Source organism: Nonomuraea composti, from assembly GCF_012034275.1.
GTDB classification, from domain to species: domain Bacteria; phylum Actinomycetota; class Actinomycetes; order Streptosporangiales; family Streptosporangiaceae; genus Nonomuraea; species Nonomuraea composti.
On the sequence record NZ_JAATEP010000036.1, the window covers coordinates 1 to 57,340 of the forward strand.

47 protein-coding genes (1 of these 47 cut by a window edge) are annotated in these 57,340 nt (G+C 71.9%); 27 read left to right on the top strand and 20 right to left on the bottom strand.

Annotated elements, in window-relative coordinates; genetic code table 11:
* Positions 1-1,646 (bottom strand): bifunctional acetate--CoA ligase family protein/GNAT family N-acetyltransferase (locus HCN51_RS38165; RefSeq protein ID WP_168016755.1); only part of this gene is annotated, 1,646 nt, incomplete at its 3' end.
* A gap of 156 nt (positions 1,647-1,802) precedes the next feature.
* Between HCN51_RS38165 and HCN51_RS38170 the strand changes: the two genes are divergently transcribed.
* Positions 1,803-2,696: a carbohydrate kinase family protein gene (locus HCN51_RS38170; protein WP_080046318.1), complete on the top strand. Its 894-nt coding sequence runs from the start codon at positions 1,803-1,805 to the stop codon at positions 2,694-2,696.
* Between the two features lie 57 nt (positions 2,697-2,753).
* On the top strand, positions 2,754-5,570 hold the full coding sequence (locus HCN51_RS38175; protein ID WP_168016757.1) for an ABC transporter substrate-binding protein: 2,817 nt from the start codon (positions 2,754-2,756) through the stop codon (positions 5,568-5,570).
* Between the two features lie 16 nt (positions 5,571-5,586).
* Here the strand turns inward: HCN51_RS38175 and HCN51_RS38180 are convergent, their stop codons facing one another.
* Complete coding sequence (locus tag HCN51_RS38180) at positions 5,587-7,701, bottom strand: RecQ family ATP-dependent DNA helicase (protein WP_240973699.1); 2,115 nt, start codon at positions 7,699-7,701, stop codon at positions 5,587-5,589.
* Between the two features lie 74 nt (positions 7,702-7,775).
* Positions 7,776-8,597 (bottom strand): TauD/TfdA dioxygenase family protein, encoded by an 822-nt coding sequence (locus tag HCN51_RS38185; RefSeq protein WP_080046315.1) that lies wholly within the window; start codon positions 8,595-8,597, stop codon positions 7,776-7,778.
* A 401-nt stretch (positions 8,598-8,998) separates the two neighbouring features.
* On the opposite strand from HCN51_RS38185, the gene HCN51_RS38190 reads away from it, so the two are divergent.
* Both HCN51_RS38190 and HCN51_RS38195 read left to right on the top strand, forming a co-directional pair.
* The gene (locus tag HCN51_RS38190) at positions 8,999-11,503 is read left to right on the top strand and encodes a DNA gyrase/topoisomerase IV subunit A (protein WP_168016759.1); all 2,505 of its coding nucleotides are present in this window, start codon (positions 8,999-9,001) and stop codon (positions 11,501-11,503) included.
* A gap of 286 nt (positions 11,504-11,789) precedes the next feature.
* Positions 11,790-14,843: a glycoside hydrolase family 3 N-terminal domain-containing protein gene (locus HCN51_RS38195; protein WP_346433940.1), complete on the top strand. Its 3,054-nt coding sequence runs from the start codon at positions 11,790-11,792 to the stop codon at positions 14,841-14,843.
* 94 nt (positions 14,844-14,937) lie between these two features.
* On the opposite strand, the gene HCN51_RS38200 is transcribed toward HCN51_RS38195, so the two are convergent.
* Positions 14,938-15,312, bottom strand: a complete 375-nt coding sequence (locus tag HCN51_RS38200) for a VOC family protein (protein WP_168016763.1) — start codon at positions 15,310-15,312, stop codon at positions 14,938-14,940.
* A gap of 34 nt (positions 15,313-15,346) precedes the next feature.
* On the opposite strand from HCN51_RS38200, the gene HCN51_RS38205 reads away from it, so the two are divergent.
* Together HCN51_RS38205 and HCN51_RS38210 are read left to right on the top strand one after the other, a co-directional pair.
* A complete protein-coding gene (locus tag HCN51_RS38205; protein ID WP_168016765.1) occupies positions 15,347-15,913 on the top strand; it encodes a thioredoxin family protein in 567 nt (188 codons plus the stop codon).
* A 120-nt stretch (positions 15,914-16,033) separates the two neighbouring features.
* Positions 16,034-16,837 (top strand): SAM-dependent methyltransferase, encoded by an 804-nt coding sequence (locus tag HCN51_RS38210; RefSeq protein ID WP_168016767.1) that lies wholly within the window; start codon positions 16,034-16,036, stop codon positions 16,835-16,837.
* A gap of 38 nt (positions 16,838-16,875) precedes the next feature.
* On the opposite strand, the gene HCN51_RS38215 is transcribed toward HCN51_RS38210, so the two are convergent.
* The gene (locus HCN51_RS38215; protein ID WP_168016769.1) at positions 16,876-17,193 is read right to left on the bottom strand and encodes a hypothetical protein; all 318 of its coding nucleotides are present in this window, start codon (positions 17,191-17,193) and stop codon (positions 16,876-16,878) included.
* 137 nt (positions 17,194-17,330) lie between these two features.
* Between HCN51_RS38215 and HCN51_RS38220 the strand changes: the two genes are divergently transcribed.
* Positions 17,331-17,825 carry a beta-class carbonic anhydrase gene (locus HCN51_RS38220; protein WP_080046308.1) on the top strand — a complete coding sequence of 165 codons (495 nt, stop codon included), beginning with the start codon at positions 17,331-17,333 and terminating at the stop codon, positions 17,823-17,825.
* A 204-nt stretch (positions 17,826-18,029) separates the two neighbouring features.
* Here HCN51_RS38220 and HCN51_RS38225 read toward each other — a convergent pair whose 3' ends face one another.
* Positions 18,030-20,096 (bottom strand): DNA gyrase subunit B, encoded by a 2,067-nt coding sequence (locus HCN51_RS38225; protein WP_168016771.1) that lies wholly within the window; start codon positions 20,094-20,096, stop codon positions 18,030-18,032.
* A gap of 247 nt (positions 20,097-20,343) precedes the next feature.
* Here HCN51_RS38225 and HCN51_RS60240 point away from each other — a divergent pair, with 247 nt between their 5' ends.
* Positions 20,344-20,574: a DUF7455 domain-containing protein gene (locus tag HCN51_RS60240; RefSeq protein WP_080046306.1), complete on the top strand. Its 231-nt coding sequence runs from the start codon at positions 20,344-20,346 to the stop codon at positions 20,572-20,574.
* 129 nt (positions 20,575-20,703) lie between these two features.
* Here the strand turns inward: HCN51_RS60240 and HCN51_RS38235 are convergent, their stop codons facing one another.
* Positions 20,704-21,399, bottom strand: coding sequence for a GNAT family N-acetyltransferase (locus HCN51_RS38235; RefSeq protein WP_168016773.1), 696 nt, complete (start codon positions 21,397-21,399; stop codon positions 20,704-20,706).
* Positions 21,400-21,477: 78 nt separating this feature from the next.
* Between HCN51_RS38235 and HCN51_RS38240 the strand changes: the two genes are divergently transcribed.
* Positions 21,478-22,212, top strand: coding sequence for a peroxide stress protein YaaA (locus HCN51_RS38240; RefSeq protein WP_168016775.1), 735 nt, complete (start codon positions 21,478-21,480; stop codon positions 22,210-22,212).
* 63 nt (positions 22,213-22,275) lie between these two features.
* Here the strand turns inward: HCN51_RS38240 and HCN51_RS38245 are convergent, their stop codons facing one another.
* The 3 genes from HCN51_RS38245 to HCN51_RS38255 all read right to left on the bottom strand — a co-directional run bounded on the left by HCN51_RS38245 (position 22,276) and on the right by HCN51_RS38255 (position 27,102).
* On the bottom strand, positions 22,276-23,931 hold the full coding sequence (locus HCN51_RS38245) for an RNA polymerase sigma factor (RefSeq protein ID WP_168016777.1): 1,656 nt from the start codon (positions 23,929-23,931) through the stop codon (positions 22,276-22,278).
* A gap of 242 nt (positions 23,932-24,173) precedes the next feature.
* Positions 24,174-26,267 carry a SpoIIE family protein phosphatase gene (locus HCN51_RS38250; RefSeq protein WP_168016779.1) on the bottom strand — a complete coding sequence of 698 codons (2,094 nt, stop codon included), beginning with the start codon at positions 26,265-26,267 and terminating at the stop codon, positions 24,174-24,176.
* A 256-nt stretch (positions 26,268-26,523) separates the two neighbouring features.
* A complete protein-coding gene (locus HCN51_RS38255) occupies positions 26,524-27,102 on the bottom strand; it encodes an HhH-GPD-type base excision DNA repair protein (RefSeq protein WP_080046302.1) in 579 nt (192 codons plus the stop codon).
* A gap of 154 nt (positions 27,103-27,256) precedes the next feature.
* On the opposite strand from HCN51_RS38255, the gene HCN51_RS38260 reads away from it, so the two are divergent.
* The 5 genes from HCN51_RS38260 to HCN51_RS38280 all read left to right on the top strand — a co-directional run bounded on the left by HCN51_RS38260 (position 27,257) and on the right by HCN51_RS38280 (position 31,487).
* Positions 27,257-27,481, top strand: a complete 225-nt coding sequence (locus HCN51_RS38260) for a hypothetical protein (protein ID WP_080046301.1) — start codon at positions 27,257-27,259, stop codon at positions 27,479-27,481.
* Between the two features lie 193 nt (positions 27,482-27,674).
* Positions 27,675-29,165, top strand: a complete 1,491-nt coding sequence (locus tag HCN51_RS38265; RefSeq protein ID WP_206068370.1) for a hypothetical protein — start codon at positions 27,675-27,677, stop codon at positions 29,163-29,165.
* Positions 29,166-29,230: 65 nt separating this feature from the next.
* Entirely contained in the window at positions 29,231-29,986 is a 756-nt protein-coding gene (locus HCN51_RS38270) for a LamB/YcsF family protein (RefSeq protein WP_080046299.1), read from the top strand.
* Positions 29,983-30,600, top strand: a complete 618-nt coding sequence (locus HCN51_RS38275; RefSeq protein WP_168016783.1) for a carboxyltransferase domain-containing protein — start codon at positions 29,983-29,985, stop codon at positions 30,598-30,600. The genes HCN51_RS38270 and HCN51_RS38275 overlap by 4 nt, the downstream gene beginning before the upstream one ends.
* On the top strand, positions 30,597-31,487 hold the full coding sequence (locus HCN51_RS38280; protein ID WP_168016785.1) for a 5-oxoprolinase subunit C family protein: 891 nt from the start codon (positions 30,597-30,599) through the stop codon (positions 31,485-31,487). The genes HCN51_RS38275 and HCN51_RS38280 overlap by 4 nt, the downstream gene beginning before the upstream one ends.
* On the opposite strand, the gene HCN51_RS38285 is transcribed toward HCN51_RS38280, so the two are convergent.
* Complete coding sequence (locus HCN51_RS38285) at positions 31,465-32,295, bottom strand: PhzF family phenazine biosynthesis protein (RefSeq protein WP_168016787.1); 831 nt, start codon at positions 32,293-32,295, stop codon at positions 31,465-31,467. The genes HCN51_RS38280 and HCN51_RS38285 overlap by 23 nt on opposite strands.
* Positions 32,296-32,355: 60 nt before the next feature.
* Here HCN51_RS38285 and sthA point away from each other — a divergent pair, with 60 nt between their 5' ends.
* Positions 32,356-33,759 (top strand): Si-specific NAD(P)(+) transhydrogenase, encoded by a 1,404-nt coding sequence (gene sthA, locus HCN51_RS38290; protein WP_168016789.1) that lies wholly within the window; start codon positions 32,356-32,358, stop codon positions 33,757-33,759.
* 13 nt (positions 33,760-33,772) lie between these two features.
* Here the strand turns inward: sthA and HCN51_RS38295 are convergent, their stop codons facing one another.
* The 4 genes from HCN51_RS38295 to HCN51_RS38310 all read right to left on the bottom strand — a co-directional run bounded on the left by HCN51_RS38295 (position 33,773) and on the right by HCN51_RS38310 (position 39,172).
* Positions 33,773-35,620, bottom strand: coding sequence for a ricin-type beta-trefoil lectin domain protein (locus tag HCN51_RS38295; RefSeq protein ID WP_168016791.1), 1,848 nt, complete (start codon positions 35,618-35,620; stop codon positions 33,773-33,775).
* A gap of 128 nt (positions 35,621-35,748) precedes the next feature.
* The gene (locus HCN51_RS38300; protein WP_168016793.1) at positions 35,749-36,768 is read right to left on the bottom strand and encodes a LacI family DNA-binding transcriptional regulator; all 1,020 of its coding nucleotides are present in this window, start codon (positions 36,766-36,768) and stop codon (positions 35,749-35,751) included.
* Positions 36,769-36,845: 77 nt separating this feature from the next.
* Positions 36,846-37,607, bottom strand: a complete 762-nt coding sequence (locus HCN51_RS38305) for a DoxX family membrane protein (protein WP_168016795.1) — start codon at positions 37,605-37,607, stop codon at positions 36,846-36,848.
* A gap of 35 nt (positions 37,608-37,642) precedes the next feature.
* Positions 37,643-39,172 carry an MFS transporter gene (locus tag HCN51_RS38310; protein ID WP_168016797.1) on the bottom strand — a complete coding sequence of 510 codons (1,530 nt, stop codon included), beginning with the start codon at positions 39,170-39,172 and terminating at the stop codon, positions 37,643-37,645.
* 247 nt (positions 39,173-39,419) lie between these two features.
* Between HCN51_RS38310 and HCN51_RS38315 the strand changes: the two genes are divergently transcribed.
* The 8 genes from HCN51_RS38315 to HCN51_RS38350 all read left to right on the top strand — a co-directional run bounded on the left by HCN51_RS38315 (position 39,420) and on the right by HCN51_RS38350 (position 51,454).
* Complete coding sequence (locus HCN51_RS38315; protein ID WP_168016799.1) at positions 39,420-41,174, top strand: hypothetical protein; 1,755 nt, start codon at positions 39,420-39,422, stop codon at positions 41,172-41,174.
* A 71-nt stretch (positions 41,175-41,245) separates the two neighbouring features.
* Positions 41,246-42,142 (top strand): haloalkane dehalogenase, encoded by an 897-nt coding sequence (locus HCN51_RS38320; RefSeq protein WP_168016801.1) that lies wholly within the window; start codon positions 41,246-41,248, stop codon positions 42,140-42,142.
* 64 nt (positions 42,143-42,206) lie between these two features.
* Positions 42,207-44,558 (top strand): AAA family ATPase, encoded by a 2,352-nt coding sequence (locus HCN51_RS38325; RefSeq protein ID WP_168016803.1) that lies wholly within the window; start codon positions 42,207-42,209, stop codon positions 44,556-44,558.
* A 128-nt stretch (positions 44,559-44,686) separates the two neighbouring features.
* Positions 44,687-45,667, top strand: coding sequence for an ABC transporter permease (locus HCN51_RS38330; RefSeq protein ID WP_168016805.1), 981 nt, complete (start codon positions 44,687-44,689; stop codon positions 45,665-45,667).
* Entirely contained in the window at positions 45,664-46,569 is a 906-nt protein-coding gene (locus HCN51_RS38335; protein ID WP_168016807.1) for an ABC transporter permease, read from the top strand. Before HCN51_RS38330 ends, HCN51_RS38335 begins: the two co-directional genes overlap by 4 nt.
* Positions 46,569-48,593: a dipeptide ABC transporter ATP-binding protein gene (locus HCN51_RS38340; RefSeq protein ID WP_168016809.1), complete on the top strand. Its 2,025-nt coding sequence runs from the start codon at positions 46,569-46,571 to the stop codon at positions 48,591-48,593. The genes HCN51_RS38335 and HCN51_RS38340 overlap by 1 nt, the downstream gene beginning before the upstream one ends.
* 30 nt (positions 48,594-48,623) lie before the next feature.
* Complete coding sequence (locus HCN51_RS38345) at positions 48,624-50,321, top strand: ABC transporter family substrate-binding protein (RefSeq protein WP_168016811.1); 1,698 nt, start codon at positions 48,624-48,626, stop codon at positions 50,319-50,321.
* Between the two features lie 32 nt (positions 50,322-50,353).
* Positions 50,354-51,454, top strand: a complete 1,101-nt coding sequence (locus HCN51_RS38350; protein WP_346433941.1) for a winged helix DNA-binding domain-containing protein — start codon at positions 50,354-50,356, stop codon at positions 51,452-51,454.
* Positions 51,455-51,541: 87 nt separating this feature from the next.
* Here the strand turns inward: HCN51_RS38350 and HCN51_RS38355 are convergent, their stop codons facing one another.
* Both HCN51_RS38355 and HCN51_RS38360 read right to left on the bottom strand, forming a co-directional pair.
* Complete coding sequence (locus HCN51_RS38355) at positions 51,542-51,793, bottom strand: hypothetical protein (protein WP_080046285.1); 252 nt, start codon at positions 51,791-51,793, stop codon at positions 51,542-51,544.
* An 85-nt stretch (positions 51,794-51,878) separates the two neighbouring features.
* Positions 51,879-52,973: an MFS transporter gene (locus tag HCN51_RS38360; RefSeq protein ID WP_168016813.1), complete on the bottom strand. Its 1,095-nt coding sequence runs from the start codon at positions 52,971-52,973 to the stop codon at positions 51,879-51,881.
* Positions 52,974-53,051: 78 nt separating this feature from the next.
* On the opposite strand from HCN51_RS38360, the gene HCN51_RS38365 reads away from it, so the two are divergent.
* The 3 genes from HCN51_RS38365 to HCN51_RS38375 all read left to right on the top strand — a co-directional run bounded on the left by HCN51_RS38365 (position 53,052) and on the right by HCN51_RS38375 (position 54,551).
* On the top strand, positions 53,052-53,501 hold the full coding sequence (locus tag HCN51_RS38365; RefSeq protein ID WP_168016815.1) for a hypothetical protein: 450 nt from the start codon (positions 53,052-53,054) through the stop codon (positions 53,499-53,501).
* Between the two features lie 103 nt (positions 53,502-53,604).
* Entirely contained in the window at positions 53,605-54,048 is a 444-nt protein-coding gene (locus HCN51_RS38370; protein WP_080046282.1) for a carboxymuconolactone decarboxylase family protein, read from the top strand.
* A 335-nt stretch (positions 54,049-54,383) separates the two neighbouring features.
* Positions 54,384-54,551, top strand: coding sequence for a hypothetical protein (locus HCN51_RS38375; RefSeq protein WP_168016817.1), 168 nt, complete (start codon positions 54,384-54,386; stop codon positions 54,549-54,551).
* Position 54,552: 1 nt separating this feature from the next.
* On the opposite strand, the gene HCN51_RS38380 is transcribed toward HCN51_RS38375, so the two are convergent.
* Positions 54,553-55,173 carry a pyridoxamine 5'-phosphate oxidase family protein gene (locus HCN51_RS38380; RefSeq protein ID WP_080046281.1) on the bottom strand — a complete coding sequence of 207 codons (621 nt, stop codon included), beginning with the start codon at positions 55,171-55,173 and terminating at the stop codon, positions 54,553-54,555.
* Between the two features lie 33 nt (positions 55,174-55,206).
* The gene (locus HCN51_RS38385; RefSeq protein WP_168016819.1) at positions 55,207-55,728 is read right to left on the bottom strand and encodes a winged helix-turn-helix transcriptional regulator; all 522 of its coding nucleotides are present in this window, start codon (positions 55,726-55,728) and stop codon (positions 55,207-55,209) included.
* 55 nt (positions 55,729-55,783) lie between these two features.
* On the opposite strand from HCN51_RS38385, the gene HCN51_RS38390 reads away from it, so the two are divergent.
* Positions 55,784-57,115, top strand: a complete 1,332-nt coding sequence (locus HCN51_RS38390; protein ID WP_168016821.1) for an MFS transporter — start codon at positions 55,784-55,786, stop codon at positions 57,113-57,115.
* 79 nt (positions 57,116-57,194) lie between these two features.
* On the opposite strand, the gene HCN51_RS38395 is transcribed toward HCN51_RS38390, so the two are convergent.
* Positions 57,195-57,340, bottom strand: partial view of a PrsW family intramembrane metalloprotease gene (locus tag HCN51_RS38395; RefSeq protein WP_168016823.1) — the end only. The gene runs 940 nt beyond the window's last position; 146 of the gene's 1,086 nt are visible here — the last part of the coding sequence; its start codon lies off the right edge, out of view; the stop codon is at positions 57,195-57,197.

Here is a 57,340-nt window from a genome sequence, read left to right on the forward strand (position 1 = left end):
GCGTCCACGTCGGGGGAGGCCAGCTCGCCGGCGAGGGCGGGGCCGTACTCGGCGGCGCCGGCGGCGGGGCCGAGGTTGACCGGGGCGCGCGGCTCCAGGCCGACGGCGCGGCAGGCGTGCGCGGCGAGCAGGCCGAGCGCGTCGGAGTTGGTGACCAGTGCGACCCGCGGGCCGGCGGGCAGCGGCTGGTAGGCGAGCAGCTGGCCCACGTCGAAGAGCTGGATGAGGTCGTCGACCCTGATGAGGCCCGCCTGCTCGAACAGGGAGCTGATCGCCGAGTCGGGCAGCCCCAGCTCCTCGGCCGAGTGGCCTGAGGGGGTGCCGCCGCTCTTGACCACGACGACGGGCTTGCTGCGCGCGATGCGCCTGGCCAGCCGGGTGAACTTGCGCGGGTTTCCGAGCGACTCCAGGTAGAGCAGGATGACCTCGGTGGAGTCGTCCTCCTCCCAGTATTGGAGCAGGTCGTTGCCCGAGACATCGGCCCTGTTGCCCGCCGAGACGAACGACGAGATGCCCATGCCGCGCTGCGCCACCCGCTGCAGCAGCGCGGTGCCGAGCGCGCCCGACTGGCTGAAGAAGCCCACCTTGCCCCTGCCGGGCACGGTGGCGGCGAGGGTGGCGTTGAGCTTGACGGCCGGGTCGGTGTTGGCGATGCCGAGGCAGTTGGGGCCGACGACGCGCAGGCCGTAGGAGCGGGCGATGCGGGCCAGCTCGTCCTGCCTGGCCCGGCCCTCCTCGCCCGTCTCGCCGAACCCGGAGGAGACCACGACCAGGCCGTGCACGCCCTTCTCCGCGCACTCCTTGACGACGTCGAGCACGCCTTCGGCGGGCACGGCGACCACGGCGAGGTCGACGTCGCCGTCGATCTCGCCCACGCTCGGGTAGGCCCGCACGCCCGCCACCGCCCGCACCTCGCGGTGCACGGGGTAGACGGGGCCGGTGAAGTCGGCGGCCAGGAGGTTGCGCAGCACGGTCTGGCCGACGCCGCCCGGCTCGCGGGAGGCGCCGATGACCGCGACGGAGCCCGGGGTGAGGAGCCGGGCGATGGAGCGGGACTCGGCGCGGTGCTCGCGGGCGATCGTGACCTCGGTGGAGGTGTCGGTCGGGGTGAGGTCGAGCGTCATGCGGACGACGCCGTCCTCGAACTGGCTCTGCGCCGTGTAGCCGGCCTGCCGCAGCAGCCCCGTCATGCGCATGTTGGCCGGCAGCACGTCGGCGACGAACCGCTCGATGCCGCGCTCGCGCGCCGTGGCCGCCAGGTGCTCCAGCAGCACGGAGGCCACTCCCCTGCCCTGGTGGGCGTCCTCGACGAGGAAGGCGATCTCAGCCTCGCCGGGCCCGGTGCGGTCGTAGCGGATGACGGCCACCATCTCGGCGCCGATGGTGGCGATCAGCGCGACGCGGTTGACGTAGTCGACGTTGGTGAACCGCTCGACTTCCCTGTCGGACAGGCGGGGCCGCGGCCCGAAGAAGCGGAAGTAGATCGACTCGTCGGACAGCCGCGAGTAGAAGGAACGGAGGCGGTCGGCGTCGGCGGGCCTGATCGGGCGGACGTGCGCGGTGCCGCCGTCGGCCAGGACGACATCGGCCTCCCAGTGAGCCGGATATTGTGCCTCCACAGTCTCGACTGTAAACCCGCATCCCATATGCCAAGACCAGGGGCCCTGTTGGGCAACGCTTGTGCATCGACTCCTGCCCGGTCTCCGGGGTACGCCCCACGGGTCGCCCGGAAGCTGTTACTTTTGCGGTGGCGTTTTCAGCCGTGGCCAGGCTCGATCTGAAGGCAGCAAGGTGGTGACATCATGACGCGGGTCGTCGTGGTGGGCGATCTCATGACCGACGCGGTCGCTCGCGCCCGTTATGCGCTCGCCCGTGCGAGCGACACCCCGGCGATCGTGACCATGCACGGCGGCGGCTCGGGGGCGAACATCTCGTCCTGGCTCGCCGTCGAGGGTGCCGAGGTGGCCTTCATCGGCCGCAGGGGCGCCGACATCACGGGCCGCAACCGCGACATGGAGCTGATGGGCTACGGCGTCGACGCCCGGCTCGTCATGGACCCCGAGCGTCCGACCGGCACGTGCGTGGTGCTGGTGACGCACAAGGGCGAGCGCACGATGCTGTCCGACCCCGGCGCCAACGCGGCGCTGTCGCCCGAAGACCTGCCGCGCGACCTGTTCGCGCAGGGCGCGCACCTCCACCTGTCGGGCTACACGCTGATCAACGAGGGCTCGCGCGACGCGGGCCTCGCGGCGCTCGACATGGCCAGGCGCGCGGGCATGTCGATCTCGGTCGACTGCGCGTCCTCCGCGCCGCTGGAGCGCACGGGCGCCGAGCCGTTCCTCGAGTGGACCAACGGCGCCAAGCTGCTGTTCGCCAACACCGACCAGGCGAAGGTGCTGACCGGCCGCGACGACCCCGAGGCCGCCGCCAAGGTGCTGACCGCGTGGTTCCCGCAGGTCGTGATCAAGATGAACGCCGAGGGCGCGCTGTGGTTCAGCAACGGGCGCCCCGATCCGGTGCACGTGGCCGCCGATCCCGTCGACAAGATCGTCGATGGCACGGGCGCGGGTGACGCGTTCTGCGCCGGGTTCCTGCCCGCGTGGCTGGAGGGCAAGCCGCCGGCCGAGGCGCTGGCCTCCGGGTGCCGGCTGGCGGCCAAGGCGATCATGCATCTGGGTGCCCGGCCGCCCTTCTAGGGTGATTCGTTCACGTTAGGGTGGATCATCCCTGACAGCGTGTGAATGAGGAGCCCGATGGCCGGCGTGCGCCCGTTGCGTTCCGGAGATCCGACCTCCCTCGGCTCCTACGTGCTGTCCGGCTTCCTCAGCGAAGGCGGGCAGGGCAGCGTCTACCTCGGGCAGTCGCCGTCCGGTGAGCAGGTCGCCGTCAAGCTGCTGCACACCAGGTACGCCGAGGACGAGCGGGCCGTGCGCCGCTTCCTGCGCGAGGCCGACTCCGCGCGGCGGGTGGCCGAGTTCTGCACGGCCCGGGTGCTGGACGTCGGCGAGGCCGACGGGCGGCCGTACATCGTCGGCGAGTACGTCGACGGGCCCTCCCTGCAACGGCAGGTGAGCACCGAGGGGCCCCTGCGCGGGGCGGCGCTGGTGCGGCTGGCCGTGGCCACCGCCACCGCGCTGGCCGCCATCCACAAGGCCGGGGTGATCCACCGGGACTTCAAGCCGGGCAACGTGCTGCTCGGGCCCGACGGGCCGCGGGTGATCGACTTCGGGATCGCGCGGGCGCTCGACGTCAGCCAGAGCGTGAGCACCAGCGTGGTGGGGACGCCCGCCTACATGGCGCCCGAGCAGTTCCTCGGGGAGGCGCAGCCCGCCAGCGACGTGTTCGCGTGGGCGGGGACCATCGTGTTCGCCGCCACGGGACGGGGGCCGTTCGGGTTCGGGGCGCTGCCGGTGGTGATGCACCGGATCATGAACGGGGAGCCCGATCTGTCGGGGGTGCCCGATTCCCTGGTGCCCTTACTGCGGGCCGCGCTCTCCAAGGACCCGCACCAGCGGCCCACGGCGGACCGGCTGCTGCAGGAGCTCATCCGCGGCTCGGCGCCCATGACGGCGCCGCCACCTTCCATGCCGCCACCTTCCGTGCCACAGCCTTCCGTGCCACAGCCTTCCGTGCCACAGCCTTCCGTGCCACACCCTTCTGTGCCGCGGCTCGGCGATGGCGCGAGCGGGCCGGGAGGTGGATGGGTCTCCCCCGGGCACAGCCACCCGCCGGGGCCGGGATCGAGCGGGGCCGGGCTCGGCACCGGGCCGGCGGCGGGCGTGGTGACCACCGCGAGGAAGGGCGGGCGGAGGTTGCTCGTCTCGGTCAGCGCCGCGGCGACGGCGCTCGTCGTCGGCCTGGCGGCCTGGGCGGTCGTGCGGCTCAACGACGACGGCGGCCGCACGCCCACGGCGAACCTCGTGGACGACCCCGCGCCGAGCCGCGCCCCCGGCGGTTACGGCAGCGGGCTCACCTCCGTCGTACGCCCGTCCGCCCGCAAGGGCGGCACCGTACGCGTGTCCTCGCAGAACCTCCTGGAGTCCACCGACCCGGCCGACATGTTCACCATGTACTCACGGAACATGGTCCGCCTGTACGGCCGCTCGCTGACGATGTTCAAGCCCGCCCCCGGCCCGGCGGGCGCCGAGATCGTCCCCGACCTGGCGCGCAGCCTCGGCCGGTCGAGTCACGGCGGCAGGACCTGGACCTACAAGCTCCGGCAGGGCGTGAGATACCAGGACGGCACGGCGATCACCTCCAAGGACGTGAAGTACGCGGTGCTGCGCAGCATGGACCCCGGCTTCGCCCAGGGCGGGCTGTTCTTCGACACCCTGCTCGACCTGCCCGCCGGCTACGAGGGCCCGTACAAGTCCCCCGGCGCCGACACGGACCGGGCGATCGAGACCCCGGACGACGAGACGATCGTCTTCCATCTGCGCAAGCCGCTGGCCACGTTCGACCAGGTCGTGCAGCTTCCCGAGACGATCCCGGTGCCGAAGGCGCGCGACACGCGGGCGGACTACAAGTCGGCCGTCGTCTCCTCCGGGCCGTACCAGATCGAGAGCACCCGGGAGGACTACGTCGCGCTCGTCCGCAACCCCCACTGGGATCCGGCGAGCGACCCCAACCGCACGGCGCTGCCCGACCGCTTCGTGTTCACCTACGGCATGAAGGGCGACGAGGTGAGCGCCCTGCTCAAGTCGGGTGAGACGGAGATGGGCGGGTTCCTGCCGGACGAGGAGTACGCGCCGATCCTGGCCGACCCCGCGCTCAAGGCGCGGGCGGACGCCCCGGTGACGGCCGTCCGCACCCTGGCGATCAACCCGCAGGTGCCGCCGCTCGACAAGGTGGACTGCCGCCGGGCCGTGGTGCGCGCGCTGGAGCTGGAGGCCGTCTCCAAGGCGTCGCGGGCGGTGCCGGATCAGGTGCCGACGTCCCTGGTGCCGCCGGACGTCGCGGGCGTGCGCTACGCCGACCCCGCCCTGTCGCCGCGCGGCGACAAGGAGGGCGCCCGCGAGGCCCTGGAGCGGTGCGGGCGACCGGACGGCTTCACCACCAAGTACATCTACCGCGAGCTGCCCGGCGAGCAGGAGGCCGCGGAGACCGTACGGGACAGCCTGGCCAAGGTCGGCATCCACGTCACGCTGGACCACGCGCCGGTGGAGAAGTTCCACAAGGAGTTCGGCGGCGTCCCCGCGAACCTGAAGCGGGACGGCGTGGGACTCATCGCCAGGTCGTGGGCCCCCGACTGGCCCGACCCCTACGCGTACCTGCCTGCCCTGGTGGACAGCAGGGAGCTGAGCGAGAAGGAGCCGTCGGTCAACCTCACCGTCCGCCTGCCCGACGTGGACGAGCTCATGGACCGGGCCACCGCGGAGCCCGACCCGACGATCAGGTCCGGGCTGTGGGAACGGGTGGAACGGCGGGTGGCCGAGGAGGCGGTGCTGGTGCCGACGACGTGGCGGCGCACGTTGCTGCTGCGCGGCGCCACGGCGACCAACCTGCACGTCAGCCCGGTGTTCGGCGACTACGACCTGGTCACCATGGGGGTGGACGCCGCCCGCTCGTGACGGCGTCCGGAAGCGGTCAGCTCGTGACGGCCAGGGCCAGGGGCAGGACGGCCGGGGCGCCCGCGTGGCGGACCTGGGCGGCGGCGAGCGTCATCGTCCAGCCGGTGTCGACGCGGTCGTCCACCAGCAGCACGGGGCCGCCGCACTGGGCGATCGCGGCGCCCAGCTCCTTGGGCATGGCCAGGGTGCCCCTGATGGCCTGCACCCGCTTGGCGCTGTTGAACTGCTTGCCCGGCGTACCGGCGCGGTAGCCCAGCTCCCCGAGATACGTCAGCCGGCCGACCTGGGCCAGCCGCTCGGCGAACCCGCGCACCAGCGCCGGCCGCGACGCGGACGGCACGTTGACCACGGCGACCGGCCGCTCCCGCCAGTCCCACGCGGCCAGCACCTTGATCACGGCCGCGAACACGTCGTCAGGCACCGGCCCGTCCGGCCCGGCGAACAGCTCCCGCAGCCGGTTGCCCCAGCCGATGTCGGTCAGCCGCCCGAGCGCCCGGCCGGGCTCGGCGCCCAGCTCGGGCTTGATCCGCCCGGACAGGTCGGGCATGCCGGTCGGCCACTGCCTGCGGGCCTCGATCTCGACGCCGGGCCTGCTCAGCCGCTCGCGGGCGCTCTCGACGGCCTGCGCGCCGATCTCGGGCGAGCGGTGCCGCCCGGTGCAGTTGTCGCAGCGCCCGCAGGGCGTTGCGGTGTCGTCGTCGAGGTGCCGGCGCAGGAACTGCTCGCGGCACTCGGTGGTGGTCAGGTAGGCGAGCATGGCCTCCTGCTCGGCCCGGCGCTCGGCGGCGATGCGCTGGTAGCGCTCGGTGTCGTACGCCCACGGCTCCCCCGTGGCCTCCCAGCCGCCCTTGACCCGGCGGACGGCCCCGTCGACGTCGAGGACCTTGAGCATCATCTCCAGCCGGCTGCGGCTCAGGTCGACGGCCGTCTCCAGGGCGGGCGTGGACATGACGCCCCGCTCCTCCAGCGTCTGGAGCGTGGTGCGGACGACGGTCTCGGGCGGGAAGGCCAGCGAGGCGAAGTACGCCCAGATGTCACGGTCTTCGGTGCCGGGCAGGAGGATGACCTCGGCCCGCTCGACGCCGCGCCCCGCCCGTCCGACCTGCTGGTAGTAGGCGACCGGCGACTGCGGCGCCCCCACGTGCACCACGAACCCCAGATCGGGCTTGTCGAACCCCATGCCCAGCGCGCTCGTCGCCACCAGCGCCTTGATCTTGTTGTTGAGCAGCGCCTCCTCGGCGGCCAGCCGCTCGGCCGGCTCGGTCTGCCCGGAGTAGGCGGCCACCTCCAGGCCCTGCTCGCGCAGGTAACCGGCGATCTCGTGGGCGGCGGCCACGGTGAGGGTGTAGACGATGCCGGAGCCGGGCAGCTCGCGCAGCGTCTGCGCCAGCCAGGCCAGGCGCTGCTCGGCGCTCGGCAGCCGCACGACGCTCAGGTGCAGGCTCTCGCGCTCCAGCGGGCCGCGCAGGACCAGCGTGTCGTCCCCCTCCGTGCGCAGCTCGGGCGGCAGGCGCAGTTGCTCGGCCACGTCGCGGGTGACGCGCGCGTTGGCGGTGGCGGTGGTGGCCAGCACGGGGATGCCCGGCGGCAGGTCCGCGAACAGCGTGGACAGCCTGCGGTAGTCGGGCCTGAAGTCGTGGCCCCAGTCGGAGATGCAGTGGGCCTCGTCGACCACCACGAGCCCGGCGCTCTCGGCCAGCTCGGGCAGGACGTTGTCGCGGAAGTCGGGGTTGTTGAGCCGCTCGGGGCTGACCAGCAGCACGTCGACCAGGCCCTCGGCGACCTGGCCGTAGATCTCCTCCCACGCCTCGGGGTTGGCGGAGTTGATCGTCACGGCCCTGATGCCGGCCCGCTCGGCGGCGGCGATCTGGTTGCGCATGAGCGCCAGCAGCGGCGAGACGATGACGGTGGGGCCCTCGCCGAGCTCGCGCAGCAGGGCGGTGGCCACGAAGTAGACGGCCGACTTGCCCCATCCGGTGCGCTGCACGACGAGGACGCGGCGCCGGTCGACGACCAGCGCCTCGATCGCGGCCCACTGGTCGTCGCGCAGCACGGCGTGCTCTCCGGCCAGCGCCCGCAGGCGTTCCTCGGCCTCTTCGCGGAGCATCGCGGAGTCGGGGGCATCAATCATGCCTCCTTGTTACCAGACCACCGCCGCGCGCGACCCCGCCCGCCGCACGGGTCGGCGGGGACGGCTCCCGTCCGTCACTTGTCGGCGTGCTCGGGGAAGGCGTTGATGGTGACGCGGTGCATGCGGCGGCGTTCGGTGTAGTCGGCGACGGCGTAGTGCTGGGTGGGGCGGTTGTCCCAGAAGGCGAGGGTGCCGGGCCGCCAGCGCAGGCGGAGCTGGAACTCCGGGGAGCGGATGTGGTCGATCAGGTACGGCAGCAGCGCCTCGTTCTCCCGGTCGCTCAGCTCCACGAGCCGCGTCGTGGAGGCCCGGTTGACGAACAGCGCCTTGCGGCCGGTCTCGGCGTGCACGCGCACCACGGGCCGCGTCACGGGCGGCCACTTGGCCTGGATCTCGGCGAGGTCGAACGGGTGCCCCTTGGAGATGGCCTTCTTCATGGACATGGTGATGTCGTGCTCGGCGGTCAGCTCGTCGCACAGCCGCTGGATCGGCTTGGACAGCGTCTCGTAGGCCAGGTACGTGTTCGCCCAGCAGGTGTCGCCGCCCACGCTGGGCAGTTGCACGCAGCGCAGCAGCGAGCCCATGGGTGGGGTCGGCTCGAAGGTGTTGTCGCTGTGCCACTCGTCGCCGCCCTCCCCCTTGGGTGAGGTCTGGTCGAGGACGTGGATGGGGCTGGTGGAGTCCTTCTTGAACGCGGGGTGGTTGAGCGTGCCGAAGTTCAGGGCGAACTGCAGGTGCTGCTCGTCGTCGATGTGCTGGTCGCGGAAGAACAGCACGAGGTGTTCGAGCCACCCCGCCCGCAGGGTCGCGACCTCTTCCTCCGACAGCGGCTTGCGCAGATCGACCCCGGTGACCTCGGCGCCGATGTGCTTGGTCACGGGATGGAACTCGATCATGACGCCTCCGGTGAACAGGTGGGATGCCCTCGTCGAAACGTACGACCCAAGCAACTGCTTGGTCAAGACGCCTAGAGATGGCCTCTCGCTGATCGAACACATCTGCGATAAATCGAGTAGGATGCCGGTGATGATGTTCTCATCGCGCCTGTCGACCGCACGCGGAAAGATCGTTACCGTGGCGTGAGCGTCGCTCTTGATATGCCATGCAAGACCCGGCTCGTGCCATCATCTCCAGGGGCACACACGTCGGATCCCCGCGACGGGGGCAGGTTACGTCGACGCCTCGCACGCCGATCTGACGCTTCGCAAGCGAGCTGACGGCTACGGTTACAGCACGAGAACAGAAGGAGGATGCGCTTCCCCTCGGCGCGACGGCCGAGGCAGCCGCGCAGCACAAGATGGCCCGACGCACGACTGCACCCCCGCCTGAGGACTTCGAGGAGCGGATCGTCGACATCGACGTCTCCGCCGAGATGCGCGCGAGCTACCTCGAATACGCATACTCAGTGATCTACCAGCGCGCCCTGCCCGACGCGCGCGACGGTCTCAAGCCCGTGCAGCGGCGCATCCTCTACTCGATGAGCGAGATGGGGCTGCGCCCCGACCGGGGGCACGTCAAGTCGTCCCGCGTGGTCGGCGACGTCATGGGCAAGCTGCACCCCCACGGCGACAGCGCCATCTACGACGCGCTGGTCCGCCTGGCACAGCCGTTCTCCATGCGCCTGCCGCTGGTCGACGGGCACGGCAACTTCGGCTCGCCCGACGACCTGCCCGCCGCCATGCGGTACACCGAGGCGAGGCTCGCCCCGGCGGCGATGCTCATGGTCGAGTCGCTCGACGAGGACACCGTCGACTTCAAGCCCAACTACGACGGCCAGGAGACCGAGCCCACGGTCATGCCGTCGGCCTTCCCCAACCTCCTGGTGAACGGCACGAGCGGCATCGCGGTCGGCATGGCCACCAACATGGCGCCGCACAACCTCGTCGAGGTCGTCTCCGCCGCCCGGCACCTGATCAAGAAGCCCGACGCGACGCTCGACGAGCTGATGAAGTTCGTCCCCGGGCCCGACCTGCCGACCGGCGGCTCGATCATCGGGCTGCAGGGCGTGCGCGACGCGTACGAGACGGGGCGCGGCACGTTCCGCATGCGGGCCAAGTGCGCGGTCGAGCAGATCACGCCGCGGCGCAAGGGCATCATCGTCACCGAGCTGCCCTACAACGTCGGCCCCGAGCGCGTGGTCACCAAGATCAAAGAGCTGGTGACCAGCAAGAAGCTCCAGGGCATCGCCGACCTCAAAGACCTCACCGACCGGCACAAGGGCCTGCGGCTGGTCATCGAGATCAAGAACGGCTTCATCCCCGAGGCCGTGCTGGAGGAGCTCTACCGGCTGACGCCGATGGAGGAGACCTTCGGCATCAACAACGTCGCCCTGGTGGACGGCGAGCCGCGCACCCTCGGGCTGCGCGAGATGCTGCAGGTCTATGTCGACCACCGGCTCGAGGTCGTGCGCCGCAGGTCGGAGTTCAGGCGGCGCAAGCGCGAGGAGCGCCTGCACCTCGTCGACGGCCTCATCATCGCGCTGCTCAACATCGACGAGGTCATCCAGGTCATCCGCTCCTCCGACGACTCCGCCCAGGCGCGCACCCGCCTGATGGAGGTCTTCGACCTGACCGACATCCAGGCCGCCTACATCCTCGACACGCCGCTGCGCCGCCTGACCCGCTACGACAAGCTGGAGCTCGACCGCGAGAAGGAGACGCTGAGCGACGAGATCGCCAAGCTCACCGAGATCCTCTCCTCCGAGACGAAGCTGCGCCAGGTGGTCTCCGGCGAGCTGGCCGACGTCGCCAAGAAGTACGGCACGCCGCGCCGCACCGTCCTGCTGGAGGCGCCCGGCATCACCCGCACCCCCGTGGTGGACCTCCAGGTCGCCGACGACCCGTGCCTGGCCATGCTCTCCTCCACCGGCCTGCTCGCCCGCACCCCCGACGCCGCGCCGCTGCCCGGCGAGGGCGATCGCACCGCCCACGACGTGCTGCTCAGCGTCGTACGCACCTCCGTACGCGGCGAGGTCGGCGTGGTCACCTCGCTGGGCCGGCTCATCCGCGTCCAGGTCGTCGACCTGCCCACGCTGCCGCCGTCGAACAACCCGCCGTCGCTGTCGGGCGGGCACCCGGTCTCCGAGTACGTCTCCCTGCAGCCCGACGAGAAGGTCGTCGGCCTCGGCTCCCTCGACCCCGACGGCCCCGGCCTGGCCCTCGGCACCGCGCAGGGCGTGGTCAAGCGGGTGGTGCCCGACTACCCGGCCAACCGCGACGACTTCGAAGTGATCACCCTGAAGGACGGCGACACCGTGGTGGGCGCCGTCGAGCTGGAGTCCGAGTCCCACGACCTGGTGTTCATCTCCTCCGACGCGCAGCTCCTGCGGTACTCCGCCTCGCTCGTACGCCCGCAGGGCCGGCCGGCGGGCGGCATGGCCGGCATCCGGCTCGACGACGGGGCCAAGGTGATCTGGTTCGGAGCGGTCGATCCCGAACGTCCCTCAGTGGTCGTCACCGTCGCCGGCTCCTCCACGGCGCTGCCCGGCACGCAGGTGGGCGGCGGCAAGGTCTCCGACTACGCCGAGTTCCCCGCCAAGGGGCGCGCGACCGGCGGGGTGCGGGCCCAGCGCTTCCTCAAGGGCGAGGACGAACTGCTGCTGGCCTGGGCCGGCCCGGCGCCCGCCAAGGCCGTCTCGGCGGTCGGCAAGCCGGTGCCGCTGCCTGAGGAGATCGGGCGCCGGGACGGCTCGGGGGTGCGCCTCACGCACACGATCGGCGCGATCGGCGGCGCCCTGGGCTCCGGGCCCGAACCCCAGCGCGGCGACGGCGCCACGTCGTCCGAGGACTCCGGGGACGAGTAGCCACGCACGGCCCGGCGCCGCGCCGCTCCCCCACGCGCGGCGCCCGGCTGACGCGCGCACGCCGACCGCCACGACGCTCGCGCCGGCGCAGCGCACGCCGGCACGGCGGCGGCGCTTGCGGGGCGCGGCACATGCGGGCGTTGCGGTTGCGGGCGCGGTGCGCTTGCCAGGCCGGCGCATGCCGGCGCGGGTGGCCGGTTGTCGCACTTCGGTCAGGCTTGTCCTGTTATGAAACATGGCCCTCCGGCGATCTCTCCTGCGAGAGCGCTCTCCCCCTGGAGGTACCGTGTTCCGATCCAGACGCGCGTTATGGGCGGCGGCACTCGCCCTGCTGACGCCGCTGCTCACGACCCAGCCCGCCCCCGCCGCGGCGGCGCCGCTGACGATCACCGACTTCGAGTCGGACGGAGTGCCCGCCGGCGTGTCGGCCTGGGGCAACGACGCCGCCTCAACCCCGGCGCTCACGATCGAGCCCGGCGCCGACCGTCCGGAAGCTCCCGCGACGAACCGGGTGCTCAGGTCCGTCTACGCCATCAGCCAGTGGGGCGGCTGGTCCCACGACCTGACGGCCGCGCAGGACTGGTCCCCGTACGAGGGCTTCTCCTTCTGGGTGAAGGGCACCGCGTCGGGACAGAAGATCTTCTTCGAGATCAAGGACGGCGGCGGCAGCGCCGGCGCCTCCGAGCTGTTCGAGTCGTCGTTCACCGACGACGCGACCGGCTGGCGGCAGGTCAAGGTGCCGTTCGCGGACTTCACCCGCCGCACCGACTACCAGCCCGGCGGCGCTCCCACGGACGGCGAGCTGGACCTGGTGGCGATGTGGGGGTACAGCATGCGCTTGCCCGCCGCCCAGGGCACGCTGCTCTGGGACCAGGTAGAGCTCTACGGCACCGCGACGCTCCGCCCGGTGCGGCTCTCGACGGCCAAGCCCGTGTACCCGGTGGACGAGAAGGGCCAGGCCGAGATCGGGGTCACGATCACCACGTCCGACGGCGCGCCGCTGCCCGCCGACCTGGCCGTGGACTACCGGACCGGCACCGGCACCGCGACCCCCGGCGCCGACTACACCGCCGTCCAGGGGACGCTGACGTTCCCGGCGGGCACGGCCTCAGGGTCGACTCAGCGGATCACGGTCAGGACGCTGCGGGACGGCCAGGACGAGGTGGCCGAGACGATCCCGATCGAGCTGTCCGGCGCGGGCACCCGGCCGCCGGCCGAGCCCCCGGTGGTCGTGATCAACGCGCACGGCCTGCCGTACCTGAACGCCCGCAAGCCCGTCAAGGAACGCGTCACCGACCTGCTGGGCCGGATGACGCTGGAGGAGAAGGTCGGGCAGATGACGCAGGCCGAGCGCGGCGCGCTGGCCAAGCAGAGCGACATCGCCACTTATCTGCTGGGCTCCCTGCTGTCCGGCGGCGGCTCCACGCCCGCGCGGAACACCCCGAAGGCGTGGGCCGACATGATCGACGCCTTCCAGCTCCAGACCCGGCAGACCCGCCTCCAGGTCCCGCTGATCTACGGCGTGGACGCGGTGCACGGCCACAACAACGTGGTCGGCGCGACGATCTTCCCGCACAACGTCGGCCTCGGCGCCGCCCGCGACCCCGAGCTGGTCGAGCGGGCGGGCAGGGTCACGGCCGACGAGGTCAGGGCCACCGGCGTCCCGTGGGACTTCGCGCCCTGCCTGTGCGTGTCGCGCGACGACCGCTGGGGCCGGGCGTACGAGTCGTTCGGGGAGGACCCGGCGCTGGTGAGCCGCATGGCCACGGTCATCGACGGGCTGCAGGACCACGGGGTGCTGGCCACCGCCAAGCACTACGTCGGCGACGGCGGCACCGCCTACGGTTCGTCCACGAGCGGCGACTACACCATCGACCAGGGCGTCACCCGGGTGAGCAGGGACGAGCTCGAGCGCGTCCACCTGGCGCCGTTCAAGGAGGCGGTCCGGCGCGGTGTGGCCACCGTGATGCCGTCGTTCTCCAGCGTGGACTTCGGTGACGGGCTGCTGAAGATGCACGCCCACGACGAGCTGATCAACGGGACGCTGAAGGGCCGGCTCGGGTTCAAGGGGTTCGTGATCAGCGACTGGCAGGCCATCGACCAGATCCCCGGCGACTACCCGAGCGACGTGCGCACGTCGGTCAACGCGGGCCTCGACATGATCATGGTGCCGTACGCGTACCCGCAGTTCACCGGCACGCTCAAGGCCGAGGTCGAGGCCGGGCGGGTGCCGATGGCGCGGATCGACGACGCGGTGGCCAGGATCCTGACGCAGAAGTTCCGGCTGGGGCTGTTCGAGCGCCCGTACGCCGACCGCTCCGGCATCGACCGCGTCGGCTCGGCCGCGCACCGCGCGGTCGCCCGCGCCGCCGCCGCCAAGTCGCAGGTGCTGCTGAAGAACGACGGCGGGTTGCTGCCGCTGCGCCGCGACGCCAAGGTCTACGTGGCCGGGTCGAACGCCGACGACATCGGCAACCAGTCCGGCGGCTGGACGATCACCTGGCAGGGCTCGTCGGGGCCGATCACCCCGGGCACCACGATCCTGGACGCCATCCGCTCCCGCGCCGCGTCCGTCACCTGGTCGCGCGATGCCTCGGCCGGCCTGGCCGGGCACGACGTGGGCGTTGTCGTGGTGGGCGAGACGCCGTACGCCGAGGGGCAGGGCGACGTGGGCCGCGCCGGGCGCACGCTGGAGCTGTCGGCCGCCGACCGGGCGGCCGTGGACCGGGTGTGCGGGGCGATGAAGTGCGTCGTCCTGGTCGTGTCCGGGCGGCCGATGCTGCTGGGCGACCTGTCGGGCGTGGCGGCCGTGGTGGCGTCCTGGCTGCCGGGGACCGAAGGGGACGGGGTGGCCGATCCGCTGTTCGGGGCCGTGCCGTACACGGGGCGGCTGCCGTTCACGTGGTTCCGCTCCATGGAGCAGGTGCCGATCAACGTCGGTGACGCCTCCTACGATCCGCTGTTCCCGTACGGGTGGGGGCTGCGTACCGACCGGGCCCGGGACCGGCTCAAGGCGGCGCGCGACGAGCTGGCCCGCGGCGACGCGCCCGCCAGGGCCGCCGCCGCGACGCTGACGCTCGCCCTGTCCGGGCGCAACTGGGACGCCGGCGGGTCGGTGCGCGACGCGCGGGCGGTGCTGGGCGCGCTGGGCGCGGCGGCGGCGCTGCTCGAACGCTCGAAGAGCGACTCGTACGCGGTGGACGACGCCGTCGTCTCGGTGGCCCGGGACGTCGCGCAGCGCGCCGGCAAGCGGTTCGACCTTCAGGCGGCGGCCGATCACGAGCTGGCCTCCGGCGACCTGACCAGGGCGGTGAACCTCCTGGCCCAGGCCGCCCGTTAAGCCGATTGTCTTGGTGCCCGCTGCGGCGGCTCGCCCGGGAGCAGTCCCCTGTCGCCCGGCCCGAGCCGCCGCAGCGGAGCCTTTCCGCCCCGCCTCACACGTTCCGGCAGAGGCAGAACGGGTGCCCCGCCGGGTCGAGGAACACCCGGAACTCGTCGTCCTCGCTGGGCTGGTGCTCGTGCTTGGTGGCGCCGATCTTCAGCACCTCCCGCTCGGCCTCGTCCAGGTCGGTCACCGTGACGTCGAGATGGAACTGCTGCGGCCGCTCGGCACTCGGCCACACGGGCGGCTGGTGATCGGGCGCGAGCTGGAAGGCCAGCCGCCTGGGCGGGCCGCCGTCGCTGACCACCACCCAGTCGTCCTCGACGGAGGTGACCGGCCAGCCCAGCAACCGGGAGTAGAACTCCGCCAGCCCACGGGGATCAGGGCAGTCCAGCACGACGGTCCTGAACTCGGCGATGCCGCCCATGCCTGTCAGCTCCTCTCACGAGACAATGGCTGCCATGGCTGCCAACTCGTTCATGGTTCCCCTCGGCACTCCCGCGCCCGCCTTCGACCTGACCGCCATCGACGGCGGCAGCGTCTCGCTCGAAGACCTCAAGGGCTCTCCCGCGACCCTGGTGGTCTTCCTCTCGAACCACTGCCCGTACGTGCGGCACATCGAATCCGGCCTCGGCGCCCTGGCCAAGGAGTACGGCGCGAGATTGTCGATCGTCGCCATCTGCAGCAACGACAGCGTCAATTACCCCGACGACGACCCCACACACCTCGCGGAGCAGGCCGCGCGGGCCGGGTTCACGTTCCCGTACCTGCTGGACGACACGCAGGAGGTCGCGAAGGCGTACCGCGCCGCCTGCACGCCCGACTTCTTCCTGTACGACGAGCAGTTCCGGCTCGTCTACCGGGGCGAGTTCGACGGGTCGCGGCCGGGCAACGGCGTGCCGGTGACCGGCTCGTCGCTGCGGCCGGCCATCGACGCCCTCCTCGACGGCGGGCAGGTGCCGGAGCGGCAGAACCCGTCGCTCGGCTGCGGCATCAAGTGGAAGCCGGGCAACGAACCCGTCGCGTGAGCGGGCGGTGAGACGCTGATCGCGCGCTCAGGGATCTACGGGTTTGACTGGAAAGATCCACAAACTTGTCACGAGGGCGTTACGATCAGCTCATCTCCCCGCGCATCCCGAAGGGCCCAGATGAGCAATCCCCCGCGCGTACCGAAGGGCATCAATCCCCGCGTCCCCAACGACGCGCGCATGTACGACTACTACCTCGGCGGCAAGGACAACTTCGCGGCCGACCGCGAGGCCGCCGAGAAGATCATGGCTTTGGGCCCGAGCCGCGACATCTGCCTGGCGAACCGGCGGTTCCTGGGCAGGGCCGTGCGCCACGTCGCCGACCTGGGCATCGACCAGTTCATCGACCTCGGCACCGGCCTGCCCAGCCAGGACAACGTGCACGAGGTCGCCCGCCGGGTCCGCCCCGGCGCGCACGTCGTCTACGTCGACTACGACCCGGTGGTGGTCGTCCACGCCCGCGCCCTGCTGGCGGGCACCGACGCGGGCATCGCGATCGTGCACGCCGACGTGCGCGAGCCCGCCGCGATCCTCGACGCCCCCGAGACCGCGAAGCTGATCGACTTCAGCCGGCCGGTGGGCGTGCTGTTCCTCGGCGTGCTGCACAACCTGACCGACGCGGACGACCCGTGGGGCGTGGTGGCCGCCTTCCGCGAGCGGATGGCGTCCGGGAGCGCGCTCGTCGTCTCCCACCTCACCGACGACGCGCATCCCGAGGTGGGCAAGGCGGCGCGGGAGGTGTACGACGCGGCGGACGCGCCCCTGGTGCACCGCGACCGCGCCGCGGTGGCCCGCCTGTTCGACGGCTTCGACGTGCTGGAGCCCGGGGTGACGCACGTGGGCGACTGGCGGCCCGACGAGCCGTGGGAGTCCGCGCTCGCGGGCGGCGAGTGGTGGTACGTCGGCGTCGCCCGCAAGCCCTGACCCGGCCCTGCTCCGGCCCTGCTCCGGCCCTGCGGGGCTCAGCTAGCGGCGGCGGCGATGGCGGCGGGCAGGGCCAGCAGCAGTTCGTGCGGCTCCCCGCCCTCCCACTGCCGGATCAGCTTGGTGCCCGCCTCCCCCGGATCGAACCCCTCGCATCCCAGCGGCCCGAAGCACCCGGCCTGGTCCAGCATGAGGATGAGCGGATCGTCCTCGGGCAGGCTGCCGGCGTAGGCGGCCGCGTCGAGCAGGGCCAGGGCGCACCTGGCGTTGCGACCGTCGTCCCTGGTCTCCACACGATCGAGACGGCGCCGGGCCTGGGCGCGGAGGTACACGGCGAGCGATTCTGACCTACTCACGACAACCTTCTTGGATCACGTACGTACGGCTACGACATCATCACTCAAGGTGAGCTGTTTTCGTGGGAGGTTTGCCAACTCCGGCCTGTCGCCACCCCGCCCGCGCGCGTTCTGGGGCATGAGAGATTATTTGTGGCATGAGCGCGTTCGACGACTTGTATGCCGCCAACGAGAAGTTCGCCGCGAGCTTCGGCAGCTCCGGCCTCACCGGCCGTGCGGCCCGCGGCCTTGCCGTTGTGACCTGCATGGACTCCCGGATCGACCCGCTGGGTCTGCTCGGGCTGAAGCCCGGCGACGCCAAGATCCTGCGCAATGCCGGGGCCCGCGTCACCGACGACGTGCTGCGCACGCTGGTGCTGGCCGTCGTGCTGCTGGGGGTGGAGCGGGTGCTGGTCATGCCGCACACCGACTGCGGGATGGCCAAGGTGACGGACGCGGACGTGCACCGGCTGGCCGGCGAGCGCGGCATCGACACCCGCAGCATCGACTTCCACACGGTGCCCGACCAGAACGAGGCGCTCAAGCACGACCTGACCCGGATCAGGACGTTCCCGTTCCTGCCGAAGGAGATGCCGGTGGGCGGGGCGATCTACGACGTGCACACGGGCCGGCTGACCCCCTCCGACCACTGACCGACGCAATGCCCCGGCCCCTCGCTGGGTGCCGGGGCATCGGCATGCTCGCGTACGGACACCTTGTGAAGCCCTCAGAGCCCCCAGCGCGTAGGAGAAGGCTCAGCAGGCCCCAGAGGGCCTGAAGAAGCGCACGAGCCTCCACGGGGCACCACAGCCCCGCAGAGACCCCAGAACATCACAGGAGGCAGCCGGGAGAGCCGGTCAGGCGTCGATGTGGTCGCGATCGACCTCGGCCGCGCTGCTGACGATGAACTCCCGGCGCGGCGCGACCTCGCTGCCCATCAGCAGGTTGAAGATGCCCTCGGCCGCCTCGGCGTCCTCGATGCGCACGCGGCGCAGGATGCGGTGGCGCGGGTCCATCGTGGTCTCCGCGAGCTGGTCGGCGTCCATCTCGCCCAGACCCTTGTAGCGCTGCACCGGGTCCTTCCACCGCTTGCCGCGCCGCTCCAGGTCGCGCAGCACCTTCTGCAGCTCGGCGTCGGAGTAGCAGTAGATGTACTTCTCCTTGCCGCGCCCCGGATTCGTCAGCTCGATGCGGTGCAGCGGCGGCACGGCGGCGAACACGCGCCCGGCCTCCACCATCGGCCGCATGTAGCGGTGGAAGAGGGTCAGCAGGAGGCAGCGGATGTGCGCGCCGTCGACGTCGGCGTCGGCCATGAGGATGACCTTGCCGTAACGGGCGGAGTCGATGTCGAACGAGCGCCCGGAGCCGGCGCCGACGACCTGGATGATCGCGGCGCACTCGGCGTTCTTGAGCATGTCGCTCACGGACGCCTTCTGGACGTTGAGGATCTTGCCCCGGATCGGCAGCAGCGCCTGGAACTCGGAGTCGCGGGCCAGCTTCGCCGTGCCGAGCGCGGAGTCTCCCTCGACGATGAACAGCTCGCTGCGGTCGAGGTCGTCGCTGCGGCAGTCGACCAGCTTGGCGGGCAGCGCGGAGTTTTCCAGCGCGCTCTTGCGGCGCTGGTTGTCGCGGTGCTCGCGGGCCGCGATGCGGGCCTTCGCGGCGGCCACGATCTTCTCCAGCACGGCCCGCAGCTGCTGCTTGTAGCCGCGCGGCGGGTTGGTGAACAGCTCCTTGAGCTCGCGCGAGACCACGTGGGAGACGATGCGGGTGGCCGCGGAGGTGCCGAGCACCTCCTTGGTCTGGCCCTCGAACTGCGGCTCGGGCACCCGGACGGTCACGACGCCGGTCAGGCCCTCGGAGATGTCGTCCTTCGTGACGGGGTCGTCGCCGTTCTTCAGCAGGCGGGTCTCGCGCAGCAGCTCGTTGATCGTGCGGACCAGGCCGCGCTCGAAGCCCGTCAGGTGGGTGCCGCCCTTGGGCGTGGCGATCACGTTGACGAACGAGCGCACCGTGGACTCGTAGCCCTTGCCCCAGCGGATCGCCACATCGACGGTGAGCTCGCGCTGCACCTCGGTGGGCGTCATGTGGCCCTGGTCGTCGAGGACGGGCACGGTCTCGTGGAAGTGGCCCACCCCTTGCAGGCGCAGCACCTCGCAGACGGCCTCGTCGCGGGCCAGGAACTCGGCGAACTCGGAGATGCCGCCCTCGAAGCGGAACTCCTCCTCGATGCGCTCCTCGTGCCTGCTGTCGTAGACGGCCAGGGTCAGGCCGGGCACCAGGAACGCGGTCTGCCGCAGCCGCACGTGGATCTCGTCGAGCGAGACCTCGGCGTCGGGCAGGAAGATCTGCTTGTCGGCCCAGAAGCGCACGCGGGTGCCGGAGACGCCCTTGGGGATCTCGGCGCCGAGGCGCAGGCCGGACTTCTTCTTGAACTTGGCCGTCGGGCCCTCGCCGTCGAAGACGCCGGTGACGCCGCGGCGGAAGCTGATCTCGTGCACCCGCCCGTCGTGGTCGACCTGGACGTCGAGGCGCGAGGACAGCGCGTTGACCACGGAGGCGCCGACGCCGTGCAGGCCGCCGGAGGCGCCGTAGGAGCCGCCGCCGAACTTCCCGCCCGCGTGCAGCTTGGTGTAGACGAGCTCCACACCGGTCAGGCCGGTCTTCGGATGGATGTCGACCGGGATGCCCCGGCCGTTGTCGCGCACCTCGATGGAGCCGTCGGGGTAGAGCTCGACCTCGATCCGGTCGCAGAAACCCGCCAGGGCCTCGTCGACGCCGTTGTCCACGATCTCCCAGAGGCAGTGCATGAGCCCGCGGCTGTCGGTGGACCCGATGTACATGCCCGGGCGTTTCCGCACGGCCTCCAGGCCCTCAAGCACCGAGAGGTGACGAGCCGTGTAACCCGCCTCCACAAGCGTCACTCCAGCTCCCCTGGTCTAGGCATCGAACACGTGTGCGTAGCCTACCGTTCTTCCCCTACGCGCGCGTACAAGCTTGCCATGGCGTCACGTTTGCCGTTACCAACCGGCTGATCGTCATTACTTTGGGACACATTCCGCTCTGGGCGTAGAGAGGGGGCGGTTGGGAACGTCCAGGTCCGGTTAGATGTTGTTCCAAGTGACTGACGCCAGATCCTCGCTTCGGCGGGGGTGACCCGAAAGGCGATACGTGACTGGAGCTCTCGCCCCCGTTAAGCCGCTGACGGCCCTCGACCGCTGCGACCGCTGCGGTGCCCAGGCCTACATTCGCGCGACCCTGCCTGTGGGTGGGGAGCTGCTCTTCTGCGCCCACCATGGGCGTCAGCACATTGCAGCGTTGCGCGAAAAGGGTGCCGACATCCTGGACGAGTCGGCTCGACTCAGCGAAACCCCAACCATTGCCCCCAACGACGAGCGCTGACCCAGCGCTGGTCGTGATGAGATAACCACATATTGCATGATCAGAACGGCGACCCCGGGCCACCCCGGGGTCGCCGTTCTGCGTGAGCGGTCCCGTTCAGATCAGTTTCGCGACCGGGCGTGTCGCGGGTCACCGCACCCGGTAGTGGTACTGGCCCGTGACCTCGAACCCCTCGCCCCGGTACAGCGCCTGCGCCCCGGCGTTCCCCGCCGTCACCACCAGGTACGCCGGCCCGCCCCCGGCACGCGCCACGAGCCCCCGCAGCACCGCCCGCCCCAACCCGCGCCGGCGGGCGCCGGGGAGGGTGGCCATGCAGTAGATCCCGAGCGTGTCCCCCTGCGGGACGCCCCGCCCCACGGCCACGGGCACGCCGTCCTCCTCGTACGCCGCGTACCACGCGGGCACCCCGGCGCAGATGCGCGTCGCCTCCTCCAGGCCGCTGCCGTACCGGCCGTCCACCGCCCACCAGGTCTCCAGCCACTCCGGCCACGGCCGGTCCTCGATCCGCACCCTGGGCACGGGCTCGCCCTTGGGCGTGCCGGCCATGACGAGGGTGGGGTCGACCAGCGCGTAGCCGCGCCGTTCGAGCTCCTCGTCCAGCCCGGCGGGCGCGCCGGGGCCCACGGAGAAGACGCACGGCAGCCCGCGCTCGGCGTAGAACGCCTCGGCGGCGGCGATGGCGCCGGGCAGGTCGGCGGGCAGTCCGACGGGGAGGACGGAGTTGGCGCGTTTCGTCACCCCGCCGGCGCAGCGGAAGACCCACCCGTCGTGGGGCTGCTGCTCGTACGCGGGCCAGGCTTCATGGACAAGGCGGTCGACATCCATCCGCGCAGACTAGCCGCACCCGAGAGGGGACGGGTCCGGCGGGCAGGGCGCTGGCCTGGGCCAATAGGGTAGGGGGCTGTGTTGATTCTGTTGCCGCCGTCCGAGGGCAAGGCCGCGGAAGGCAGCGGGCCGCCTGTTGGCGAGCTGTCGTTCCCGGCCCTGGCCAGGCACCGCACGCGGGTGCTGAACGCGCTCGTGCGCGCCTCCAAGCGCCGCGACGCGCTCGACGTGCTCGGGCTGACGCCGGGCCTGGCGGGCGAGCTGGCCAAGAACGCGGCACTGAAGACGGCCCCCACGCTGCCCGCCGCCGCCCTCTACACCGGCGTGCTCTACGACAATCTCGGCCTCGACTCGTTGGACGAGGAGTCGCGCGAGCGGGCCGAGGAGTCGTTGCTGATCTTCTCGGGGCTCTGGGGTGTGGTGAAGATCACAGACTGGATCCCGCCGTACCGGCTGTCGATGGGCGTGAATCTGCCGCCGCTCGGCGGGCTGGCCGCGTTCTGGCGGCCGAAGGTGACCAAGGAGCTGGACCGGATCGAGGGGCTGGTGGTGGATCTGCGCTCGGCCACGTACGCGGGCGCCTGGCAGCCCGGCGAGCGCTCGGTGACGGTACGGGTCTTCCGCGACGGCAAGGTGGTCAGCCACATGGCCAAGGCCACCCGCGGGGAGATCGCCCGCGCCCTCGTCCGCCACGAGTCGGCACCCGAGAGCCCCGACGAGCTGGCCAAGACCCTCGCCGGCCTGGGTCACAGCGTCGACCTGGCCGAGCCCGCCCGCTCCGGCCGCCCCTGGACCCTCGACGTGCACCTGTAACGGGCGCGCGAACGCCGACGCCCCGCCGGAAAGGCTTCCGGCGGGGCGTCGGGACAGGCTCGATCAGTCGAGGTAGTCGCGCAGCACCTGGGAGCGCGACGGGTGACGCAGCTTGGACATGGTCTTCGACTCGATCTGGCGGATGCGCTCACGGGTGACCCCGTAAACCTTGCCGATCTCGTCGAGCGTCTTCGGCTGGCCGTCGGTGAGGCCGAACCGCATCGACACGACGCCCGCCTCGCGCTCCGACAACGTGTCGAGAACGGAGTGCAGCTGCTCCTGCAGCAGCGTGAAGCTGACGGCGTCGGCCGGCACGATGGCCTCGGAGTCCTCGATGAGGTCACCGAACTCGCTGTCGCCCTCCTCACCCAGCGGGGTGTGCAGGGAGATGGGCTCGCGGCCGTACTTCTGGACCTCGACGACCTTCTCGGGCGTCATGTCCAGCTCGCGGGCCAGCTCTTCCGGCGTGGGCTCGCGGCCGAGGTCCTGCAGCATCTGCCGCTGGACGCGGGCCAGCTTGTTGATCACTTCGACCATGTGGACCGGGATGCGGATGGTCCGCGCCTGGTCGGCCATGGCACGCGTGATCGCCTGCCGGATCCACCACGTGGCGTAGGTGGAGAACTTGTAGCCCTTGGTGTAGTCGAACTTCTCCACGGCCCTGATCAGGCCCAGGTTGCCTTCCTGGATCAGGTCGAGGAACAGCATGCCGCGGCCGGTGTAGCGCTTGGCCAGCGAGACCACGAGCCGGAGGTTGGCCTCCAGCAGGTGGTTCTTGGCGCGGCGGCCGTCTTCGGCGATCCACTCCAGCTCGGCCTTGACGTCGACCGGCAGGTTGTCGGTCTCGCCGCTGCCCAGCTGCTCCTCGGCGAACAGGCCCGCCTCGATGCGCTTGGCCAGCTCGACCTCCTGCTCGGCGTTGAGCAGGGGGACCTTGCCGATCTGCTTGAGGTAGTCCTTCACCGGGTCGGCGGTGGCGCCGGCGGCGGCCACCTGGGCCACCGGAGCGTCATCGTCGTCGTCGGAGAGGATGAGGACCTCGTCCTCGTTCTTCTGGGCGGCGACGTCTGCGGCCTTGGGCTCGTCTTCGGAGTCGGAGTCGTCGTCGGAGTCACCCTCGGACTCGGCGTCGTCCTCGGCGACGATCTCGTCGTCGACGTCGATGTCCTCGAGGTCCTCCAGCTCCACGTCGCCGTCGAGCTCGATGTCCTCGTCGTCGTCCGTCTCGCCCCGCGGGGCCTCGGGCGCCTTGGGCTTGGTCTCGGCAGGCCCAGCGTTCTTCTGCTCGGCCTTCTTGGCGGCGGCGGGTGCCGCGGCCTTCTTCGCCGCCGGAGCGGCCTTCTTGGCAGGGGCCGCCTTCTTGGCGGCCGGCTCGGCTTCAGCGGTGCCCACGACCGCGGTCACGGTCTCGGGCTGCTGCTCTTTGGCGGCCGCCGCCGTCTTGGTCTTGACGGGGGCGGCGGTGCGGCGCTTTGCTGGACCACGAGACTTCTTCGGCGCAGCCGAATCCGCGGCGGTCACCACCACGGTCACGCCCTCTTTGCTGAGGTTCCGCAAGAACGCGGCGGCGTGCGACATGGGGATGTCCGCCTCCTCGAAGGCCTGACGGACATCCTCAGACTCGAGGAAACCCTGCGAGCGCCCACGCTCGAGCAGTCGCTGAATGACGGGCTCGTTCAGCTCTTGTGGCTTCGAGCGAGTCGAACTTGCAGGCGACACGAACACCTCTCGAACGAACGCGTGGCGACAATGGACCCAGATGCCCGCTGGGGGGCTGTTGCCTCTCTCGGAGATCGGTGAGGCCGTGCGGACCGCGACGGACCTGCACAGCATTGTGGCACGACCCCGCACTCCATACGGCCACCTCCCGGCGGTTGACCTCCACCCTAGGCCGACCGAGACAGTAGTGCGTACGTAAGCGGGGCACTGATACCCGAAAGCAACCGTTATGACTGTTTCATTCAGTCACTCTTCGTGGCTGGTGGGACGTGAATTGCGAGCGCGGTAACGTCATCATCCTGTTCATATCCAGACAACATCCGGTCAACCAGGAAGTCCAGCAGCATGTGTGGACTACTCACCACCTCAGGCGGCGCTTCGGTCACAACACTGCAAAGCTCTGCGAGACCGGCGTCCAGCCCGCGTTTCCTGTTCTCGACGAGGCCGTCGGAGTAGAGCACGGCGGTATGGCCGGGCGGCACCACGAACCGGAACTGCCTGCGGCTGGTCGGCCAGCCTAGCGGAGTGCCCGGCTCGGCGTCGCACAGGATCGCCGTGCCCTGCGGCGAGACGAGGACGGGTGGCGGGTGACCGGCCAGCGCCAGCGTGCCCTCGCCGGTGACCGGCTCGACCACCATGTACGCCAGCGTCGTGACCTGCTCTTCCTCCTCCGTGGCCTCGAAGACCCGGTCGAGGCCGGTGAGCACGGCGGCGGGCGGCGGGTTGGTCAGCGCCAGGGCGCGCATGGCGTTGCGGATGCGGCCCATCCCCGCCGCCGCCTTGACGCCCTTGCCCATGACGTCGCCGACGACGGCCGCCACGCGGCCGTCCTGGAGCACGAACGCGTCGTACCAGTCGCCGCCGACCTGGACGTGGCGGCTGCCCGAGCGGAAGCGCTGGGCCAGCACCAGGCCCTTGACCACCGGCAGGCGGTCGGGCAGCAGGCTGCGCTGCAACGTCTCTGCGGTGCGGTGCTCGCGCTCGAACAGCGTGGCCCGCTCCACCGCCAGCGCGCACTGGCCGGCCAGCGCCTCCAGGAAGACGCCGTCCTCCTGAGAGATCTTCTGAGGCCGGGTGAAGGAGAATCGGAGCGCTCCCAAGGCCCGCCCCGCGGCGAGCAGCGGCAGGCCCACCCAGGCCCGCTCGTCGCCGTGGGCCAGGAAGCCCGCCAGCACCTCCTCGTCGCCGCCCGCCTCCAGCAGCTGGGCCTTCAGCGACTCGGGCGACTCGGCGAAGACCGGCCGGCGGCTGTTGACCGCCATGGTCATCACGTTGGAGTGGGACAGCGGGATCTCGTCGCCCGTCGCCCCGGAAGCCTCCAGGATGCCCTCGCCGTTGATCAGCTTGAGCGCGGCGCGGTCGGTGTCGAGCAGCGCGACCGCCGAGCGGTCGGCGGCCAGCGCGGTGCGGCCGACGTCGATGATGACCTGCACCACCTGCTCGACCGTGAGCGCCTCCGCGAGCATCGCGGTGGCGCCCTGGAGCCGGGCGGTGCGCAGGGCGGCGGCGCCGAGCTGGTCGGTCAGCCGGCCGCGCATCTCCTCGGCCTCGCGCTGCGGCGTGACGTCGGTGTTGGCGCCGACCCACTCGACCACCCGGCCGTGCCGGATGATCGGCACGGCCCGCACCTCGAAGTGGCGGTAACCGCTGGCGCGGGTGCGCACGCGGTAGTTCCACTCGAACATGGTGCGGCCGCGCAGCGCCTCGCGCCACGCCTCCTCGGTCTGCTGGCGCTCCTCGGGGTGCACGACCTCCAGCCAGCCGTTGGCGAGGTACTCCTCCAGGCCCTGGCCGGTGATGGCGCGCCACTGCGGAGCGTCCTCGACGACCGCGCCGGTGGGCGAGGTGATCCAGACGAGCTGGGACTGCGCCTCGACCAGCGAGCGGTAGCGCTCCTCGCTGCGGCGCAGCGCCTCCTCGGTCTGGCGGCTCTCGGTGACGTCGAGGCCGACCAGCGCGATCGCGCGCAGCTCACCGGCGTCGTCGTGGACCGGCGAGAACGACAGCGACCAGTGCCGGGTGTCGCCCTCCGCGGAGCGCACCCGCACGCGGCCCTCGGTCACCGGGGCGTCGGTCTCGATGACGGCCTGCACGGCGTGCGTGATGATCTGGCTGAGGTCGGCGGCCAGCACCTCGACGGGCTGACGGCCCACCATGCGCTCCGCGGGCACGTTGACGACATCGCTGAACACGTCGTTGACCCGCTGGATGCGGCTGTCGGCGTCGAAGAACGCGAAGGCGAACTCCGCCTCCGACAACATGCCCTTGAAGAGGGCGGAGTCTGAGATGTCCACATCCGACTCCCGGGGACGGGGAACGGAGGTCTCGGCGCTCATGGTCCGCACCTCCGTCGCGTGCCAGGGTCTCCCACGCGGCACATCTCCATAACTGTGTATCGGCGTAGCGCAGCTCCGGGCGACCGGATCCTGCAGTACATCATCGACGATGGGCAGGTACGGACGGAAGCCCCCGCCGCGGCCCGGTCGCCTCTCGGGTCTACGCATCCTGTCAAAGTCGCTCCACGTTGCGCAGCAAGATCAGGTTACAGCGTCGGATTGCCGGGGCCGGATCGCCGTGTCGGATCCCGTCAGGCTACTGGCCCGGCTGAGCCTTCGCCGCCTGCTTGGCCTCCTGCTTGGCGGCCCGCACGCGGCTCAGGCTGTCGGCGTCGACCACGTCGGCGACCGACCGGTGCGACCCCTCCTCGCCGTAGAGCCCGGCCGCCTCACGCCAGCCTGACGGCCGGACCCCCAGCTGCTTGCCCAGCAATGCCAAAAAAATCTGGGCCTTCTGCTTGCCGTATCCCGGCAGGGCCATGAGTCGTTTCAGCAACTCTTTGCCGTCGGTGGCGTCGGCCCAGATCTTCTCCGGCTGCCCGTCGTAGTGCTCGACGAGGTAGGCCGCGAGCTGCTGGACCCTGGCCGCCATCGACTTGGGATAGCGGTGCACGGCCGGCTTCTCCGCCAGCAGGGCGACGAACGCCTCGGGGTCGTAGGAGGCGATCTCCTCCGCCGTGAGGTCGTGCCCGAGCCGCTGCGAGATCGTGTAGGGCCCCGTGAACGCCCATTCCATGGGGATCTGCTGGTCGAGCAGCATGCCGACGAGCAGGGCGAGCGGGCTGCGGCCGAGGAGCTCGTCTGCCTCGCTCCGCTGGGCGAGCTGGATGCGCATGGAGACAGCTTCGCACGAAAGCTCGCCGGGTGAAGTGAACACAGACGCCGTGGAGCCTTGACACCGGCCCGAGAAAAGGTGAAATGAGAGCGCAAGTCGCCCTGCAGACATTCCTGGGGGTTTGCCCCTGGGCCTCCAGAGGAATCTCACTCCTATGCTCGCTCTGGCCACACGGTTCCTGCGGGAGCCGGTCAGTCTCAGGCTGGCCGAAGAGTTCCTGACCGTACCCGTGGACACGATCGACCGCTGCGTGGCCGACGTGTGCGCGTGCGCACAGCATCTGGGCATCTCCGCCACGCCCGAGATCGTGGAACGGATCGCGCGCGAGCACCTGCTCGCGATCGTGAACTCGGCCCCTCCTCCCCGGAGCCTCCGCTAGGGCGGCGACCGGGAGGCGGGAAACGGGGCGCCCGCGCCGGCGTGCCCGGTGAAAGCGCCTTCCCCGATAACATCGGGGTCACCGGGCCGTGTTCTCCGCAGCGTTTACGCCTGGAATACGAGAGAGTGAGGGTGTGCGCCGACACCGACGAGATCCCCGGGAGAGCACCCCGCCAGACGACGTGTTCAAGGAGATGGTCCAGGCGGCTCGCGAGCTGCTGGCCGTACGCACTCCTCTCGACGCGGAGCTGATGGTCTCCGACATGATCGGAGCCTGGTGGGGCAGGCGTGTCAGGGGCGGTGACGTCGAGCAGGTGCTCGGTGAGGGGCTGGTCGACTACGCGGCCAAGGCCGGCACGCCGGCCTCGCTGACGCTGCTGATCTGCCTCGCCTACCTCGGCACCGCCCGCCAGGGCGCCAAGGCCGAGGGCGCCGCGCTGGCCATGATGGAGTCGGGCGTGGCCAGGCCCGGCTGGGCCGACCGGGTCGGCGCGGTCAAGCCCGCCGGCTGCTACGTCTCGCGCGACGCCTACGGCGACCAGGACACCGTGATCTGCACCTTCGCCTACCGCTGGAACGACGGCGAGCAGCCGATCGACCGCCACGCGCTGGTCATGGTGGTCGACTACAACATGAGCGGCATGGCCCGCGACGCCTGGGTCTCCTCGCAGGTCGACAAGCTGCTGGAGCAGGCCAGGGCGGAGGCGGCGGGCAATCCGCTGCTGCTGTTCGAGGAGATCCAGCCCGAGCAGGCCAGGGCGCTGCTGGAGTCGGCGATGAAGGCCACGAGAGAGCCGAAGACGCCGCCGCCCGTCAGCGAGAGCTACAGCGCCTACCACGCCTTCGCCCGCGCCCGGCTCAAGGCGCTGCCGCCGGGGCGCAAGCGGCCGGCGCCGCTGCACATCGAGGCCCCCTACAGCAGGGAGCGGCGGGCCATGCTGGCGGCGGAGTTCCTCGCCTCCGACGCGGCCGAGCACCTGTCCGACCCGTCGGCGGCCTCGCGCTGCGCCGACCACATCATCGACTACGGCTGCGAGCAGGACTTCAACCGGCCGCTGCGGGTGAGCCCGACCAAGTGCGAGACGTTCCTGCTCGACTGGCTGCCGCGCAAGGTGATGCTGAGCGTCGCCGAGCAGGAGGCGATGCCGCACGTGCTGTCGGCGTGGGTGCGCTTCGCCGCGCACCGCACGGGGCTGCCCGAGCAGGGGCTGAAGGCCACGCTCGACGCGGTGTGGGAGGCGACCGGGAAGTTCCCCGAGGCGTACCGCGACCCGACGTCGTTCGGGCTCGACCGGCCGCTGCTGGAGCGGCTGCTGCCCGACGGCGACCTGTCGGCGCTGGCCAGGCGGGCCTTCGCGTTCCCCTACTTGCAGGGCACGCACAACGGCATCGAGCTCGACCAGCTCGACCCGGCCGACCAGGCCGACCGGCGCACGTTACTCGAGATCGACCACGGCGGCGCGATCGACCAGGAGCACCTGGCCTGGCACGAGGAGATCGCGACCCGGCTGTGGGACGGCGACCCGCCGCAGCTCTGGGAGGCGGCGCAGCGCCTGCTCGACCTCGGGCACGACCGCCACGACGTCCTGCACGTACTGATCGAGATCGCCGAGCGGATCGGCGGCGACCCGGAGGAGCTGGCGGCCGCCCTCGACGACATCGCGGACATTCCCGACGAGTTCTAGCTCACGGCGGCGGCAAGCGACGTTGTGCGTCGCGCCGGGGCCGCCTCACCCGCCATGATGGACGCATGGTGATCGACCTCAACGCGGACCTGGGCGAGGGTTTCGGCATCTGGCGGCTGGGCGACGACCTCGCCCTCCTCGACATCGTGACGAGCGCCAACGTGGCGTGCGGCTTCCACGCCGGCGACCCGGTGACGATCCGGCGCACGTGCGCGGCGGCCGTCGACCGGGGCGTGGCGATCGGCGCCCAGGTGTCCTATCGTGACCTGGCCCACTTCGGGCGCAGGGAGATGGACGTCGAGCCGGAGGAGCTGTGCGCCGAGGTGCTCTACCAGCTCGCCGCCGTCGACGGCATCGCCAGGGCGATGGGCGGGCGGGTCTCCTACGTCAAGCCGCACGGCGCCCTCTACAACCGGATCTGCCGCGACGAGGCCCAGGCGACGGCGGTCATCGAGGCGGTGGCCGACTACGACCCGTCGCTGCCGGTGCTCACGCTGCCCGGCTCCGTCGTGCACAAGGTGGCGGCGGCCGAGGGCGTGCCGACCGTGAGCGAGGCGTTCGCCGACCGCGCCTACACCCCTCAGGGCACCCTGGTGCCGCGCCGGGAGCCCGGCGCGGTGATCCACGACCCCGACGCGGTGCCCGCCCGTGCCCGTCAGATGGCCGTGGAAGGCTCTGTGACGGCCGCTGACGGGAGTTCGGTGCCCATATCGGCGCGTTCCATCTGCGTCCACGGTGACACGCCTGACGCCGTCAGGCTCGCGCAGGGGGTGCGTGACGAGCTGCTGGCGGCCGGGGTGGTCTTGCAGGCGTTCACGTGATCCGCACGGCCGGGGAGCACGGGCTGCTCGTGGAGACGGGGTCGCTGGAGCTGTCGCACCGGGTCGACGCGGCGCTGCGGGCGGCGCCGCCCGAGGGGGTCGTGGAGGTCGTGCCGGGGCCTGAGACGGTGCTCGTCGTGGCTCCCGGCGCCGACCAGCGGCGGTTGCGGGCGCGGCTGGAGGAGGTCGCCCGCGCCGAGCGGGACCAGGTCGTCGCGGGGGCCGCCGACGGGCATCCGCTGGTGACGATTCCCGTGGTCTATGACGGGGCCGATCTCGATTCCGTGGCGGCGCTGGCCGGGATCTCCGCCGCCGAGGTGGTCGCGCGGCACACCGGGCGGGAGCTGGTGGTGGGGTGGCTCGGGTTCGCGCCCGGGTTCGCCTACCTGACCGGGCTGGATCCGGTGCTGCACCTGCCCAGGCTGGACACGCCGCGCACGTCGGTGCCCGCCGGGTCCGTGGCCGTGGCGGGGCCGTACTCGGCGGTGTACCCGTCGGCGTCGCCGGGCGGGTGGCGGCTGATCGGGCGCACGGCAGTGCGGGTGTGGGACGTGGCGAGCGATCCGCCGTCGTTGTTCCGGCCCGGCACGCGCGTGCGGTTCGAGGCGGCATGATCGAGGTACTGCACCCCGGGCCCTACGCGACGGTCCAGGACCTCGGGCGGCCCGGGTACGCCCACCTCGGCGTGCCCCGCTCCGGCGCGGCCGACGCGCCGAGCCTGCGGCTGGCCAACCGGCTCGTCGGCAACGCCGAGACGCTGGCCGGGATCGAGCTGACGTTCGGCGGGGCGCGGCTGCGCTTCCTCGACGGCGCGTGGGCGGCGCTGACCGGGGCGCCGCCGGCCCAGGTGTCGATCGCGACGGCGGCCGGAGTGCCAATAGAGGCGGCGGCCGGCATGGGAGTTCCGTTCTGGGTGCCGGCGGGCGGTGAGCTGCGGCTGGGGGCGCCCTTGTGGGGGTTGCGCACGTATCTGGCGGTGCGCGGCGGGATCGCGGTCGAGCCCGTGCTGGGCAGCCGGTCCACCGACTCGCTGTCCGGGCTGGGGCCCGAGCCGCTGCGGGCGGGCACGCTGCTACCGGTCGGGCCGCCCGAGGGCGAGATCTCCGTGGACCTCGCGCCGCTGCCCGGGCCGCGGCCGGCCGTGGTGGGTGTGGTGCCGGGGCCGCGGGACGACTGGTTCGTGCCGGAGGCGCTGGCGGAGCTGTGCGCGCGGCCGTACACGGTGACGCAGGACAGCAACCGCGTCGGCGTGCGGCTGCGCGGTGCGCGGCTGGAGCGGGCCAAGGAGGGCGAGCTGCCCAGCGAGGGCATGGTGACCGGGGCGGTGCAGGTGCCGCCGAGCGGGCAGCCGATCGTGTTCCTCGCCGACCACCCGCCGACCGGCGGCTATCCGGTGATCGGCGTCGTCCGCGAGGCCGACCTGCCGGTGCTCGCCCAGCTCAGGCCGGGCGACGAGGTTCGCTTCACCACCCGGGGGGCTACAGCTCCACCTGCCCGGTGACGCTGGTGATCACGTCGCCGCCGACCCAGACGTCCTCCTCCGGGCCCGTGGTGATGCGGACGCGGCCCGCGCGGCCGATCGCCGTGCCCTGCGCGGCCACGTACGGGGCCTTGACGCGGCCCGTGCGCAGCAGCCACTGGGCCAGGGAGCCGTTCAGGCTGCCCGTGACCGGGTCCTCCACGGTGGCGCCCTGCGAGGGGAAGAACGCCCGCACCTCGTACGCGCACGGCGACCCCTCCGGGTACAGCCCCACCACGCCGACGTCGTGCGGCACCGTGCCGGGGCGCAGCGCGAGCACCGCCTCGGCGTCGGCGAGCAGCAGCCCGACCCAGCCGGGGCCGTTGTCGGCCCATTCGGCGGCGACGACGTCGTCCCGGGTGATGCCGAGGGAGGCGATGATCCGGTCGAGGAGCTCGTCGTCGACGGGGCCGGAGCGGAGCAGGGGCGGCGCCTGGAAGGACAGCCCGCCGCCGGTGGCGGACAGGCGGACCAGCCCGACCCCGCCCTCCTGCACCAGCTCGTCCTTCTCGCGAGGCTCGCCCCCGGCCTCCAGCCAGGCGTGGCAGGAGCCCAGCGTCGGGTGCCCGGCGAACGGCAGCTCGGCGTCCGGGGTGAAGATCCGGACGCGGTAGTCGGCCTCCGGCGTGGTCGGCGGCAGCAGGAAGGTGGTCTCCGACAGGTTCGTCCACCGGGCGAACCGCTGCATCTCCTCGGTGCTCAGCCCCTCGCCGTCGAGCACGACCGCGAGCGGGTTCCCGGTGTACGGGCCTGAGGCGAACACGTCGACCTGCGTGAATCTGCGCAACATACTCCGGAGTCTCCCAGACGGGTCTTTCCTCGTTAACATGCCGCCCGCAGACTGGACGGTGTGGCGGACTTTGATGTGGTGGTCCTCGGCTCGGGGCCCGGTGGGCAGAAGGCCGCGATAGCGGCGGCGAAACTCGGCAGACGCGTCGCGGTGGTCGAGAAACGGCACATGATCGGCGGCGTCTGCATCAACACGGGCACGATCCCGTCCAAGACCCTGCGCGAGGCCGTCCTCTACCTGACGGGGCTCAACCAGCGGGAGCTGTACGGCGCCAGCTACCGCGTCAAGGACGAGATCACGGTCGCCGACCTGGGGATGCGCACCCAGCACGTGATCGGCCGCGAGATCCAGGTGATCCGCAGCCAGCTCGCCCGCAACCACGTGACGGTGCTGCAGGGCACCGGCCGCTTCCTCGACGAGCACACGATCGGCATCACGGGCGAGGAGGAGAAGAAGGTCACCGCCGACAAGATCGTGATCGCCACGGGCACCTCGCCCGCGCGCCCGTCCAGCGTCGAGTTCGACGACCGGACGGTGATCGACTCCGACGCGATCCTGCACCTCGACAAGGTGCCCGAGACGCTGGTCGTGGTGGGGGCCGGGGTGATCGGCATCGAGTACGCGTCCATGTTCGCCGCGCTCGGCACCAAGGTGACGGTGGTGGAGCGGCGCGAGCGCATGCTGGAGTTCTGCGACCTGGAGATCGTCGAGGCGCTCAAGTACCACCTGCGCGACCTGGCGGTGACGTTCCGGTTCGGGGAGACGGTGGCGGCCGTGGAGCGGCGCCCGCGCGGCGCGCTGACCCTGCTGGAGAGCGGCAAGAAGATCCCGGCCGACTGTGTCATGTACTCGGCGGGCCGCCAGGGCAAGACGGCCGAGCTGAACCTGGAGGCCGCCGGCCTGGCCGCCGACGACCGGGGCCGGATCAAGGTGGATGAGAACTACGCCACGGAGGTGCCGCACATCTACGCCGTGGGCGACGTGATCGGCTTCCCCGCGCTGGCGGCCACGTCGATGGAGCAGGGGCGGCTGGCCGCGCAGCACGCCTGCGGCGAGCCGGCGGGAGACCTGCACGAGCTGCCGCCGATCGGGATCTACACCATCCCCGAGATCAGCTTCGTCGGGAAGTCGGAGGACGAGCTGACCCGGGAGAAGGTGCCGTTCGAGGTGGGCATCTCGCGCTACCGGGAGCTGGCCAGGGGGCAGATCATCGGCGACTCGTACGGGATGCTGAAGCTGCTGGTGTCGTCGGAGGACCGGCGGCTGCTGGGCGTGCACGTGTTCGGCACGCAGGCGACGGAGCTGGTGCACATCGGGCAGACGGTCATGGGGTGCGGCGGCACGATCGACTACCTGGTCAACGCGGTGTTCAACTATCCGACGCTGGCGGAGTCGTACAAGGTGGCGGCGCTGGACGCGATGAACAAGATGCGGACGGTGGCCCGGCTCACCGCGGAGATGTGAGCCGGGCCTCTCCTCACGAGAGGTTCCACTTCTGGTTGGCGGCGCCCGTGCAGGTCCACAGCTGCAAGGGGGTGCCGTCGGCGCTGGTGTTGCCGGTGACGTCGGCGCACTTGTCCGCCGCCGGGTTCACCAGGTCGCGGCCCGAGGTGTGGGTCCACTGCTGGTTGGCGCCGCCCGTACAGGACCAGAGCTGGAGCCGGCTGCCGTCGGCGGTGCCGCGGTCGCGGACGTCGAGGCACTTGCCGAGGGCGCGCAGCGTGCCGTCGCCGGGGCGGGTCCACTGCTGGGCGGCGGTGCCGTTGCAGGTGTGGAGCTGGACGGCGGTGCCGTCGGCACTGCTGCCGCCGGCCACGTCCACGCACTTGCCGGCCAGCCCGGTGATCGGGCCGCCGCCTCCTGAGGACGGGGTGCCGGACCAGGTGAAGGTGGCGGTGGTGCGGGCGGGCAGGGTATAGACGAAGGACTGGCCGCCCCAGTTCACCCTGAGGGAGTGGGCGGAGGTGCCGCCGTTGTGGGCGATCAGCGCCTTCGAGCCGTCGGGGTTGCGGTAGGCGACGTTCTGGATCGTCGCGTCGGCCGTGGAGTCGATGCGGCGGGCGCCCGGCTTGACGAACTTGGTCAGGTGGCCGGTCGTGTAGTACTCGATCGTGTAGTCCACCTGGCCGGCGCGGGAGCCGCCCTCCTGGACGGTGATCAGGCCGGTGCAGGTGCCGCAGCCGCCGTTGTGCGGGCCCATGTTCTGGTTGAGCGCGAGGCTCCACTTGACCAGGCTGCTGCTCCAGTTGCGGGCGTAGGTGACGATGTCGGCCATGTCCTCGTTGTGCTGGTTGGTGATCCAGGTGCCGCCGGAGTGCTCGGTGCTGAACTGCTTGACCGACGGGTACTGGTCGTGCACCTGGCTGCCGACCGCCGGGTCACCGTAGTAGCCGTGCCAGGCGATGCCGCCGAACAGCGGGTCGTTCCGCAGCGCAGCGTCGGCCAGGATGGGGCCGCCGATCTGGCCGTAGTCGCCGTAGTTCCAGTCGTGGACGAGCACCTTCGTGCCGATGCCGGCGGCGCGGAAGGCCGGGTAGACGAAGTTCTTGGTCAGCTCGACGAGGCCGGAGGCGTTCCACGACATGCCGGGGTAGTTCATGGCGGTCGGGTTGCCCGCCTGGCAGCAGTTGGGCTCGTTCTGGACGGACAGGTAGTCGATGGGCACGCCGGCGGCCTGGTAGCTCTGGACGTACTTGACGAGGTACTGGGCGTAGGTGCCGTAGTGCTCCCACTTCAGCCAGCCCATCTGGTCCATCCGGCCGTTGTCCTTCATCCAGCCGGGCGCGCTCCACGGCACGGCCTTGACCCGCAGGGCCGGGTTGAGCTGCTTGGCCTGGACGGTCAGGAGGCGGACGTCCGTGTCGTAGCCGTTGGCGCCGAAGTCGCTCAGGTCGCAGCAGGTGTCGTCGAGCGAGACCATGCCGGGCCGCGACAGGTCGGAGGCGCCGATCGGGTTGCGGACGAACGACAGGCCGATCCCGTCCGTGGGGTGGAACAGCTTGCGCATGACCGCGTCGCGCGTGGCCGCGCTGACGGGGCCGCCGCGCAGCAGGTACGCGGTCGTGTCGGTGATCGACGCGCCGCCGCCCTCGAACTGCTGGTAGGTGACGCCCTCGTTGACGGTCACGGTACGGTCGGCGCTGCCGCCCGCGGGGCCGAAGGCGATGGGGGCCTGTTGGGCCAGGCCGCGGGTGACGGTGCGCCCGCCCGCGTCGGAGGTGGTGGTGAGCCAGACGTTCACGCTCTCACCGGCGGCCTGCGCCGGCAGGGGTGCGGCGGCCACCAGCGCGAGGGCGCAGGCGAGCGCCAGGAGGATTCTGGGCACGGCGGAGTCCTCTCAGGGCCGGGGGGTGATGCCCTTGAAACAAATGAAACAGTGCCGAAACACCGCTCTGCTCCGAGCAGCGAAACATGGGCTGACTGCCTCGTCAACCGATGTAACAAATGAAACAGTCAGCGCGGCGCCGGGCCCGTGGAGCCGCGCACGACCAGCTCCGTGCCGAGGGAGACGTGCAGCGCCTCCAGGGTGTGCCTGCTGAGCAGCCGCATCAGCAGCGTGACCGCCATCCGGCCCATCTCCTGCAACGGCTGGCGCACGGTCGTGAGGGCGGGCGAGGCCGCCCTGCTGATGTCGATGTCGTCGAAGCCCGCCACCGACAGGTCACGGGGCACGCTCAGGCCGCGCTCGGCCGCCGCCCGCAGCGCCCCCACCGCCATCTTGTCGTTGAACGCCACCAGCGCCGTCGGCCGCTCCGGCAGGTCCAGCAGCTCGCGGGCGGCCAGGTAGCCGTGCTCGATGTTCGGCTCCGGGACGTGCCGCAGCAGCTCGGGGGCCGGCAGCACGCCCGCGTCGGCCAGCGAGGCGGTGTAGCCGGCCAGCCGCGCCTCGCTGGGCAGCCACTTCACCGGGCCGCCGATGATCCCGACCCGCCGGTGGCCCAGCTCCACCACGTGCGCCATCAGCTTGCGCCCGCCCGCGAAGTGCGCGGCCGACACCGCCACGATGTCCTTCGGCGGCGGGGTGCGCGGGTCGATCACCACGAACGGGAAGCCGCGGTCGCGCAGGCGTACCAGCTCCTCGCCCGGCTCCGGAGGCAGCACGAGGATCGCGCCCGCGACCCCCGGCCGGTCGGGCAGGCCCGGCAGCACCGCCGTGCGCTGCGCCGACTCCCCCGCCCCGAGGATCATCTGCCGGCCGTGCAGCTCGATCGTCTCCCCCACCGAGGAGACGATCAGGCCGAAGTAGTCGGTCAGCACGTACGGGCAGCGCACGTACACCGCACCCGTGGGCGCGTCGGGCGTGGCGCGCGGCCTGGGCGCCTGGGCGCCGAGCCGGCCGACCGCCTCCAGCACCAGCTCGCGGGTGTGGGGGGCGACGTTGGGCTGGCCGTTGAGCACGCGGGAGACGGTGGCGATGGAAAGGCCCGTCTCGGCCGCGACGTCACGCACCGTCGCCCGCACCCTGCCCGCCATCGCCGCTCCTCGCCCGCACCCTGCCCGCCATCGCCGCTCCTCGCTCGGCCCGTGCCGCCAGGATATTCAGCCGGCGTTCAGTCGGTGGTGGTGCGGCGGCCGCGGGGTGCGGGCTTCTTGCGGCCCGCGACCAGCGTGTCACCCGGCACGGGCGCGGCCGAGGTCTCCTCGGTGCGCTTGGGCTTGGCGGGCTCGGGCTCCCTCGGCTGGGCGCGTTCCGGCCCGCCCGCCTGCGTCTCGGCGCCCGCCTGATCACGAGCGGACGCCTGCGTCTCTGCGCCCGCCCGGCCGCGAGCGGACGCCTGCGCGCGGACCCGGGGCTGCGGCACCGTGTCGTCCGTGACAGCGGGCTCCGGAGGCTGGGCGGGTGGGTCGTCCGGGTCGCGGAGGGCGGCGATGACGCGGTCGGCCTCGGTGTCGGCGGCGAACTCGTCGGCCGCCTCCGACTCCCTGCGTCTGATCACCACCATGTGGTCCACCGAGATGCGTCCGGCACCGACCACGGCGAGCAGGAGGGAGGCGGAGCCGAGCAGGATGAGCTCGTTCATGGTGATGGGGTTGAGCGGCGGGGCCACGAGGAAGACCGCCAGCGCCTCGGCGAAGAGGATGAGCCCGGTGGTGGAGACCGCGAGGCCGGCGATGAGCAGCGCACCGCCGATGAGCTCGGCGAGCATGGTCACCGTGGCCCAGGCGCCGGGCGCGGGGGCGCCCTGCTCCAGGAACTTGGCCCCGGTGATCTTGAGGCCGTCCTCCAGCTTGGCCCAGCCGTTGGCGAAGAAGATACCGCCCACCGCGAGGCGGGCGACTAAAGCGGCAAGATCACGGAGGACCTGTTTCACGGTAGTTGTCTGCCCTAATCGGGACATGGCACACCTCAATCACGGCTGAGCAGCATGGCCACCACGACGGCGGTCAGGCTGAGCAGGACGACGCTCACGACCACGGTCGTGTGCAGGGCGTTGACGAAGGCCCAGCGGGCGACGTCGAGCAGCGCGCCGCCGGCCGGGCCGCCCACCTCGTGGGCGACGTGAGCGGCGGCGGCCAGCGACTGCCTGGCCTGGTCCATGCCGCCGTCGGACACGCCGGGCACGGGCGGCAGGCCGGGGGCGTACACGATCGTGGTGATCGTGCCGAGCACGGCCACGCCCAGGCCGGCGCCCAGCTCGTACGCGGTCTCCTCGATGGCCGCGGCCCCGCCCGCCTGCGACTCGGGGGCGGCGGCCATGATCGTGTCGGAGGCGGCGAGCAGCGCCACCTGCACCCCGAACCCGATGCCCACGAAGCACACCGCGAGCATCACGGGATGACCCTCGACGCCCCAGGTCAGGGTGGGGGTCAGGGCGAGCGCGACGAGGGCCAGCCCGCCGCTCATGGTGGCCCGCATGCCGATCCTGGGCAGGATGTGGGCGGCGGCCAGCCCGCCGGTGACGGCCGACAGCACGAGCGGCAGCATCCGCAGGGCCGCGCGCACGGGGCTGTCGCCGAGGACGAGCTGCAGGTACTGGGCGAGCATGAGCTGCAGGCCGACCAGCGCGAACACGCCGAGCAGCACGCCCGCGACCCCGGTGGTGAACTCGCGCCGCCGGAACAGGCCGATCTCCAGGAACGGGGCGGGCAGCCGGGTCTGCCTGCGGACGAACGCCACCAGCAGCGCCACCCCGGCCAGGAACACCGCGATCGAGGCCCAGAACGGCATCAGGCTGCCCGACCCCGCCTCCTTGAGGCCGAAGGCCAGCGCCAGGATGCCGGCCACGGACAGGACGGCGCTGACCGCGTCCCAGGGCCGGTCGCGGCGCCCGCGCGAGTCGGGCAGCAGGCGGATCGCGGCGGGCAGGAGCACCAGCAGGATGGGCACGTTGATGAGGAAGACCGCGCCCCACCAGATGCCGACGAGCACGCCGCCGACGAGCGGCCCGACCGCGGCGCCGGCCGCCGCGACGGCGCTCCAGACGCCGAGGGCGATGGCGCGCTCGCGCCGGTCGGTGAAGACCTGGCGGATCAGCGAGAGCGTGGCCGGCATGATCATCGCGCCGCCGACGCCGAGCAGCGCCCTGGCCAGCACCAGGGCCAGCGGGGTCTGGGCGCACGCGGCCGCCGCCGAGGCCAGGCCGAACAACACGTAGCCCCACAGGACCAGCCGCTTGCGGCCGTACTTGTCGCCGAGCGTGCCGAACACGATCAGCAGCGGCGCGACGACCAGCGAGTAGATGTCGATGATCCACAGCAGTTGCACCGCGGAGGGTTCGAGCGCGGCCGTGAGCGCGGGCACCGCGATGTGCAGCACCGTGGCGTCGACCGTGATGAGCAGCAGGCTCAGGCAGAGCAGCACCAGGATGGACCAGCGGCGATCCTGGGGGTCGCGGTCGGCAGTGCGGACGAAGGACGTGGCCTGTGTGACGGTCATGGGCCTCCTCGCAGGCCGATCCGCGTCACAGGGCCCGCTACTTACTGGTGGTCGGCGGCGGCGGAACCGCGGCTCGTCTCCTTTCGAGCTGCGCGGAGTGGCTCCGGCGCTCCCGGCTTGCGTGGCAGCTTAGGCCATGCCGGGGGGTTGTGATAGCGGTATCGGCCGATCCACGGTCACCGCACACCTCTCTAGAGAGATACAGCCATATGTCGGGATCTATCCATTAATCGGCTGCCCGCCGATCATGGGACTCGTGGGGACCGATGAAAGTGGCAGGAAACGCACCCCCTCCGACCGGTCCTCACGCGAATGGTGCGAGGAGGCCCTGACCAGGCTGGACGCCGGCCGTCCCGAATCCGCTCTGGACGCCGCCCGGCACGCCGCCGACCTCGACCCCGGCTCCGAGTGGGCGCACCGGCTGATCAGCCTGGCCCACGAGCGGCTGGGCCGCGACGCCGAGGCCCTGCCCGCCGCCGAGCGCGCCGTGGAGCTGGCCCCCGGCTCCTGGCAGGCCCGGGTGCGGCTGGCCGCGGTGCTGCGCCGCACGCCGGGACGCTGGGCCGAGGCGGTCGAGCAGGCCGGGCTGGCCAGGAAGTTCGCGCCCGAGCAGCCCGGGCCCGAGGTGATGCTGGGCGACCTCGCCTTGCTGCGCGGCGAGCATGCGCGCGCCGAGCGCTCCTACCTGGCCGCGCTCGCCGCCGACCCCGACGATCGGCAGGCCCGCGTGAACCTCGGCCTGGCCCTGCTGCGCTGGGAGCCGCCGCGCCGCCACCACGACCCCGCCTGGCCGATCGACCCGCGCGAGAGCGGCCGGGCCAGGCGCGCGCTGGAGATCTGGGCCCGCCAGGTGCGGCTGCTGCTCGCCGTGGCCACCCCGGCGATCGCCGCGTGCGCGCTGCCGCTCGGCCGGGGCAGCGAGGCGCGGCTGGCCGGCTGGGCCGTGCTCCTGCTGCTCGTCCCGCTCACCCTGCGGCAGGCGCGGCGGGTCGGCCTATGGACGTACGTGGGGGCGATGCTCCGCCGTGACCCCTGGCTCGGCGTGTCGGTGGTCTCCGCGGTCCTGTCGGTGATCGCGTTCGCCGCGTGGCTGGTGCTCGGCGCGGTACGGGTGCCGCCGTCCTTGCTCGACCCCGTGGGGGCCGGGCTCGCGGGCATCGTGGTGCTCGGCTGGCCGGCGATGGCCGGGGTCCGGGCGCTGGCCGAGTCGTGGCGGGGACGTCCGCTGCGGGCGCTGGCCGTGACGGCTCCGGCGCGGGAGAGCGAGCGGGCCGCGCGGCGCAACGCCGGCGTCACGCTCTGGATCGTGCTCGGCCGGACGTGGTCGGTCCTGGTGACGCTCGCGGCGGGGGCGCTGGCGGTGGAGCCGAGGGCGGCGGTGGCCGCGGTGGCGGTGCCGTACCCGATGGTGCGCGGCTACCTGCGCGCCCGCCACCGGGGCGATCCGTGGCTGGCCGGCGCGACCTGGCTGGTCGTGGCGGCGGCGGTGGCCTGCGCGGCGGGCGGCCTGCTGGGCGCGGCGCCGGGCGGGGCCTGGGCGTGGCGGGCCGGGCTCGGGGCGCTGGGGGCGGTGGCGCTCGTGTTCGCGGTGCGCGGGCTGCGCGCCTGGTGGCGGGGCGGGCCGGGCCCGTCGCGCTCGTCCCTGTTCATGTGCGACCTGCCCGTGGGCGCCGGGCCGTCGGTCGCGCTGGAGCCCGAGGTGCGCCAGACCTTCTCGTACGCCCGCAGCATCGTCCTGTCCTACGGCGACGCCCTCGGCCCCCGGGTCGCCGGGGCGGTGGCGTCGGTGACGTCCTCGGGCGAGCTGCGCCTGATCGCCGAGACGGCGGCGTGGGAGGCGATCGAGGCCGATCCCCGGGTGGCGGTGTTCGCCACCGACCCGTTGCAGCGCCGGTTCTGGGTGGAGGTGCGCGGGATCGCCAGGGCCGACTCCGACGTGCTGCGGGTGACGCCCAAGGAGGTGCTGGTCGGCGAGTTCCCCGGCCGGCACCAGCGCCGCTAGCGTCCGGAGGCGCCCCGGGCGGCGCAAGCACTGGTGGCGCCCACCGCGCGCACGGGGTAGAACGTTGTTCTATGCGAATCCTCCGCACGCCCGGCGATCGCTTCGCGGACCTGCCCGGCTTCCCCTACGAGCCCCGCTACGCCGAGGTCGGCGACGGCCTGCGCATGGCGTACGTCGAGGACGGCCCCGAGGACGGCGAGCCGGTCGTGCTGCTGCACGGCGAGCCGAGCTGGTCCTTCCTCTACCGGCACGTCATGCCCGAGCTGGCCGCGGCGGGGCTGCGGGCGATCGCGGTGGATCTGATCGGGTTCGGCCGCTCCGACAAGCCCGCCGACCTCGCCGACCACACCTACGCCCGGCACGTCGAGTGGACGCGCGCCCTGCTGCTCGACGCGCTCGGCCTGACCGGCATGACGGTGGTCGGCCAGGACTGGGGCGGGCTGATCGGGCTGCGGGTGGCCGCCGAGCACCCGGAGCGGGTGGCCAGGATCGTGGCCGCCAACACGGGCTTGCCGACGGGTGACATTCCCATGCCCGAGGTGTGGCACCGGTTCAGGGACGCCGTGCTGAAGGCGCCCGTCCTGGACATCGCCCGGCTGGTGCAGGCGGGCTGCCGCGGCGAGTTGCCGGAGGAGGTGCGGGCGGCCTACGACGCGCCGTTCCCCGACGAGTCGTACAAGGCGGGGCCGCGCGCCATGCCGGGGCTGGTGCCGATCACGCCCGACGACCCCGCCGCGCCCGCCAACCGCGCCGCCTGGCGGATCCTCACCACACTCGACCGGCCCGTCCTGGTGGCGTTCTCCGACGGCGACCCGATCACCGGGGGCATGGCTCCCATCTTGCGCGAATCGCTGCGCGGCGCCGCTGGCCTGCGACATCCCGTGATCAAGGGCGCCGGGCACTTCCTCCAGGAGGACGCCGGGCCCGAACTCGGCCGTCAGATAGCCCTTTTCGTGACCTCCACCTAGCGTGTCAGGACCGCCCAATAGTCGGTGCGGTGCGGTATAACCGGGGGCGGACCGGGGAGGCGTGATGCGTGAGTCCGACAGGGCCCAGGCCGCGGGGCGGGCCGCGGCGCGGGATCTGTTCGAGAAGGTTCGGCTGCGTTATTTCCAGATTCCCCCGGCCGTGCGCCGGGTGCTCTACGTGGTCGTCCTCGTGGGCACGATGGGCGTGGGCGCGGCACTGGGATGGGACCTGCTCCAGACCTTCCCCCTCGTGCTCCTGCTGCTCGCGTTCGTCGCGCTGACCATGCGTTACCCGAGGGCCGCCGCCACCGCGCTGGTGGTGGCGGGCTGGATGGCGCTGGCGGTGCAGGCGTTCGGGCGGTTGTTCCCCGACGGCGCCGCCACCGTGCACGTCATGGTCTTCCTCGCCCTGCCCGTCGCCGGGGCGGCCCACCTCATCCGCTGGGTGACGCCGTGGGTGACGACGCTGATGGCGCTCGTCCCCGCCGGCCTGCTCGCCGCCGCGCTCTCCCCCGTCTCCGACGCGGTCGCCGTGTGGGCGGCCTGCGCCGCCGCGGTGGCGGTCCTCGGCTACCGGTTCGTGCTGGCCAGGCAGGCCCGCGCGGCGAGCCTGGCCGCCGAGGAGCAGCAGGTACGCGTCCGGGTCCGCGAGGGCAGGCCCGAGGCGCCCCACGACAAGGCCGGCGCGCCGCCGCAGATCTCCGTCGAGGAGGCGCTGGCCGAGCTGGAGAGCATGATCGGGCTGGCCCCGGTCAAGGAGCAGGTGCGCTCGATCGCCGCCTCCATCGAGGCGTCCCGCCTGCGCGCCGAGGCCGGCTACACCGCCGAGCGGCCCACCCGGCACTTCGTGTTCGTCGGCCCGCCCGGCACCGGCAAGACCACGGTCGCCCGCGCGCTGGCCAAGATCTTCTACGCGTTCGGCCTGCTCGAGACCCCTTACGTGGTCGAGGCGCAGCGGGCCGACCTGGTGGGCGAGTTCCTGGGCGCGACCGCGATCAAGACCAACGAACTGGTCGACCGGGCGCTGGGCGGCGTGCTGTTCATCGACGAGGCGTACGGGCTGGTCAACTCCTCCGACGGGCAGCCCGACCGGTTCGGCGCCGAGGCCGTGCAGACGCTGCTCAAACGGGCGGAAGACGACCGCGACCGGCTGATCATCATCCTGGCCGGCTACGAGCAGGAGATGGGCTCGTTCCTGACCAGCAACCCGGGGCTGGCCAGCAGGTTCGCCACGCGCGTGCGCTTTCCCGGCTACTCCCCCGCCGAGCTGGTCGAGGTCACCGAGCTGCTGCAGCGGCACAGGGGCGACCAGATGGACGACGCCACCAAGCGGGTGCTGCTCGGCCTCTACGACGACGTGCACCGCCGCGGCCTGCTCGACGAGCTGGGCAACGCCCGCTTCGCGCGCAGCCTGGTGGAGGCCGCCGCGCAGGCCCGCGACGTGCGCGTGGTGGGCGCCGGCGGCACGCCGAGCACGCAAGACCTCGTCACCACGACCACGCCCGACGTGACCAAGGCGTTCGACGAGCTGACCGCCCGCTTCCGCGGCTACGTGGCCACGCCCACGCTGGAGGAGGCGCTGGCCGACCTCGACAGGATGGCCGGGCTGGCCCCCGTCAAGCGGCAGGTGCACGCGATCGCCGCCCAGCTCCAGGTGGCCAGGATGCGCCAGGAGCGCGGCCTGCCGACGCCGCCGCAGATGCGGCACTTCGTGTTCGTGGGCCCGCCGGGCACCGGCAAGACGACGGTCGCCCGCGTGCTGGGCCGCGTCTTCGCCGCGCTCGGCCTGCTGGCCAGGCCCGACGTGGTCGAGGCGCACCGGGCCGACCTGGTGGGCCAGCATCTCGGGGCGACCGCGATCAAGACCAACGAGCTGGTCGACCGGGCGCTGGGCGGCGTGCTGTTCATCGACGAGGCCTACAGCCTGGTCAACCCGGGCTACCAGGGCGGCGACGCGTTCGGCGCCGAGGCCGTGCAGACGCTGCTCAAGCGGGCGGAGGACGACCGCGACCGGCTCGTCATCGTGCTGGCCGGCTACGAGCGCGAGATGGACGCCTTCCTCGCCTCCAACCCCGGCCTGGCCAGCCGCTTCAACCAGCGCGTGGCCTTCCCCAGCTACTCGCCCGGCGAGCTGTCGCAGATCGCGGTGCTGCTGGCGGAGAAGTCGGGCGACTCCTTCGATGACGAGGCGCTGCGCCGGCTCGACGAGGTGTTCACCTGGGTCTGCGAAGACCGGCTGATCGACGGCCTGGGCAACGGCCGCTTCGCCAGGTCCCTGTTCGAGCGCGCGGCCATGCGCCGCGACGTGCGGCTGGCCGCCCACGCCGCGCGCGGCGGCTCCGCCAGCGCCGCCGACCTGACCACGATCACCAGCGAGGACGTCCGCACCGCGGTGGACGAACTCTCCGGACGCTGACCTTCTTCGCAACTCCCGTCTTCGTAACTTCCGTGCGGCGAGATGCTCGCATGGTGTAGCAATATGACTACGATAAGCCACGTCCAGTGGCTCGTCGGGTGCGTGCGGCGCGCGTAGGAGGGGGAGCGATGGCGGGGTTCCTGGCCCGCAGGCTGCTCAACTACGCCGTGCTCGTGGTCGTGGCCGCCAGCCTCGCCTATCTCGTGGCCGCCACCGCCCTCGACCCGCGCTCCAACTACGCCGACCGCACCCCGAAGCCGCCGCCCGCCGTCGTCGACGCCCAGCTCACCATGCTCAACCTCAACGACAAGACCCCGCTGCTGCAGCGCTACGCCGTCTGGGCGGGCGGCGTGCTGCGCGGCGACTTCGGCAAGACGGTCGCGGGCGCGCCGGTCAACGACGACATCAAGCGCCGCATGGGCGTCACGTTCCGGCTGGTCATCCTGGGTCTGGTGTGCGGGAGCCTGCTGGGCGTGCTGGTGGGCGCGCTGGCGGCGGTGCGGCAGTACGGCTGGTTCGACCGGCTGTCCACCGGGCTGTCGTTCCTGGTGCTGGCGGTGCCGGTGGTCGTGCTGGCCAACATGCTGATCCTCGCCGGGGCGTGGGCCAACCAGCACGTGTTCGGCCGCCAGGTGCTGCTGGTCAGCGGCGAGTACAGCGCCGGCGTCGAGGGCCTGGGGAGCCAGGTGGTCGACCGGCTGCAACATCTGGTCCTGCCGACGATCTCGCTGTCGGTGGGGCTGGTCGCGGTCTTCAGCCGCTACCAGCGCAACATGATGCTCGACGTGCTCGGCGCCGACTTCGTCCGCACGGCCAGGGCCAAGGGGCTGAGCAGGCGCCAGGCGCTGACCCGGCACGCGCTGCGCACCGCGATGATCCCGGTCGTCACCTACTTCGCGTTCACGTTCGGGGCGCTGCTGACCGGGGCCACGTTCACGGAGAAGATCTTCGGCTGGCACGGGCTGGGCGAGCAGCTGATCAACTCCATCTTCAGCAACGACGTCAACACGGTCGCCGCCATCTCGCTCCTGGCCGCCGTGTCCGTGCTGTGCGCCGCGCTGGCCGCCGACCTCCTGCACGCCGCGCTCGACCCCAGGGTGCGGGCATGACGCTCTCCGAGGAGGAGCTGGCCGAGGAACTCGCCGACGGCACGCTGAGCAGGCCGCCGTCCAGGGCGCGGATGGTGGCCGGGCGCTTCTTCCGCTCCACGCAGGGGCTGATCGGGTTCGCGGTGCTGGCGCTGATGTTCCTGCTGGCCTTCGTGGGGCCGCTGTTCAGCCCCTGGACGTACACCGACAAGGACTTCACCGCGTTCATGCAGCCGCCGTCGGCGCGCCACTGGTTCGGAACGCTCCAAACAGGCTCCGACGTCTTCGCCGTGACGTTGCGGGGCATGCAGAAGTCGCTGGTCGTGGGGCTGCTGGCGGCCCTGGTGTCCACGGCGCTGGCGGCGGTCGTGGGGGCGTTCGCCGGCTACTTCCTGGGCTGGACCGACCGGGTGCTGAGCTGGGTGACCGACCTGCTGCTCGTGCTGCCCGCGTTCCTGATCCTGGCGATCCTGTCGCCGCTGTTCGGGTCGGGCCAGTGGCCGCTGTTCGTGGTCATGCTGGCGTTGTTCCTGTGGATGGTCACCTCGAAGATCGTGCGCGGGATGGCGATCTCGGTGAAGGAGCGCGAGTTCGTCCAGGCCGCCCGCTACATGGGCGTGCCGCCGGTGCGCATCATCTTCCGCCACGTGATCCCCAACCTGTCGTCGCTGCTCATCGTCGACGCCACGCTGAACGTCAGCAGCGCGATCCTGACCGAGACGTCGCTGTCGTACTTCGGGTTCGGCATCCAGCCGCCCGACGTGTCGTTCGGCACGCTCATCGCCGACGGCTCCCTGACCGCCGTGTACGCGCCGTGGACGTTCTGGTTCGTGGCCGGGCTGCTGGTGGTCACCGTGCTGGCGGTCAACCTCGTGGGCGACGCGCTGCGTGACGCGTTCGACCCGTCCTCCGGGAAGGCGTGATGGACGAGCCGGTGCTGGAGGTCACCGACCTCACCGTGTCGTTCGGCGACGTGCGGGCCGTGCGCGGCGTGAGCTACGCCGTACGGCCCGGGGAGGTGCTGGGCATCGTCGGCGAGTCGGGCTCGGGCAAGTCCGTCACCTCGGCCGCCGTGATGGGCCTGCTGCCGCCCGGCGCCCGCGTCACCGGCTCGGTGCGCCTGCGCGGCAAGGAGCTGATCGGCGCCCCCGAACGAGCTCTCAACTCCTTGCGCGGCAAGTCCCTCTCGATGGTCTTTCAAGACCCGCTGTCGGCGCTCACCCCGGTCTACCGGGTGGGCGACCAGATCGCCGAGGCCGTGCGCGTGCACCAGCGGGTCGGCAAGGAGACGGCCCTGGTCAAGGCCATCGAGCTGCTGGAGCTCGTCGGCATCCCGCGGCCGGCCGAGCGGGCGCTGGCCTTCCCGCACGAGTTCTCCGGCGGCATGCGGCAGCGCGTGGTCATCGCCATGGCCATCGCCAACGACCCCGACGTGATCATCTGCGACGAGCCGACCACGGCGCTCGACGTCACTATCCAGGCGCAGATCTTGGAGGTGCTCAAGCGGGCGCAGGCCAAGACCGGCGCCGCGATCATCATGATCACCCACGATCTCGGGGTGGTGGCCGGGTTCGCCGACCGGGTGCTGGTCATGTACGCGGGGCGGCCCGTCGAGGTGGGCGGCGTGGACGACATCTACTACCGCAGCCGCATGCCGTACACGGCGGGGCTGCTCGGCTCCGTGCCGCGCGTCGACCGGCGCGGGCGCCAGCCGCTGACGCCCATCGAGGGCAACCCGCCCTCGCCCGCCGCGCTGCCGCCCGGCTGCCCGTTCGCGCCGCGCTGCCCGATGCACGTCAGCGCGTGCGACGAGGAGGAGCCGCCGCTGTTCGAGGTCGGGCCGCAGCACCGGGCGGCGTGCATCCGGTGGCAGGAGGTGCATCCGCGCGGGCCGGGCCGGCACGCGGCGCCGTCCGACGGGCCGCGGCTGCGGGCGCGTGGCGAGCGGAGCGTGCTGGAGGTGCACCAGCTCGTCAAGGACTATCCGCTGCTCAAGGGCGCGGTGTTCAAGCGCCGCATCGGCACCGTGCACGCGGTGGCCGGGGTCAGCTTCGACCTGCGGCAGGGCGAGACGCTGGGGCTGGTCGGCGAGTCGGGCAGCGGCAAGACGACCGCGCTGACGCAGATCCTCGAGCTGGCCGCGCCCCAGGAGGGCCGCATCGTGGTGCTCGGGCACGACACCGCCCGGCTGAGCCGGGCCGAGCGCACCGAGATCCGGCGCGACATGCAGGTCGTCTTCCAGGATCCGCTGGCCTCGCTCGACCCGCGCATGACCGTGCACGACATCCTGGCCGAGCCGCTGCGCACGCACGGGCGCCCCGGCTCCGGGCGGCGCGTGCGCGAGCTGCTCGCCCTGGTCGGCCTCGACCCCGCGCACGCCGCCCGCTACCCGCAAGACTTCTCGGGCGGGCAGCGGCAGCGCATCGCCATCGCCAGGGCGCTGGCGCTGGAGCCCCGGCTGCTCGTGCTCGACGAGCCGGTCTCCGCGCTCGACGTGTCGATCCAGGCCGGCGTGATCAACCTGCTCGACTCGCTCAAGGCCCGGCTCGGGCTGTCCTACCTGTTCGTGGCGCACGACCTGGCCGTGGTGCGCTACATCGCCGACCGGGTGGCGGTGATGTATCTCGGCAGGATCGCCGAGATCGGCCACGTCGACGCCGTCTACGACCATCCCGCCCATCCGTACACCCAGGCGCTGCTGTCGGCGATCCCGCTGCCCGATCCCGAACGCGAGCGTTCCCGGGAGCGGATCCTGCTCGAAGGCGACCTGCCCAGCCCGGCCAACCCTCCGACGGGCTGTCGATTCCGCACCAGGTGCCCCAAGTTCCGCACCGAGCTCACCGGCGAGGAGCGCGAGCTCTGCGTCGGCGTCGAGCCCGAGGTGCGGCCGGTGGGCGAGGACCAAGGTGCGGCCTGCCATTACGCAGACAGATGCGGAGTCGGATAGACCTCGCTCGACCAGGAGGAAGTTCGCGCGATGAAAGCACCATCACGTCTGGCCGTGACCGTCGCCGTGGCGGCCCCGCTGCTGCTGTCCGGCTGCGGCACCCAGCACGGAGGCGGTCCGGGCGTCCAGGACAGCGCCGGGGACGAGCGGACGATCAAGGCGTCCGACATCAACCCGCAGCCGCGCGAGAAGGTCAAGGACGGCGGGACGCTGCGCTGGGGCATCAACGAGTTCCCCACCCAGTGGAACCGCAACCACGTCGACGGCAACCTCGCGATGGCCGCCGTGATCAGCAACGCGTTGCTGCCCTCGCCGTTCACCTCCGACGAGAAGGCGGACATCTCGGTCGACACCGACTACGTGCTCGACGCCAAGGTCACCGAGCAGCGGCCCAAGCAGGTGGTGACGTACACGCTGAACCCGAAGGCCAGATGGTCCGACGGCAAGCCGATCACCTGGGCCGACTACCAGGCGCAGTGGCAGGCGCTCAGCGGGCGCGACCCGGCCTTCCACATCGTCTCCTCCACCGGCTACCAAGACATCGAGAAGGTGGCGCGGGGCAAGGACGACCACGAGGTGGTGGTGACGTTCCGCCGGCCGTTCGGTGACTGGCAGGCGCTGTTCGGGCCGCTGCTGCCGGCCGACACCAACCGCAGCGCGCAGGCGTTCAACAACGCGTGGGTGAACCGGATCCCGGTGACGGCGGGGCCGTTCAAGTTCGGCGGGTTCGACCAGACGGCCAAGACCATCACGATCGTGCGGGACGACGCCTGGTGGGGGGCCCGCGCCAAGCTGGACAAGATCATCTATCGGGCGTCGGAGCAGGACTCCCTGATCGGGGCGTTCAGCAACGGCGAGCTCGACCTCATCGACGTCGGCACCTCCGCGCCCAACTACGCGCGGGCCAAGGCCACCGCGGGCGCCCAGGTGCGGCAGGCGGCCGGCCCCGACTTCCGGCACTTCACCTTCAACGGCGCGAGCGCGCTGCTGCGCGACCGCAACGTCAGGCAGGCCATCCAGCTCGGCATCAACCGCCAGGCCATCGCGCAGTCGGACCTCCAGGGGCTCGACTGGCCGATCGCGCTGCTGAACAACCACTTCTTCATGAACACCCAGGAGGGCTACCAGGACAACGCGGGGGCGCTCGGCGCCTACGACCCCGCCAAGGCCAAGCAGCTGCTCGACGCGGCCGGATGGAAGCTCAACGGGTCGGTCAGGTACAAGGACGGCAAGCCTCTCGACCTGCGGTTCGTGGTGCCGTCGGGGGTGCAGATCAGCAAGGCGGAGGGCGAGCTGGCGCAGAGCATGCTCGCCCAGATCGGGGTCAAGGTCACGATCAAGGCCGTGCCGAGCGACGACTTCTTCACCAAGTACGTCATCCCCGGCAACTTCGACATCACCCCGTTCGCCTACATCGGCACGCCCTTCCCGGTCTCCAGCAGCTACGGCATCTACGCCAACGCCGCGAATGGCCAGAGCTGGAACGCGAACTTCGGGCGTACCGGATCGGCGGCCATCGACGCGGCGATGAGCAGGGCCGCGCAGAGCCTCGACCCCGTGCGGGCTCGCACCGCCACGAACGCCGCCGACCGGCTCATCTGGGAAGAGGTGAACGTGCTGCCGCTCTACCAGCGGCCGCAGATGGTGGCCGTGCGGCAGGAGCTGGCGAACGTCGGGGCGCGCGGCTTCGACGACCTCCGGTACGAGGACATCGGTTTCACGGACTGAACCTGTCCGCGATCAGGTGTAGAAAGGGGCCCGTGAAAGTGACGTGGTCCCAGATCCTCGCCTGGCGGTTGAGCAGGCAGTTCGTGAGCGCGGCCGACGGCGCCGGCGCGGTGGCGGTGGCGCGCCGGTTGTGCGGCGTGCAGGCGCAGGTCGCCTCGTCGGCCCGGCTCGCGGTCGCGGTCAGGAGCGCCCGGCCCGACCCGGCCGAGGTCGACGAGGCGCTGTGGACCGGCCGCACGCTGGTCAAGACGTGGCTGATGCGCGGCGGCACCCTGCATCTGGTGCCGTCGGACCAGCTCGCCGACTACTGCTCGGCGCTGAGCACGCTGCGTTTCTGGGAGAAGGGCTCGTGGCAGCGCGGGCACGGCGTCACCGCCGCCGAGATCGCGGCGATCATGGAAGCGGTGCCGGCCGCGCTCGGCGACCGGGCACTGACCAGGGAAGAGCTGGTCGACGCCGTGGTGGCGCGCACCGGCGACGAGCACCTGCGCGAGCCGCTGACCTCCGGCTGGGGCGCGCTGCTCAAGCCGCTGAGCCGGCTGGGCGAGCTGTGCTACGGGCCGCCGCGCGAGGGGAAGGTGACGTTCACCACGCCGCGCTCCTGGGTGCCGGGCTGGCCCGGCGAGCTGCCGCCGCAGGAGGAGGCGGGGGTGCGCCTGGTGCGGGCGTTCCTGGGGGCGCACGGGCCGGCCACGCCGGAGATGTTCGACGGGTGGCTGTTCGGCGGGGTGGCGCGCAAGGCGGTGCTGAAAGGGTGGTTCAGGGAGCTGGCTCCGGAGCTGACGGAGGTGGAGACCGACGACGGCACCACGCTGCTCGCGCTGACCGAGCACCTCGACTCCCTGACGGCTGCCGAGCCGTCGGCCGCGGTGCACCTGCTGCCCGGCTTCGACCAGTACATCCTGGGCGCGCCGCGCGACCTCGCCCCGCTGCTGCCGCCCGAGCTCAAGGCCAAGGTGAGCCGGCAGGCCGGCTGGATCTCGCCCGTGGTCGTGCACGAGGGCCGGGTCGCCGGGGTCTGGGAGGCCAAGGGCGGCGACGTCGTGCTCGACGTCGCCGCCTCCGTGCCGCAGGCGCCGCTCGACCGGGCGGTGACGCGCATGCGTGAGCTGCTGGACGCGTTCAGCGCCTAGCTTTCCTTGACGGGCCGGGCCTCAGGTGGAGGCGCCGGCCCTCACGCGGTCGCCTCAGGTCGAGGTGCCCGCCATGACGCGGTCGCCTCAGGTCGAGGTGCCCGCCATGACGCGGTCGACGATGCCCTTGTTGCCCTTCTCGCGCGCGCAGTGGGCGCAGCAGTACCAGTGCTCGCCCGACTGCACGCCGTGCCCGATGACCTTGGTGCCGCAGTGCTCGCAGATGGGCGCCATGGCCTCGATCGCGCACTGGAAGCAGTCGAAGGTGTGCACCGCTCCCTGCGCGTGCACCTCGAACGCCATGTCGTAGTCGTTGCCACAGGTCTCGCAGACAGCCATGGTGATCCCCTTTCCGCCGGGGGGATACCCGGTTCCGTGGTGTCTTTGTCCCAAGGCACCACCATATTCAGCCCGCCCGCCCCCGTCACGAGCGCGGGGCGACGGCGCGGGCGAGCAGGGGAAGACCCAGCAGGCCCAGCGCGGCCAGGGCGGCGGGCAGGCCGATCCACCCGCTCAGCCCCGCCACCAGCAGCGGGCTCACCACGAACCCCGTGTACGAGATCGTGGACACCCCCCACACCATCGTCCCGCTGGGATCGTCGGCGGCGGCCCGGCTGAGCAGCGCCGGCACCAGCGGCCCGAGCGCCAGCCCGGTCAGCCCGAACCCCGCCAGCGAGGCCGCCGCTCCCCCGCCGAGCCCGGCCAGGGCGATGCCGGCGCCGCCGCCCGCCCCGGCCACCGCGTACAACGCCTTGAGCGGCAGCCGGGGCAGCGCCTGCGCGACCAGCCGGCCCGCCGTCAGCGCCGCCATGTAGATCGCGGGCGCGGCGCTGGCGACCAGCGGCGTGGCGTCGCGGTGCTCCTCCAGCAGCAGCACCGACCACTGCTCGACGGAGTTCTCGATGATCAGGACGCAGGCGGCCAGCGCGCCCAGCACGACCGCCGCGCCCCACAGCCGCCGCCCGTCGCCGCCGCCGTTCCCCTCCGGCAGGCCGCGGCCCAGGGGCAACGCCACCAGGGTGAGCGAGGTGGCCGCCACGATCGCGGCGATGATCAGCAGGACGGTGGCCGCGCCGAGCCCGTACGAGCGGGCCAGCCCGGTCAGCGGGGCCGCAGCGATGACCGCGACCGGGAAGGCGGCGTGGACCGGCTGGAAGAGGCGGCGGCCCGTCTCGCGTTCGGCGCGGCCGGTGGCCAGGTTCAGCGCGATGTCGAGGGCGCCGCTGGCGGCGCCGACCAGCAGCAGGGCCAGCGCGAGCTGCCAGGCGTCGCCGGCCCGCCCGATGCCGGCCACGGCGAGCGCGAACAGGATCATGGTCACCGCCAGCGCGGCCCGCTCGCGCCCTCTGGCCAGCCGCCCGGTCAGCGCCATCGCGGGCAGGGCGCCCACCGGTACGGCGCTGAGCGCCAGCCCGAGGTCCCCGGCCGTGATGCCGAGCCCCGCCTTGACGGCGGGCAGCAGGGCCGACCACGACCCCCAGAAAACGCCCCAGGCCGCACAGACCGCGATCAACGGCATCTACCAGTACTCCTTGAAATTCCGGTCAGGACACAGTAAAGATCAGCCTTGCCCAAATACCCCTTCGAAGGGAAGCTCGTGCTCATCCGTTCGGTCATCGCGGCCAGCCTGGTAGCCGCAGGAATCGCCGCCGTCCCGTCCTCCGCGTACGCCGCCACCGCCGCGTACACCCCTGAGCGCGTCTGCGGCAAGGGCTTCCACCGCGTCAAGGACGGCCACCGCGCGATGACGACGCGCGACGGCGCCGTTTTCGGACACGTATACCTCATGTACAACAAGCGCGCCGGGAAGAACTGCGTCGCCGCGATCAAGACCGCCTACACGGGCACGCGCACGGTCACCGGCGCCTACCTGGAGGTCAAGGGCGGCGGCCGCAGCGAGGACGAGCAGCGCTACCAGTACTACGCCGAGACCGGCCACGTGGACGGCGCGTGGAAGTGCGTGCGGTACGCGGGCTGGACCCGCGACCCCGACAACCGCGTCACGGCCTGGGGCGGGCGCAAGAGCTTCGGCAACTGCGGCGGCTGATCGGGGGTAGGGATCCCCTGGACGAACCTTTTTTCGCCGTGGCTGTCACATCCGGGCGGGCTGTCCCGTCCCTGGTGATGACTACGCAATCACGGAGGTTCTCATGACCCAGCGGATCAATGTCGCCCAGCAGGTGCCCCAGGCTTTCCACCACTTCCTTGCCGTGGAGAAGCTACTGCACGAGAGCGAGCTGCCCACCAGCACGCTTGAGCTGGTCAAGCTGCGGGCCAGCCAGATCAACGGCTGCGCCTACTGCGTGGACATGCACAGCCGCGACATGAAGAAGGCGGGCGAGAGCGACGAGCGGCTCTGGATGGTGGCGGCGTGGCGCGAGGCCACGGTGTTCACCCCCGAGGAGCGGGCCGCGCTGGCCCTGACGGAGGAGGCGTGCCGGCTGGCGGACCGCGAGGCCGTGCCGGACGCGGTGTGGCAGCAGGCGGCCGAGCACTACAGCGACAAGCAGCTCGGCCTGCTCATCGTGGCGCTCGCCATGATCAATGCCTGGAACCGGATCAACGTCATCGCACGGACGACGCCCGGTCAGTGACCGCGGGCACCGGCCCAGTCCGTAGAAATCCATTGAGCGGGCGGGCCGGCCCGGATTAGGTTGGCGCGCATGGCGGGGGGAAAGGATCCGTCATGCCGCCGCCAAACGGCGCGGCGCACGATCGGGAGAAGGAGAGCGGGCGCGCTTCGGAAGGGGGAGACCATGAAACGCGTCAGGATCGCCAAACCCGCTGTGAAGCGGCGTCCCTGGACGACGGAGCTGGACCTGAGATCGCCGGCGGGCCGACGGCTCCCCTATTGACCTGCTCCTTACACCGAACTTACGGGGGTATCGGTAGATAACAGAGGTAACAAGAACATCACGGGGGGCTCACGATGAAGAGGCTTGTGGTGGTGCCGCCACACGTTGCGAGGCACAAGGTCCGCGACATCCGCTCGGCCGGCCGCCGCAAGCCCCCCGCTGATCCCAAGGTGGTCCATCTGCACGCCTACACCGGCAAGAACGTCATCCGTTTCCCCGGTGGGCCCGCTCCGGCCGCCTGAGTCAGCCGTACAGGCGCTGGGCGTAGGTCTCGCCGTAGTAGCTTTCGAGCTGTTCGAGGCTTTCCTCCACCTTCTGCACGTCCTTGACGAGCCTGGCGTGCGACGGCAGGGTGTCGGCGCCCCACGAGTCGGGCTTCCACAGGGACGAGCGCAGGAACGCCTTGGCGCAGTGGAAGAAGATCTGCTCGATCTCGACGACGAGGGCGAGGTGCGGGCGGTGGCCCTTCACGATCATCTCGTCGAAGAACGGGGCCTCGCGGACGAGCCGGGCCCGGCCGTTGATGCGCAGGGTCTCGTTCCTGCGGGGGATCAAGAAGATCAACCCCACATGCGGATTCTTCAGGATATTGAGGAAGCCGTCCGCCCGGCGGTTCCCCGGGCGGTCCGGGATCGCGATCGTGGTGTCGTCGATGACGTGCACGAACCCGGCCGGGTCGCCCTTGGGCGAGACGTCGCAGTTGCCGGCCTCGTCCGAGGTGGCGATCAGGCAGAACGGCGAGGCCGCCAGCCACTCGCGGTCACGCTCGTGCAGCCGCTGCCTCTCCTTGGTCGCGGCCCTCGGCATGACCTCGCCGAGCAGCTCGCGCAGTTCCGCCTCCGACCCGATCTCGGCCCAGCTCATGTGATCTCCCTTCGGGGGTAACACCCCATTTTGTCAGGGAATCGGGTCGAGCATCCGGTGTGGTGTCCGGAGGGCGAGACTGACCTGGTCCTGTCGCGTGTCGCCGGCCAGGCCCGGCCCCGGGCGCATCTCGACCTCGGCGAGCGTGACGAGCCCGCCGCAGGTCCGGCAGTACGACGTGGGCTCCAGGCGGCCGCCGCAGGTCACGTGGTGGAACAGGCGGTGCGGGCCGCGCGTGGACAGGTGCCGCTCGCCCCATTGGGCCAGCGCCAGCACGGGCAGCCAGAGCTCCTGCCCGACGGGGGTCACCACGTACTCGTCGCGGGGCGGCGTCTCCTGGTAGCGGCGGCGTTCGAGCACCCCGGCCGCCACCAGCGTGGACAGCCGCTGGGACAGCACCGCCTTCGGGATGTCGAGGTGGGCCTGGAAGTCGCCGAAGCGGCGCACGCCGTACAGGGCGTCGCGGACGATGAGCAGCGTCCAGCGCTCGCCGATCACCTCCAGCGCGCTGGCCAGGGCGCAGCTCTGGCCGTCGTAGTTCTTGCCGAGTGCCATACCCGCCATGTTAGTTCATTCACCGAACCGTGTTAGTCTGCGCCGCATGAGTTCAATGACCGAACCGACTGTGCGGCCGGGAACGCTCGCCGTCGCCTCATCGGCGCCGCTGCTCGTCCTGACCAACTTCACGCTGCCGATGGCGACGCTCCCGCAGACCGCCGCCTCGCTCGGGGCCGGGCCGACCGGGCCGGTGTGGATCCTGGGCTCGATCGCGCTGGGCCTGTCGTCGTTGCTGCTGGTGGCCGGCGGGCTGGCCGACGACTACGGGCGCCGGCGGGTGCTCGTGACGGGCGCCGCGGTCATGGCCGCCGCCGAGGTGGTCTCCGCGCTCAGCCCGAACGTGCCGCTGTTCGTGCTGGCCAGGCTCGTGCAGGGCGGGGCCGGCGCGGCCGTGCTGGCCGCCAGCCTCGGCATCGTCGGGCACACCTACCCGGCCGGGCCCGAGCGGGTCCGGGCCACCGCCCGGTACGGGGCCATGATCGGGCTGGGCACGGCCGTGGGGCCGCTGCTGTCCGGGGCGCTGGCCGGGGTGGCGAGCTGGCGGTCCGCGTACTGGCTGATGGCGGCCGGCGCGCTGGCACTGGCCGCCGCGTCCGCGCGGACGCTGGAGGAGTCGCGCTCCGCGGCGCCGCGCCGGTTCGACGTGCCCGGCGTGGTGCTGCTCACCCTGGGGGTCGCCGCGCTGGTCGCCGGCGTGACCGAGGGGCGCGCCGGATGGTCGCGGCCGGTCGTGCTCGTGGCCTTCGCGCTGGCCGTGGTGCTGGTGGGGGCGTTCGTGGCCGTCGAGCGGCGGCGGGCCGAGCCGCTGCTGGACCTGGAGCTGTTCCGGCGACCGGTCTTCCTCGTGGCGACCGGCGGGGCGCTGGTCGTCGGGGCGGCGGTCGTGGGGCTGCTCGGCTACCTGCCGACCGTGCTGCAGACCGCGCACGGGCTGACGCCGCTGGACACGGCGCTGCTGTTCTGCGTCTGGTCGGGGCTGTCGTTCGTGGCCTCGCTGCTCGGCGGGCTCGTCCCCTTGCGGGCCGCGGGACGGCTGGCGCTCGGGCTCGGGCTGACCGCGGCCGGGTTCGCCGGGCTCCTGGGCGTGGGCGCCTCCCTGTCGCTGCCGCTGATCGTCGGCGGGCTGGCGGTGAGCGGGGTCGGATCCGGGCTGATCAACTCCTCGATCACCCACCTGGCGATCGAGAGCGTGCCCGCGCACCGGGTGAGCATGGGCTCAGGGGCCAACAACACGGCCCGGTACATCGGGTCGTCCCTGGGGGCGGCCGGGATCGCGGCGGTCGTCGGCGGCCTCGGGCCCGCGCAGGGGGCGGCGGTCGCGGTGGGCGCGTGCGTGCTGCTGACCGCCGTCACGGCCCTGGCCGCGCTGCTCGTCCGCGCCTGAGATCACCAGCGACGGCCCGTCGCGTTCTCCTGAGCCTTCACCGGCGGCGAGCGCGGGCCATCGCGCTCTGTTGAGCCTGCTACCAGCGGCGGGCGCGGGCCATCGCGCCGAGCAGGGCGTCGCGCTCCATGACGAAGCTGCGCGGCTCCACGCCCTGCCGCTCGGCCCGCAGGTGCAGCAGGGTCAGCTCCGTCGCCGCCTGCTGGTAGTCGCTCATCGCCCGGC

Bases quoted from the DNA above. Each gene is read 5' to 3' on its own strand.
- HCN51_RS38170 (WP_080046318.1), top strand. From the start codon at position 1,803: ATGACGCGGGTCGTCGTGGTGGGCGATCTCATGACCGACGCGGTCGCT.
- HCN51_RS38175 (WP_168016757.1), top strand. From the start codon at position 2,754: ATGGCCGGCGTGCGCCCGTTGCGTTCCGGAGATCCGACCTCCCTCGGC.
- HCN51_RS38180 (WP_240973699.1), bottom strand. From the start codon at position 7,701: ATGATTGATGCCCCCGACTCCGCGATGCTCCGCGAAGAGGCCGAGGAA.
- HCN51_RS38185 (WP_080046315.1), bottom strand. From the start codon at position 8,597: ATGATCGAGTTCCATCCCGTGACCAAGCACATCGGCGCCGAGGTCACC.
- HCN51_RS38190 (WP_168016759.1), top strand. From the start codon at position 8,999: ATGGCCCGACGCACGACTGCACCCCCGCCTGAGGACTTCGAGGAGCGG.
- HCN51_RS38200 (WP_168016763.1), bottom strand. From the start codon at position 15,312: ATGGGCGGCATCGCCGAGTTCAGGACCGTCGTGCTGGACTGCCCTGAT.
- HCN51_RS38205 (WP_168016765.1), top strand. From the start codon at position 15,347: ATGGCTGCCAACTCGTTCATGGTTCCCCTCGGCACTCCCGCGCCCGCC.
- HCN51_RS38210 (WP_168016767.1), top strand. From the start codon at position 16,034: ATGAGCAATCCCCCGCGCGTACCGAAGGGCATCAATCCCCGCGTCCCC.
- HCN51_RS38220 (WP_080046308.1), top strand. From the start codon at position 17,331: ATGAGCGCGTTCGACGACTTGTATGCCGCCAACGAGAAGTTCGCCGCG.
- HCN51_RS38235 (WP_168016773.1), bottom strand. From the start codon at position 21,399: ATGGATGTCGACCGCCTTGTCCATGAAGCCTGGCCCGCGTACGAGCAG.
- HCN51_RS38250 (WP_168016779.1), bottom strand. From the start codon at position 26,267: ATGAGCGCCGAGACCTCCGTTCCCCGTCCCCGGGAGTCGGATGTGGAC.
- HCN51_RS38255 (WP_080046302.1), bottom strand. From the start codon at position 27,102: ATGCGCATCCAGCTCGCCCAGCGGAGCGAGGCAGACGAGCTCCTCGGC.
- HCN51_RS38260 (WP_080046301.1), top strand. From the start codon at position 27,257: ATGCTCGCTCTGGCCACACGGTTCCTGCGGGAGCCGGTCAGTCTCAGG.
- HCN51_RS38265 (WP_206068370.1), top strand. From the start codon at position 27,675: ATGGTCCAGGCGGCTCGCGAGCTGCTGGCCGTACGCACTCCTCTCGAC.
- HCN51_RS38270 (WP_080046299.1), top strand. From the start codon at position 29,231: ATGGTGATCGACCTCAACGCGGACCTGGGCGAGGGTTTCGGCATCTGG.
- HCN51_RS38280 (WP_168016785.1), top strand. From the start codon at position 30,597: ATGATCGAGGTACTGCACCCCGGGCCCTACGCGACGGTCCAGGACCTC.
- HCN51_RS38285 (WP_168016787.1), bottom strand. From the start codon at position 32,295: ATGTTGCGCAGATTCACGCAGGTCGACGTGTTCGCCTCAGGCCCGTAC.
- HCN51_RS38300 (WP_168016793.1), bottom strand. From the start codon at position 36,768: ATGGCGGGCAGGGTGCGGGCGACGGTGCGTGACGTCGCGGCCGAGACG.
- HCN51_RS38310 (WP_168016797.1), bottom strand. From the start codon at position 39,172: ATGACCGTCACACAGGCCACGTCCTTCGTCCGCACTGCCGACCGCGAC.
- HCN51_RS38315 (WP_168016799.1), top strand. From the start codon at position 39,420: ATGGGACTCGTGGGGACCGATGAAAGTGGCAGGAAACGCACCCCCTCC.
- HCN51_RS38320 (WP_168016801.1), top strand. From the start codon at position 41,246: ATGCGAATCCTCCGCACGCCCGGCGATCGCTTCGCGGACCTGCCCGGC.
- HCN51_RS38325 (WP_168016803.1), top strand. From the start codon at position 42,207: ATGCGTGAGTCCGACAGGGCCCAGGCCGCGGGGCGGGCCGCGGCGCGG.
- HCN51_RS38330 (WP_168016805.1), top strand. From the start codon at position 44,687: ATGGCGGGGTTCCTGGCCCGCAGGCTGCTCAACTACGCCGTGCTCGTG.
- HCN51_RS38335 (WP_168016807.1), top strand. From the start codon at position 45,664: ATGACGCTCTCCGAGGAGGAGCTGGCCGAGGAACTCGCCGACGGCACG.
- HCN51_RS38340 (WP_168016809.1), top strand. From the start codon at position 46,569: ATGGACGAGCCGGTGCTGGAGGTCACCGACCTCACCGTGTCGTTCGGC.
- HCN51_RS38345 (WP_168016811.1), top strand. From the start codon at position 48,624: ATGAAAGCACCATCACGTCTGGCCGTGACCGTCGCCGTGGCGGCCCCG.
- HCN51_RS38355 (WP_080046285.1), bottom strand. From the start codon at position 51,793: ATGGCTGTCTGCGAGACCTGTGGCAACGACTACGACATGGCGTTCGAG.
- HCN51_RS38360 (WP_168016813.1), bottom strand. From the start codon at position 52,973: ATGCCGTTGATCGCGGTCTGTGCGGCCTGGGGCGTTTTCTGGGGGTCG.
- HCN51_RS38370 (WP_080046282.1), top strand. From the start codon at position 53,605: ATGACCCAGCGGATCAATGTCGCCCAGCAGGTGCCCCAGGCTTTCCAC.
- HCN51_RS38375 (WP_168016817.1), top strand. From the start codon at position 54,384: ATGAAGAGGCTTGTGGTGGTGCCGCCACACGTTGCGAGGCACAAGGTC.
- HCN51_RS38380 (WP_080046281.1), bottom strand. From the start codon at position 55,173: ATGAGCTGGGCCGAGATCGGGTCGGAGGCGGAACTGCGCGAGCTGCTC.
- HCN51_RS38385 (WP_168016819.1), bottom strand. From the start codon at position 55,728: ATGGCACTCGGCAAGAACTACGACGGCCAGAGCTGCGCCCTGGCCAGC.
- HCN51_RS38390 (WP_168016821.1), top strand. From the start codon at position 55,784: ATGACCGAACCGACTGTGCGGCCGGGAACGCTCGCCGTCGCCTCATCG.